Origin of the sequence: Crenobacter caeni (genome assembly GCF_010435965.1) — a bacterium.
GTDB lineage: Bacteria > Pseudomonadota > Gammaproteobacteria > Burkholderiales > Chromobacteriaceae > Craterilacuibacter > Craterilacuibacter caeni.
Map to the genome: position 1 here is coordinate 220,271 of NZ_JAAGAA010000005.1, position 54,977 is coordinate 275,247.

Annotated in this window: 51 protein-coding genes (1 of these 51 cut by a window edge); 32 read left to right on the plus strand and 19 right to left on the minus strand. The window is 67.4% G+C overall.

Annotation, left to right across the window (positions count from 1 at the left end; translation table 11 throughout):
- A protein-coding gene (locus GZH52_RS07755) for an acyl-CoA dehydrogenase family protein (protein ID WP_163315907.1) crosses the window boundary here: on the minus strand, positions 1 to 26 show its 5' end (the start). Its footprint begins 1,165 nt before the window's first position; the window shows 26 of its 1,191 coding nt (coding positions 1–26); the start codon lies at positions 24 to 26; its stop codon lies off the left edge, out of view.
- Positions 27 to 235: 209 nt separating this feature from the next.
- Between GZH52_RS07755 and GZH52_RS07760 the strand changes: the two genes are divergently transcribed.
- The 9 genes from GZH52_RS07760 to GZH52_RS07800 all read left to right on the plus strand — a co-directional run bounded on the left by GZH52_RS07760 (position 236) and on the right by GZH52_RS07800 (position 11,767).
- Positions 236 to 2,041, plus strand: a complete 1,806-nt coding sequence (locus GZH52_RS07760; protein ID WP_163315908.1) for a DUF1302 domain-containing protein — start codon at positions 236 to 238, stop codon at positions 2,039 to 2,041.
- Between the two features lie 30 nt (positions 2,042 to 2,071).
- Positions 2,072 to 3,445, plus strand: a complete 1,374-nt coding sequence (locus GZH52_RS07765) for a DUF1329 domain-containing protein (RefSeq protein ID WP_163315909.1) — start codon at positions 2,072 to 2,074, stop codon at positions 3,443 to 3,445.
- 63 nt (positions 3,446 to 3,508) lie between these two features.
- Entirely contained in the window at positions 3,509 to 4,288 is a 780-nt protein-coding gene (locus tag GZH52_RS07770) for an SDR family NAD(P)-dependent oxidoreductase (RefSeq protein ID WP_163315910.1), read from the plus strand.
- A 129-nt stretch (positions 4,289 to 4,417) separates the two neighbouring features.
- Positions 4,418 to 5,203, plus strand: a complete 786-nt coding sequence (locus GZH52_RS07775; protein ID WP_163315911.1) for an SDR family oxidoreductase — start codon at positions 4,418 to 4,420, stop codon at positions 5,201 to 5,203.
- Between the two features lie 2 nt (positions 5,204 to 5,205).
- Positions 5,206 to 5,664 (plus strand): MaoC family dehydratase, encoded by a 459-nt coding sequence (locus GZH52_RS07780; protein ID WP_163315912.1) that lies wholly within the window; start codon positions 5,206 to 5,208, stop codon positions 5,662 to 5,664.
- Between the two features lie 12 nt (positions 5,665 to 5,676).
- Entirely contained in the window at positions 5,677 to 6,882 is a 1,206-nt protein-coding gene (locus tag GZH52_RS07785; RefSeq protein WP_163315913.1) for an acetyl-CoA C-acyltransferase, read from the plus strand.
- A gap of 189 nt (positions 6,883 to 7,071) precedes the next feature.
- Complete coding sequence (locus GZH52_RS07790) at positions 7,072 to 8,025, plus strand: WD40/YVTN/BNR-like repeat-containing protein (RefSeq protein WP_163315914.1); 954 nt, start codon at positions 7,072 to 7,074, stop codon at positions 8,023 to 8,025.
- A gap of 1 nt (position 8,026) precedes the next feature.
- Complete coding sequence (locus GZH52_RS07795; protein WP_163315915.1) at positions 8,027 to 10,423, plus strand: efflux RND transporter permease subunit; 2,397 nt, start codon at positions 8,027 to 8,029, stop codon at positions 10,421 to 10,423.
- Between the two features lie 174 nt (positions 10,424 to 10,597).
- Complete coding sequence (locus GZH52_RS07800; protein WP_163315916.1) at positions 10,598 to 11,767, plus strand: helix-turn-helix transcriptional regulator; 1,170 nt, start codon at positions 10,598 to 10,600, stop codon at positions 11,765 to 11,767.
- Between the two features lie 76 nt (positions 11,768 to 11,843).
- On the opposite strand, the gene GZH52_RS07805 is transcribed toward GZH52_RS07800, so the two are convergent.
- Together GZH52_RS07805 and GZH52_RS07810 are read right to left on the minus strand one after the other, a co-directional pair.
- Positions 11,844 to 12,683 carry an SDR family NAD(P)-dependent oxidoreductase gene (locus tag GZH52_RS07805; RefSeq protein ID WP_163315917.1) on the minus strand — a complete coding sequence of 280 codons (840 nt, stop codon included), beginning with the start codon at positions 12,681 to 12,683 and terminating at the stop codon, positions 11,844 to 11,846.
- Positions 12,680 to 14,113: a coniferyl aldehyde dehydrogenase gene (locus tag GZH52_RS07810; protein ID WP_163315918.1), complete on the minus strand. Its 1,434-nt coding sequence runs from the start codon at positions 14,111 to 14,113 to the stop codon at positions 12,680 to 12,682. The genes GZH52_RS07805 and GZH52_RS07810 overlap by 4 nt, the downstream gene beginning before the upstream one ends.
- 247 nt (positions 14,114 to 14,360) lie before the next feature.
- On the opposite strand from GZH52_RS07810, the gene GZH52_RS07815 reads away from it, so the two are divergent.
- From GZH52_RS07815 to GZH52_RS07830, 4 genes are read left to right on the plus strand one after another with little or no spacing between them, the layout of a single operon-like run.
- Positions 14,361 to 15,179 (plus strand): SDR family NAD(P)-dependent oxidoreductase, encoded by an 819-nt coding sequence (locus tag GZH52_RS07815; protein ID WP_163315919.1) that lies wholly within the window; start codon positions 14,361 to 14,363, stop codon positions 15,177 to 15,179.
- Between the two features lie 10 nt (positions 15,180 to 15,189).
- The gene (locus tag GZH52_RS07820) at positions 15,190 to 15,966 is read left to right on the plus strand and encodes an SDR family NAD(P)-dependent oxidoreductase (RefSeq protein ID WP_163315920.1); all 777 of its coding nucleotides are present in this window, start codon (positions 15,190 to 15,192) and stop codon (positions 15,964 to 15,966) included.
- 3 nt (positions 15,967 to 15,969) lie between these two features.
- Entirely contained in the window at positions 15,970 to 16,599 is a 630-nt protein-coding gene (locus GZH52_RS07825; RefSeq protein ID WP_163315921.1) for a nuclear transport factor 2 family protein, read from the plus strand.
- A gap of 53 nt (positions 16,600 to 16,652) precedes the next feature.
- Positions 16,653 to 17,714: an alkene reductase gene (locus tag GZH52_RS07830; RefSeq protein WP_163315922.1), complete on the plus strand. Its 1,062-nt coding sequence runs from the start codon at positions 16,653 to 16,655 to the stop codon at positions 17,712 to 17,714.
- 61 nt (positions 17,715 to 17,775) lie between these two features.
- Here the strand turns inward: GZH52_RS07830 and GZH52_RS07835 are convergent, their stop codons facing one another.
- Positions 17,776 to 18,828, minus strand: coding sequence for a GGDEF domain-containing protein (locus GZH52_RS07835; RefSeq protein WP_163315923.1), 1,053 nt, complete (start codon positions 18,826 to 18,828; stop codon positions 17,776 to 17,778).
- A gap of 191 nt (positions 18,829 to 19,019) precedes the next feature.
- Here GZH52_RS07835 and GZH52_RS07840 point away from each other — a divergent pair, with 191 nt between their 5' ends.
- On the plus strand, positions 19,020 to 19,556 hold the full coding sequence (locus GZH52_RS07840) for a DUF924 family protein (protein ID WP_163315924.1): 537 nt from the start codon (positions 19,020 to 19,022) through the stop codon (positions 19,554 to 19,556).
- Positions 19,557 to 19,770: 214 nt separating this feature from the next.
- Here GZH52_RS07840 and dmpG read toward each other — a convergent pair whose 3' ends face one another.
- From dmpG to GZH52_RS07865, 5 genes are all read right to left on the minus strand, one after another.
- The gene (gene dmpG, locus GZH52_RS07845; RefSeq protein ID WP_163315925.1) at positions 19,771 to 20,799 is read right to left on the minus strand and encodes a 4-hydroxy-2-oxovalerate aldolase; all 1,029 of its coding nucleotides are present in this window, start codon (positions 20,797 to 20,799) and stop codon (positions 19,771 to 19,773) included.
- 10 nt (positions 20,800 to 20,809) lie between these two features.
- Positions 20,810 to 21,703: an acetaldehyde dehydrogenase (acetylating) gene (locus GZH52_RS07850; RefSeq protein ID WP_163315926.1), complete on the minus strand. Its 894-nt coding sequence runs from the start codon at positions 21,701 to 21,703 to the stop codon at positions 20,810 to 20,812.
- A 14-nt stretch (positions 21,704 to 21,717) separates the two neighbouring features.
- Positions 21,718 to 22,509: a fumarylacetoacetate hydrolase family protein gene (locus tag GZH52_RS07855; RefSeq protein ID WP_163315927.1), complete on the minus strand. Its 792-nt coding sequence runs from the start codon at positions 22,507 to 22,509 to the stop codon at positions 21,718 to 21,720.
- A complete protein-coding gene (locus GZH52_RS07860; RefSeq protein WP_163315928.1) occupies positions 22,506 to 23,339 on the minus strand; it encodes an alpha/beta fold hydrolase in 834 nt (277 codons plus the stop codon). The genes GZH52_RS07855 and GZH52_RS07860 overlap by 4 nt, the downstream gene beginning before the upstream one ends.
- An 80-nt stretch (positions 23,340 to 23,419) precedes the next feature.
- The gene (locus tag GZH52_RS07865; protein WP_163315929.1) at positions 23,420 to 24,208 is read right to left on the minus strand and encodes an SDR family NAD(P)-dependent oxidoreductase; all 789 of its coding nucleotides are present in this window, start codon (positions 24,206 to 24,208) and stop codon (positions 23,420 to 23,422) included.
- 179 nt (positions 24,209 to 24,387) lie between these two features.
- On the opposite strand from GZH52_RS07865, the gene GZH52_RS07870 reads away from it, so the two are divergent.
- The 5 genes from GZH52_RS07870 to GZH52_RS07890 are packed head-to-tail and all read left to right on the plus strand — an operon-like array spanning position 24,388 to position 30,859.
- Complete coding sequence (locus GZH52_RS07870) at positions 24,388 to 25,566, plus strand: acyl-CoA dehydrogenase family protein (protein WP_163315930.1); 1,179 nt, start codon at positions 24,388 to 24,390, stop codon at positions 25,564 to 25,566.
- Positions 25,567 to 25,617: 51 nt separating this feature from the next.
- Positions 25,618 to 27,336 (plus strand): FAD-dependent oxidoreductase, encoded by a 1,719-nt coding sequence (locus tag GZH52_RS07875; RefSeq protein ID WP_163315931.1) that lies wholly within the window; start codon positions 25,618 to 25,620, stop codon positions 27,334 to 27,336.
- Positions 27,330 to 29,030, plus strand: a complete 1,701-nt coding sequence (locus GZH52_RS07880) for an FAD-binding protein (RefSeq protein ID WP_163315932.1) — start codon at positions 27,330 to 27,332, stop codon at positions 29,028 to 29,030. Before GZH52_RS07875 ends, GZH52_RS07880 begins: the two co-directional genes overlap by 7 nt.
- Positions 29,027 to 29,800: a glucose 1-dehydrogenase gene (locus GZH52_RS07885; protein WP_163315933.1), complete on the plus strand. Its 774-nt coding sequence runs from the start codon at positions 29,027 to 29,029 to the stop codon at positions 29,798 to 29,800. Before GZH52_RS07880 ends, GZH52_RS07885 begins: the two co-directional genes overlap by 4 nt.
- A 33-nt stretch (positions 29,801 to 29,833) precedes the next feature.
- Complete coding sequence (locus GZH52_RS07890) at positions 29,834 to 30,859, plus strand: ferredoxin--NADP reductase (protein ID WP_163315934.1); 1,026 nt, start codon at positions 29,834 to 29,836, stop codon at positions 30,857 to 30,859.
- Positions 30,860 to 30,988: 129 nt separating this feature from the next.
- Here GZH52_RS07890 and GZH52_RS07895 read toward each other — a convergent pair whose 3' ends face one another.
- The 10 genes from GZH52_RS07895 to GZH52_RS07940 all read right to left on the minus strand — a co-directional run bounded on the left by GZH52_RS07895 (position 30,989) and on the right by GZH52_RS07940 (position 42,090).
- A complete protein-coding gene (locus GZH52_RS07895; RefSeq protein WP_163315935.1) occupies positions 30,989 to 31,753 on the minus strand; it encodes a hypothetical protein in 765 nt (254 codons plus the stop codon).
- Between the two features lie 96 nt (positions 31,754 to 31,849).
- A complete protein-coding gene (locus GZH52_RS07900; protein ID WP_163315936.1) occupies positions 31,850 to 32,452 on the minus strand; it encodes a hypothetical protein in 603 nt (200 codons plus the stop codon).
- 520 nt (positions 32,453 to 32,972) lie between these two features.
- Positions 32,973 to 33,743 (minus strand): hypothetical protein, encoded by a 771-nt coding sequence (locus GZH52_RS07905; protein WP_163315937.1) that lies wholly within the window; start codon positions 33,741 to 33,743, stop codon positions 32,973 to 32,975.
- Positions 33,744 to 33,868: 125 nt separating this feature from the next.
- Complete coding sequence (locus tag GZH52_RS07910) at positions 33,869 to 34,507, minus strand: hypothetical protein (RefSeq protein WP_163315938.1); 639 nt, start codon at positions 34,505 to 34,507, stop codon at positions 33,869 to 33,871.
- Between the two features lie 439 nt (positions 34,508 to 34,946).
- Entirely contained in the window at positions 34,947 to 36,122 is a 1,176-nt protein-coding gene (locus tag GZH52_RS07915; RefSeq protein WP_163315939.1) for an acyl-CoA dehydrogenase family protein, read from the minus strand.
- Between the two features lie 15 nt (positions 36,123 to 36,137).
- Positions 36,138 to 37,286 (minus strand): acyl-CoA dehydrogenase family protein, encoded by a 1,149-nt coding sequence (locus GZH52_RS07920; protein WP_163315940.1) that lies wholly within the window; start codon positions 37,284 to 37,286, stop codon positions 36,138 to 36,140.
- A 1-nt stretch (position 37,287) separates the two neighbouring features.
- Positions 37,288 to 38,598, minus strand: a complete 1,311-nt coding sequence (locus tag GZH52_RS07925; RefSeq protein WP_163315941.1) for an MFS transporter — start codon at positions 38,596 to 38,598, stop codon at positions 37,288 to 37,290.
- A 15-nt stretch (positions 38,599 to 38,613) separates the two neighbouring features.
- Positions 38,614 to 40,215 (minus strand): methyl-accepting chemotaxis protein, encoded by a 1,602-nt coding sequence (locus GZH52_RS07930; RefSeq protein WP_163315942.1) that lies wholly within the window; start codon positions 40,213 to 40,215, stop codon positions 38,614 to 38,616.
- A gap of 107 nt (positions 40,216 to 40,322) precedes the next feature.
- Positions 40,323 to 41,294, minus strand: coding sequence for a flavin reductase family protein (locus GZH52_RS07935; RefSeq protein WP_163315943.1), 972 nt, complete (start codon positions 41,292 to 41,294; stop codon positions 40,323 to 40,325).
- Between the two features lie 16 nt (positions 41,295 to 41,310).
- Positions 41,311 to 42,090, minus strand: a complete 780-nt coding sequence (locus GZH52_RS07940; RefSeq protein ID WP_163315944.1) for an enoyl-CoA hydratase-related protein — start codon at positions 42,088 to 42,090, stop codon at positions 41,311 to 41,313.
- Between the two features lie 158 nt (positions 42,091 to 42,248).
- On the opposite strand from GZH52_RS07940, the gene GZH52_RS07945 reads away from it, so the two are divergent.
- From GZH52_RS07945 to GZH52_RS08005, 13 genes are all read left to right on the plus strand, one after another.
- On the plus strand, positions 42,249 to 43,007 hold the full coding sequence (locus GZH52_RS07945) for an SDR family oxidoreductase (protein WP_163315945.1): 759 nt from the start codon (positions 42,249 to 42,251) through the stop codon (positions 43,005 to 43,007).
- Between the two features lie 16 nt (positions 43,008 to 43,023).
- Entirely contained in the window at positions 43,024 to 43,968 is a 945-nt protein-coding gene (locus tag GZH52_RS07950) for an OB-fold domain-containing protein (protein WP_163315946.1), read from the plus strand.
- Positions 43,968 to 45,029, plus strand: a complete 1,062-nt coding sequence (locus GZH52_RS07955; protein ID WP_163315947.1) for an acyl-CoA dehydrogenase family protein — start codon at positions 43,968 to 43,970, stop codon at positions 45,027 to 45,029. Before GZH52_RS07950 ends, GZH52_RS07955 begins: the two co-directional genes overlap by 1 nt.
- Entirely contained in the window at positions 45,026 to 45,457 is a 432-nt protein-coding gene (locus GZH52_RS07960) for a MaoC family dehydratase (protein WP_163315948.1), read from the plus strand. The genes GZH52_RS07955 and GZH52_RS07960 overlap by 4 nt, the downstream gene beginning before the upstream one ends.
- A complete protein-coding gene (locus GZH52_RS07965) occupies positions 45,454 to 46,629 on the plus strand; it encodes a lipid-transfer protein (RefSeq protein ID WP_163315949.1) in 1,176 nt (391 codons plus the stop codon). The genes GZH52_RS07960 and GZH52_RS07965 overlap by 4 nt, the downstream gene beginning before the upstream one ends.
- A 10-nt stretch (positions 46,630 to 46,639) precedes the next feature.
- Positions 46,640 to 47,812, plus strand: a complete 1,173-nt coding sequence (locus tag GZH52_RS07970) for an acyl-CoA dehydrogenase family protein (protein WP_163315950.1) — start codon at positions 46,640 to 46,642, stop codon at positions 47,810 to 47,812.
- The gene (locus tag GZH52_RS07975; RefSeq protein WP_163315951.1) at positions 47,809 to 49,650 is read left to right on the plus strand and encodes a long-chain-acyl-CoA synthetase; all 1,842 of its coding nucleotides are present in this window, start codon (positions 47,809 to 47,811) and stop codon (positions 49,648 to 49,650) included. The genes GZH52_RS07970 and GZH52_RS07975 overlap by 4 nt, the downstream gene beginning before the upstream one ends.
- Positions 49,647 to 50,396 (plus strand): SDR family NAD(P)-dependent oxidoreductase, encoded by a 750-nt coding sequence (locus GZH52_RS07980; RefSeq protein WP_203525671.1) that lies wholly within the window; start codon positions 49,647 to 49,649, stop codon positions 50,394 to 50,396. Before GZH52_RS07975 ends, GZH52_RS07980 begins: the two co-directional genes overlap by 4 nt.
- Positions 50,397 to 50,438: 42 nt before the next feature.
- A complete protein-coding gene (locus tag GZH52_RS07985) occupies positions 50,439 to 51,461 on the plus strand; it encodes an MBL fold metallo-hydrolase (RefSeq protein WP_163315952.1) in 1,023 nt (340 codons plus the stop codon).
- Between the two features lie 54 nt (positions 51,462 to 51,515).
- Positions 51,516 to 52,019: a hypothetical protein gene (locus GZH52_RS07990; RefSeq protein WP_163315953.1), complete on the plus strand. Its 504-nt coding sequence runs from the start codon at positions 51,516 to 51,518 to the stop codon at positions 52,017 to 52,019.
- Positions 52,020 to 52,104: 85 nt separating this feature from the next.
- On the plus strand, positions 52,105 to 53,676 hold the full coding sequence (locus GZH52_RS07995) for a FadD3 family acyl-CoA ligase (RefSeq protein ID WP_163315954.1): 1,572 nt from the start codon (positions 52,105 to 52,107) through the stop codon (positions 53,674 to 53,676).
- 32 nt (positions 53,677 to 53,708) lie between these two features.
- Positions 53,709 to 54,818 carry a Re/Si-specific NAD(P)(+) transhydrogenase subunit alpha gene (locus GZH52_RS08000; RefSeq protein ID WP_163315955.1) on the plus strand — a complete coding sequence of 370 codons (1,110 nt, stop codon included), beginning with the start codon at positions 53,709 to 53,711 and terminating at the stop codon, positions 54,816 to 54,818.
- 13 nt (positions 54,819 to 54,831) lie between these two features.
- A partial coding sequence (locus GZH52_RS08005) for a proton-translocating transhydrogenase family protein (RefSeq protein ID WP_203525678.1) occupies positions 54,832 to 54,977 on the plus strand: 146 nt, incomplete at its 3' end.

A 54,977-nucleotide genomic window follows, 5' to 3' on the forward strand; every position in this document is an offset into this window, starting at 1 on the left:
GCCTTGAAATCGTTGATTTCGTTCAAGGTTTGTCTCCTCCTGCTTGTCGCTTGCCCCGATTGTTGTGTGGGTCCCGGGCTTGGACATCGCCCGAACAGACTAACGCGATTTATGGTTTTTGAGTAATTGCTCTGCGTAGTCTTTCCGGACGATGTAGTGCCTTTCGTTACTGCGCAGATTGTCGGACAAGGGCGAGCCGTTGGCGGATGGGCCCGGACAACGAGAGGAGAACGATATGCAGGGAACGCAACACAAGGGGAGGCGCTGGCGCTGGGCCCCCCGGCTGCTGCCGCTGTCGCTGGCGCTGATCGGCAGCACGGCGTGGGCCGGGGACAGCATCGAATTCGACAATGGCGCCAAGATCGACTGGTCGGCGACGGTGTCGTACGGCGTCGGCGTGCGGGTGAAGGACGCGTCCGACAAGCTGCTTGCCGGTCCGCAGGCCAGCAGCAACCCGCGTGCGATCAACCTGGACGATGGCAACCGCAACTTCGGCAAGGGCGACCTCACCACCAACCGGGTCGGCCTGAACGCCGAGATGCACCTGCAAAAGGACACGATGGGCATGCTGCTGCGCGGCACCGCCTTCTACGACGACGTCTACCACAGGGGGAACGACAACGACTCTCCGCAGACGGTCAACAAGTTCGGCGCGCCCAACGAATTCACCGACGGCACCAAGTTCTACTCGGGCGGCCGCGCCAAGTTCCTCGACCTGTACGTGTACGACAGCTGGAACCTCGGCGGCGACCAGGTGCTGTCGGTCAAGCTCGGCAACCAGGTTGTGTCCTGGGGCGAGAGCCTGTTCTACGCCAATACCTCGGCGGCACAGGTGCCGGTCGACGCGGTCAAGGGCCTGTCGCCGGGCACCGAGGTGAAGGAGATCCTGCTGCCGGTGCCGCAGGTGTCAGCGATGCTCGAACTCTCGCCGCGCCTGAGCCTGATGGGCTACTACCAGTTCCAGTGGAAGGGTACCGAGCTGCCGCCGGTGGGCTCCTACCTGTCGAGCACCGATATTCTCGGCCCTGGTGCGCAGTTTATCCGCACGGGCTTCGGCGTGCCCAACGCCGGAGTATCGGTACCTGATCCCCGCGTACAGGGCAAGCTTGGCGCCAATTACACCCCGTTTGCCGGCAAGGAAGACCCGAAGGACAGCGGGCAGTTCGGCCTGGGCGCGCGCTGGGGGGTTAGTGAAGAAACCGAACTGTCGGCGTACTACCTGCAGTACCACGACAAGAATCCGAACGTGCGCATGAATTACGGCAGGATGCCGGGCTGCTACGCCAGTCCAAATGCAGCCGCTTGTTCCCCTGCCAATCCAGCGTTTGGTGCTTTCAACGGCACCTGGCTGCCTAATCCGGTCTCCTACAACGAGGTCTATTTCGAAAACATCAAGCTTGTCGGTGCTTCCTTGTCGACCCGGATCGGCGAGACCCAGGTCGGCGCCGAACTGACCTATCGCGACGGCGTGCCGATGCTGGTCAATACCCCGCTGGGGCCGACTGCGAGCAAGGGCAAGGCGACCCAGGCGCAGGTCTCGTTTATTCGTGTGTTGGGGCACAGACCGTGGGCGAGCGCGACCACGCTGATGGGCGAACTGGTATGGACCCACGGCATCAGCGTCGACAAGGCGTACGGCGCGGCCAACCTGGCCGGCCTCAAGGCGCCCGGCAACCGTCCGCTGTTCGGCAGCAGCGACCAGTTCGTTTATGAGACCAGCAACGCCCAGGGGCAGGTCACCGGCGAGCGCGACAAGAACGGCTACGGGCTGACGCTGGGGGTGGACCTCTCTTACCCGGGCATCGTCCCGGGTTGGGACCTGAAGGTGCCGCTGCGCGCCGTATGGGTGCAGGGCATGTCGCCGATCTCGACCCTCGCGTCTGCCGACGGCGACTTCCGCTACTCGGCAGGGATGGAGTGGAAGTACCTGGGCAACCTCGAACTGGGCCTCTCCTACGTCGGCTATACCCGCCCGGACCCGGTCTACCGCCAGTTGGGCGACCGCGACTACGTGTCGGCGTACGCCAAGTACAGCTTCTGACCCCGACCTGACAAGCAAAGGAATTCAGCCATGCAACAACACGCACTCCGTATCGCCGTTACCGGCGCCCTGGCCCTGTTCGCGGCCCAGGCGATGGCCGCTGTCTCCGCCGCCGAAGCGGCCCGCCTGGGCAAGGACCTGACCTGCGTCGGGGCCGAAAAGGCCGGCAACGCCGACGGCTCGATCCCGGCGTTCTCCGGCAAGTGGCTCGGCGCGCAGGCGAACCCGGGCTGGAAGATGAACGCCGGCAGCCATGCCTCCGACGTCTACCCGAACGAGAAGCCGCTGTTCGTGATCACCGCCGCAAACATGGACCAGTACGCGGCCAGGCTTAACGACGGTCAGAAGGCGCTGCTGAAGAAGTACCCGTCGACCTACAAGATGCCGGTCTACCAGAGCCGCCGTGACTTCCGTTACCCGGACTACGTGTGCGACACCGCGCTGGAGAACGCGAAGGGCGCCAAGGTGACCGACGGCGGCATGGGCGTCGACGCTACGACCGGTGCCGTCCCGTTCCCGATCCCGAAGAGCGGCACCGAGGCGCTGTGGAACATGCTGCTGCCGCACCGTCCATTTAGCGTGAATACGGTGCGCGACAACGCGACGGTCACCAGCAACGGCATCATCTGGGGGCGCCTGAAGTCGGTCGGCCTCACGCCGGCGTACGACCCCAAGGTGCGCAGCAAGACCAGCGACGGCGTGTACTCGTACTACATGACTTCCGCCTTGCTGCCCGAGCGCGAGAAGGGCGGCGTCACCGTGTCGCACGAGCCGTACAACTTCGCGAAGAACTACCGCCTGGCCTGGCGTTACGACCCGGGCACCCGCCGCGTGCGCCAGGTGCCGGGTTACGGCTTCGACCAGCCGACTGCCGGGGTGGGTGGCAGCATGGTGATCGACGAGGACCGCCTGTTCAACGGTTCGCCCGAGCGTTACGACTGGAAGCTGGTCGGCAAGCGCGAGATGTACGTGCCTTACAACGCGTACCGTGTGGCCAGCCCCAAGCTCAAGTACAAGGACCTGCTGACGCCGAACCACCCGAACACGGAGCCGATGCGTTACGAACTGCACCGCGTGTGGGTGCTCGAGGGCAAGCTCAAGCCCGGCATGCGCCACCTGTACTCCAAGCGCGTGATGTACCTCGACGAGGATAGCTGGCACGGCCTGTACTCCGACCAGTACGACGGCCAGGGCAAGCTGTGGCGCGCGGCGGTCGCGCATCACTACTACTCGCCGGACTTCAGCGGGTGGTTCAACTCGACAACCTTCTACCACGACCTCAACTCGGGCTCCTACGTCGCGTACGGCATGCTGAACGAGCAACCGAAGTCCGATGTGCTGAACGCCGGCGGCCTCAAGCCGGAAGACTTCACCGCCGACACCGCGCGCCGCGCCGGCAAGTAAGCGCTTGCGTGGACAGGCCCGGCGACGCCGGGCCTTTTTCTTGCCATGGAAAGGGAGGGCTGCATGCAGCAAAAACTGATCGAGCGCTTCTCGCTCGCGGGTGAGGTTGCGCTGGTGACCGGCGCCGGGCGCGGCATCGGCCGCGCGATCGCGCTGGCGTACGCCGAAGCCGGCGCCGACGTGGTCTGCGCGGCGAGAAGCCCGGACGAGATCGGGGAGACCGCGCGTCTGGCGCGCGAAACGGGGGTACGGGCGCTGGCGGTGACCTGTGACGTCAACGACGAGGCGGCGCTCGCGCAGCTGGTGGACGCCACGTGCGAGGCGATGGGTAAGCTGACCCTGCTCGTCAACAACGCGGGCGGCGCCGCGCCGAACAAGATGCTCAAGACCTCGGCCGACGCGTTCGACGCGGCGATGCATTTCAACGTGACAAGCGCGTTCCGGCTCTCCGCGCTGGCGGCCCCGCGCATGCAGGCGGCCGGCCACGGCGCCATCGTCAACATCACCTCGGGCGCCGCGCGCTACGCGCAGAAGCACTTCACCGTGTACGGCGCGGCCAAGGCCGCGCTGACCCAGCTTACCCGCCTGATGGCGCAGGATTTGGCGCCGCTGATCCGCGTCAACGCGATCGCGCCGGGGCCGATCGCGACCGACGCGCTGGAGAAGTTCCTCGACGAGACCGCGCGCGGCAAGATGGTCGCAGGCACGCCCCTGGCCCGGCTGGGGACGGTCGACGACATTGCTGCTGCCGCGCTCTACTTGGCAAGTCCGGCCGCCAGCTGGGTGACCGGCAAGGTGATCGAGGTCGACGGCGGTGCCGAAGCGTCGGTGTGGCCGTTCTAGCGGTGTGGCAGTAAGCGGCAAGGCCGGGCTTGCCCGGCCTTTTTGCTGGCCCGCGGCTGGTCCGTTTGCACGATGCCCCGCGTTTGGGGTCGGCGCAGGATGGGGCTGTCCAAACCACGGAGTTACGCGATGAACGCAGCCCCCAACTATCCGGCCGCCTGCGGCCTCATCAAGGGCAAGTCTGTCCTGATCACCGCCGCGGCCGGCGCCGGTATCGGCTTTGCCGCCGCGCGGCGCGCGGCCGAGGAGGGGGCACGCGCGCTGATGCTCTCCGACGTGCACGAAAAACGCTTGCAGGACGCGGTCGAGACGCTGAAAAGCGAAACCGGCCTGGCCGCCATTTACGGCCAGTTGTGCGACGTGAGCGACGAAGAACAGGTGCAGGCGCTGGTCGACGCGGCCGAACACAGGCTCGGGGGCGTCGATGTGCTGATCAACAACGCAGGGCTTGGCACCAGCTGCCGCGTGGTGGATATGGCGGACGCAGAATGGGACAAGGTGCTGGCAGTGACCCTGACCGGCACCTTCCGCATGACCCGCGCCATGCTGCGCGCGATGCAGCCGCGCGGGCACGGCGTGATCGTCAACAACGCGTCGGTGCTCGGCTGGCGCGCGCAGAAGGAGCAGGCGCATTACGCGGCGGCCAAGGCCGGCGTGATGGCGCTCACCCGCTGTTCGGCGCTGGAAGCCGCCGAGTTCGGCGTGCGCATCAACGCGGTCGCACCGTCGATCGCGATCCACGCCTTCCTGAAGAAGTCCGCGCCGCAGGAGCTGCTCGACTCGCTGTCCGCCCAGGAAGCGTTCGGCCGCGGCGCCGAGCCGTGGGAGGTCGCCAACGTGATGCTGTTCCTCGCCAGCGACTACTCAAGCTACATGACCGGTGAAGTGGTGTCGGTCAGCGCGCAGCGGGCGTGAACATGGCGAACGTCGTATTTGACTCGAAAGAGGCGCTGCTGGCCGCCAGCGGCCGGCAACTGGGCGTCACCGGCTGGCTGGAGATCAGCCAGCAGCGCATCGACCTGTTCGCCGAGGCGACCGGGGACCACCAGTGGATCCACGTCGACCCGGTGCGCGCCAAGGACGGGCCGTTCGGCAGCACCATCGCGCACGGCTATCTGACGCTGTCGCTGGCGAGCTGCTTTTTGCCGCAGCTGATCGAGATCCGCAACATGAAGATGGGGGTGAATGTGGGCTGCGACCGCGTGCGCTTCCCGGCGCCGGTGCCGGTCGGCTCGCGCCTGCGCGGCCGCGGCGAGGTGCTCAAGGTCGAGGAGGTCGGCGGCGGCGTGCAGGCGACCGTGCGCGTGACCATCGAGATCGACGGGCAGGACAAGCCCGGCTGCGTGGTCGACAAGATCAGCCGTTACTTTTTCTAGCAGGAGATGAGCATGCAGGAAGCTGTCATCGTATCCACCGCCCGCACCGCGATCGGCAAAGCCTACCGCGGCGCGTTCAACGACACCGAAGCGCCGCTGCTCGCCGGCCACGTGATCCGCGCCGCCGTCGAGCGCGCCGGCGTCGCGCCGGCCGAGGTCGACGACGTGATCCTGGGCTGCGCCGCGCAGCAGGGCTCGCAGGGTTACACCATCGGGCGCCTGGCCGCCTATGTGGCCGGCTTGCCGGACAGCGTGCCGGGCATGGCGCTGGATCGCATGTGCGCGTCCGGCCTGATCGCGATCGCCAGCGCCGCCAAGGACATCATGGTCGGCGAGCGCGAGATCCTGGTCGCCGGCGGTGTCGAGTCGATCTCGCTGGTGCAGAACAAGCACAAGAACGCGTACCGCGCGCAGTCGCAGGCGGTGCTCGCCGCGTACCCGACCGCGTATATCCCGATGATCGAGACCGCCGAGCTGGTGTCGCAACGCTACGGCGTCAGCCGCGCCGCACAGGACGCGTACGCGCTGCAAAGCCAGCTCAAGGTCGCCGCCGCGCAGCAGGCCGGGCTGTTCGACGACGAGATCGTGCCGATTGCCGTCGACAAGCAGCTGTTCGACAAGGAAGGCAACCCGACCGAAAAACAGCGGGTGACGCTCGCGCGCGACGAGGGCGCGCGCGCCGACACCAGCGCCGAGAGCCTGGCCGCGTTGAAGCCGGTGTTCGCCGGCGGGCGCTGGGTCGCGCAGGGCGAATTCATCACCGCCGGCAACGCCTCGCAGCTGTCGGACGGCGCGTCGGCCTCGGTGCTGATGTCGAGCGACGCCGCGCGCGAACGGGGCCTCGCGCCGCTGGGCATCTACCGCGGGCTGGCGCTGGCCGGCTGCCGCGCCGACGAGATGGGCATCGGCCCGCTTTATGCCATCCCCAAACTGTTGGCACGGCACAACCTCAAGGTGTCCGACGTCGGCCTGTGGGAGATCAACGAGGCGTTCGCCTGCCAGGTACTGCACTGCCGTGACGCGCTTGGCATCCCGGATGCGCGGCTGAACGTCAACGGCGGCGCGATCGCCGTCGGGCACCCGTTCGGGATGTCCGGTGCGCGGCTGGTCGGCACCGCGCTCTTGGAGGCGCGCCGCCGTGGCGAGCGTTTCGTCGTGGTGTCGATGTGCATCGGCGGCGGCATGGGCGCGGCCGCGCTGTTCGAGACGCAAGCCTAACTGTCGGACCGGAAAGGGGACGGGGCACCTGCCTGGCGGGTGCCCTTTTGCTTTTGCGGTGCAACAAAGGGGCTCACCTGTTTGGACGATGTAGGGGGTAGCGGCACTGGCCATGCTTGCAGCACAAATGAGAACCCAGAGGAGATCCGTGATGCACGCCCTGACCCATGCCCAAATCCCGGAGCCGACATGCGTACGCTCGTAGGGCTCGCCGTCTCCGCCGCGGTCGCCGCCGCTTCGGTGTACGCGTTCTCGCCGCGTCCCTACCCGGAACAGGCGCCGACCCAGGTGCGCACCGACAGCATGCGCATCAACGATCTTGCCCTGGCCGGCAACCGGCTGGTCGCGGTCGGTGACCTGGGCTCGGTGTTCTACAGCAACGACGGCGGGGTGAGCTGGCAGGGCGCCCTGCTCGACCGCCCGTTCGACGTCGCGCTGACCGACGTGCATTTTCGCGATGCCGCGCACGGCTGGGCCAGCGGCGGCGACGGGCGGGTCATGGCGACGCGCGACGGCGGCTTGTCCTGGACCACGCTGCGGGTGGAGAAGGACGTGTCCGAGCCGCTGATGGGGGTGTGGGCGTCGCCGGACGGCACCCTGTTCGCCTACGGCAGCTACGGGCGTTTTCTCGCGTCCAGCGACGGCGGCAAGGCCTGGCAGCAGCGCGACATCGGCGTCGAGGACTTTCACGTCAACGCGGTAGAGGGGGGGAGCGACGGTCGCGCGATGCTGGTCGGCGAGCAGGGCATGGCGCTCAAGAGTGCCGACGGCGGCCAGCGCTGGCAGAAACTCGCGCCGTTCTACCACGGCTCGCTGTTCGGCGTGGCAAGGCTGGACGCCGACACCTGGCTTGCCTATGGCCTGCGCGGCAACGCCTACCTGACGCGCGACTTTGGCGCCTCCTGGCAGAAGCTGTCCGTGCCGATGCCGGTTTCGCTGTTCGGGCACGCCCGCACGGCCGACGGCCGCGTGCTGGTGGTCGGTCAGGGCGGCAGCGTGTTCGAGCTGGACGCACCTGGCACCGGGCTGCGCCTTGTCAAGCGCACCGGGCCGCTGGCGCTGACCGGGGTTGCCGTGGCCGGCGGCGCACTGGTGGTGGCCGGCGAGACCGGCCTTAAGCGCATCGCGAAAGAGGACCAATAAGATGAATCAAACCCACGACAGCCGTCTGCGCCGTTTCGTCGACGGCGTGGCCGAGCGGCTGATCCGCCACCGCAACACCCTGCTGATCCTGTTTTCTGCAGTCACCCTCGCGCTCGCCTGGGGCGCGAGCCAGGCGCGGCTCGACCCGGGCTTCAACAAGCTGATCCCGCTGTCTCACCCGTACATGAAGACGCTGACCGACTACGCGAACGTGTTCTCGGGGGCCAACCGCATCCTCGTCAACGTGCGCGTGAAGGGCGACGGCGACATCTACCAGAAGCCGTTCATGGACACGCTGCGCGCGGTGACCGACGAGGTGTTCTTCATCCCCGGCGTCAACCGTACCCGGGTCTCGTCGCTGTTCACGCCGTCGGTGCGCTACACCGAGGTGACCGAGGAGGGTTTCGTCAGCGACGTGGTGGTGCCGGCGCGTTTTTCCGCACAGCCCGACGAGCTGGCCGTGGTGCAGCGCAACGTCGCGCGTTCCGGCACCATCGGCCGCCTGGTCGCCAACGACCAGAAGGGCGCGCTGGTGCAGGCCGACCTGCAGGAAATCAACCCGGAGACCGGCAAGCCGGTCGATTACGCCGAGATCGCCGGCAAGCTCGAAGACATCCGCGCCAAATACTCCAGCGACGGGATCGAGATCAATATCGTCGGCTTCGCCAAGGTGGTCGGCGACGTGCAGGCGGCACTGGGCCAGGTGTTCATGTTCTTCGGCATCGCCTTCGCGATCACCGCGGTGCTGCTGTTCGCGTACAGCCGTTCGCTGAAGCTGACCGTCGTCGCGCTGTTGGTCGCCTTGCTGCCGGTGGTGTGGTTGGTCGGCCTGTTGCCGGCGTTCGGGCTGGGCATCGACCCGATGTCCATCCTGGTGCCGTTCCTGATCTTCTCGATCGGCGTGTCGCACGCGGTGCAGATGACCAACGCGTGGAAGCAGGAGGTGCTTGCCGGGCGTACTTCGCGCGAGGCGGCCATCGCGGCCTTCCGCAAGCTGTTCATCCCGGGTGCGGTCGCGTTGTTGACCAACGCGCTGGGCTTCATGGTCATCATGATGATCGACATCCAGATCGTGCGCGAACTGGGCATCACCGCCTGCCTGGGCGTGACGCTGATGATCCTGACCAACAAGGTATTCCTGCCCATCGTGCTGTCCTTCCTGAGGCTGGAGCGCGGTGCGCGCAGCAGTGCCGACAGCGACGCGCGCCACCCACTGTGGTGGAAGATCTCGGCGTTCGCGACGCCGGCACCGGCGCTTGTCGCCATTGTCGCGTCGCTCGCGGTGCTCGGCTGGGGCACGCTGGAGTCGCGCAAGCTCGAGGTCGGCGACATCGGCAGCGGGGTGCCCGAGTTGCGCGCCGAGTCGCGTTACAACCAGGACCATAACCGCATTGTGTCGACCTACTCGATCGGGATGGATGTGTTGACCGCAGTGGTCGAGAGCAAGACCGGCGCCGAGGGCGGCGAGTGCCTCTCGCCGGCGCTGATGCAGGCGGTCAACCGCTTCGAGCACCGCATGAAGGGCGTCGCCGGCGTGCAGTCGGTGGTCAGCCTGCCCTCGGCAGCCAAGTTCACCATCGCCGGGCAGAACGAAGGCAACCCGCGCTGGGCGTTCATCCCGTCGACCGGCGACAGCCTGCGCCAGGGCGCGCGTGCGATGGACCCGCAGATGGGGCTGACCGTCGACGGTTGCGGCGCGATGCAGGTGCTCATCTACCTGCAGGATCACAAGGGGGCGACGCTCGCGCATGTGGGCAGCGAAATGAAGCGGCTGATCGCGGCCGACCACACGCCGGGCGTCACCTTCCGCATGGCCGGCGGCAGCGCCGGCGTCGCGCTGGCGACCAACGAGGCGGTCGAGCACGCCGAGGTGACCATGCTGCTGGCGATCTTCGGCGCGATCACCCTGCTGTGCCTGCTGACCTTCCGCTCGTGGCGCGCGGTGCTGTGCATCATCGTGCCGCTCGCGCTGGTGTCCATCCTGTGCAACGCGCTGATGGCGCGCCTCGGGATCGGCCTGAAGGTGTCGACGCTGCCGGTGATCGCGCTGGGGGTCGGCGTCGGGGTCGACTACGGCATCTATCTTTTCGAGCGCATCGAGCACGAGATGCGGCTGCGTGGTCTGCCGCTGCGCGAAGCGTACTACGAGGCCCTGCGCCAGCGCGGGACTGCCGCGGTGTTCACCGCGCTGACCATGGCGCTGTCGGTCGGCACCTGGGCGTTCTCCTCGCTGAAGTTCCAGGCCGACATGGGCGTGCTGCTCGCGTTCATGTTCTTCGTCAACGTGTTGGGCGCGATCACCCTGGCGCCGGCGCTCGCGTACTGGCTGAACCTGTCGGTCTGGCAGCGCCAGGGCGAGCGCGTCCTGCAGGGCGAGGCAAGCCGGCAGGCGGCCTGAACCGGCCGTTGACGCCAAGATTTACAAATGGCATAAACTGTTTTACGGCGGGTCGTGCATGGCATGGCCCGCCGCCAGGGCCCGTCAGAGGCCGAGCAAGCTACAAAGGAAACAGCATGCCCTACCACCCCACGATGTCCTTGCCCTCAGCTGATTCGCACGGAGGGCTTTCCGATGAGTGAAGCACTGGCCACCCGCGTCAGCCTTGCCGAGTTCAGCCACGCGCTGGGCACCCTCTACGAGACCGCGTACGAACCGTCGAACTGGCAGCGCGCGGTCGATACCCTGCGCGAAGTGTTCCGCGCGAATTTCGTCACCCTGATCGTCCGTCCCGAGAGCGACAGCGACGTCGGCAACATGATCACCGCCGGCAAGGTGTTCGAGTCGCGTCACGAAAAGCGCGTGCAGTACAACTACCCGAGCCCCTTCGTCGACCTGGTCAGCGACCGGGTGTACACCATCGGCGACCTGATGGGCGAGAGCGAATGGCGCGCGTCGCCTTTTTACCAGCATTTTTGCGGACCGTACGGCGTGTTCCACGTGATGGCGGCGGACATCCGCACGCTGGACGACGGCGAATTCAAGATCCGCGTGACGCGCGACGAGGACGCGGACGCGTTCGACGAGGCCGACCGTCAGCTGCTCGCGCTGCTGCTACCGCACCTCAAGCGCACGCTGAACCTGCAGACCCGCATGTACGCGAACGAGTCGGTCGGCCTGCTCTACAGCGAGGCGGTGTCGCGGATGATGGTCGCGACCATCGTGCTCGACGAGAAGGCGCAAATTCTCGAGCAGAACCAGATCGCGCGCACGCTGCTCTCCGAGGGCGACGGGCTCAAGCGTACGCAGGGGCGGCTGGAGGCGTCGTACCCGGGCGACAACCGTGCGCTGCAGGCGCTGATCAAGGACAGCCTGGCGCGTTCGGCCGGCGAGAAGCCGGAGAGCGACCCGACCATCGCCGAGGCCCTGTCGCTCGCGCGGCCGTCCGGGCGGGTCAGCCTTGGCGTCGTCGTCAAGGCGGTGCCGCCGAACGACTGGGTGTCCGGCCGCCAGCGCCCGGCGGCGATTGTCTATATCCGCGACGCCGAGCAGAAGAGCCAGGCGCCGCTCAAAGTCACCCAGAAGCTGTTCGGGCTGACCCAGGCCGAGTCGCAGCTGGCGGTGCATCTCGCCAACGGGCTGTCGCTGGAAGAGGCGGCCGAGGAACTCGGCATCCGCCACAACACGGCGCGCGCGCACCTGCGCTCGATCTTCTCCAAGACCGGCGTGCGCCGGCAGACCGAACTCGTGCGCATCATGCTCAACAGCGTGAGCGCCTTGGGCCAGCAGGTCGGCTCGAATTGAGCCGGCTGCGGATGTAGCAATGCCCCGTGCATCGCGCGGGGCATTGTCGTTTCGGGCCGCCGCAGGCTTGCTCAGGCTAGCGCGGCACGGCGCGGCCGCTGTCGTCCAGCCGGTAGTCGGGCACCTGTACCGTGCGCTTTTGCAGTGCGCCGCCCACATCGCCTTCTGCCAGCATCAGGATCACCGCTGCCGGTAGCGCCGGGTCGGCCGCGCCCAGGCGGCGCGCGAGCTCGCCGTTGTCACCAATCGTCGCCTTCAGCGCTTCGGTGGCGACGACGCCGGGGTTGACCGTGTACGCGCGTACGCCCGACCCCTGGTGCTCCGTCGCGATCACGCCGGCCATGCGCGAGAACGCGCCCTTGCCCGCACCGTAGGCGTAGCCCCAGCCGCCCTTGGCGGCCGGCAGCGGCGGGTCGGTCTCGCCTGCGCCGGAGGTGACGTTGACGATCACGCCAGCGCCCTGCGCAAGCATCCTCTCCAGCGCGCGGCGGGTCAGCCGGAAGGGCGCCTGCACGTAGCCCGTGAATACCCGCTGCAATTCCCCGTCGTCGATCTCGAGGAAGGCCGCGTTCAGCGAGGCGCTCTGGTAGATCGCGTTGTTGATGAGCGCGTCGATGCGGCCGAAGCGCGCGAGCACCGCGTCCAGTGCGGCGTCGACCGAAGCGATATCCAGCAGGTCCATGGGCACGGCGAGCACTTCGCCGCCGGCCGCCTCGATCGCGTGCGCGGTTTCGGCGAGCGAGCCGGCGAGCGGTGTGCCGTCGCGCGTGGCAAGCTGATGCGCGTGCCGCTCGCCAGAGTTTTGCGTGCGCGCGGCGATGGCGACGCGCCAGCCTGCGCGGGCAAACGCAAGCGCGGTCGCGCGGCCGATGCCGCGGCTCGCGCCGGTGACGAGCACCACCGGTGCGCCGCTCATTGGCCGACCCACTTGCGGATCTTGGCCGTCAGATCGGCCGGGTAGGGTGGCAGCGTCCCCATCTTCTGCCGCGGGTCGAACCAGCCGGCACGGTAGACGGTGCGCAGGTGAGAGAATTCGTTGAAGCCCTCGCGGCCGTGGTAGCGGCCCATGCCGGAGGCGCCGACGCCGCCGAACGGCGCGTCCTGCAGCGCGGCGTGCATCAGCACGTCGTTGACGGCGACCCCGCCGGACAGGGTGTGGTCGAGCACGTAGCGCTCTTCGGCCTTGTCGTTGCCGAAGTAGTAGAGCGCGAGCGGGCGCGGCCGCGCGTTGATGTCGGCGACCGCGTCCTTCACGTTGCGGTAGGTCAGCACGATCAGCGCCGGGCCGAAGATTTCTTCCTGCATGACCTTGAGCGTGGGCGAGGGGTTGACCAGCAGCGCCATCGGCAGGCGGCGGCTGCCGTCGGCCGGCGCCTCGCCGGCGAGCTCGACGCGGGTGCCGGCGGCGCGCGCTTCGTCGATATAGCCCTGTACCCGCTCGAAGTGGCGCGCGTTGACGACCTGGGTGACGTCGGCGTTGCCTTCGATTGACGGGAACTGGCGCTGGAACACCGCCTTCAGCGCGTTAACCAGCGCGTCGGCGCGCGCCTCGTCGACGTAGACGATGTCGGGCGACACGCAGATCTGGCCGGAATTGCTCGCCTTGCCCACCGCCAGCCGTTCGGCGGCGCGCGCGATGTCGGCGCTCTTGCCGACGATCACCGGCGACTTGCCACCGAGCTCCAGCGTGACCGGGACCAGGTTCTCGCTGGCGTTCTGCATCACCTTCTTGCCGATCGCGGTCGAGCCGGTGAACACCAGGTGGTCCAGCGGCAGGCGGGACAGCGCGTCGGCGACCTCCGGCCCGCCCTCGACCACCGCGACCTCGTCGGGGCTGAAGAACTCGGCGATGCCGGTGGCGAACGCGTGCGCAGTGCGCGGGGTGATCTCGGAGGGTTTCACGATCGCGCGGTTGCCGGCGGCGAGCACGTAGGCGAGCGGGCTCGCCAGCGTGAACACCGGCGCGTTCCAGGTGCCGATGATGCCGACCACACCCTTGGGCTCGTAACGCAACTCGGTCTTCTGGCCGAACAAGGAAAACGGGAACAGGCCGGCGCGCCGCTCGGTCTTCATCCAGCGCGGCACCATCTTGCGGCAGTGCTTGGCCGACATGATTGGCGCGAGCACGTCGTTCATCATCGAGAAGCCCGGGTGGCGGCCACCGAAGTCCGCGTCCTGCGCGCGGGCGAGCGCGTCGGCGTGTTTCTTCAGCATCGCCTCGAGTCGGGCGAGCCGGTCGCGGCGGACCGCGGCGCTGACCGCGCCCTCGGCGGTGAAGGCCGCGCGCTGCCTTTGCAGGATTTGCGCGAGCGGTGGGGTGGCCAGCTGGCCGACGTGCGCGTTCATCGTGGTTGTCTCCCTTTTTGATATTCGCCGGCCTGAGCCTGGTCAGGGCACACGCTAGGGGGGCGAGCACGCGCGGGCATCGTCCGATCGGACGAAGGCTTGGCGTTTTTCAATGTCTAACGCATTGATGTTCCACAAACACTATCCGCTTTGTGTATCTGTGGCTAGTCCTGGCGGACGATGCCGGGCGCGCGCGCGCTCGTCAGCATCGTCAGGGCGGGGAGGTCCCGCCCAAGGAGAGCTGAAGATGAGATTTGCAGGCAAGGTTGCGCTGGTTACCGGCGCAGGGCAGGGCATGGGGCGCGCGATCGCGCGCCAACTGGCAGCCGAGGGCGCCAGCGTGGTCGCGGTCGACATCAACCTCGCCGCGGCTGAAGAAACCGTCGCCGGTTTTGAAAGCTCGATGGCCCGCACGGTCAATATCGCCGACAGCGCCGCGGTCGCCGCCGTGTTCGCCGAAGTTGACGCGCGTTACGGCCGCTTCGACGTGCTGGTCAACAACGCCGGCATCGGCAACTGCAAGAACGACGGTTTCGACAAGCTCCTGACCCGCCTCGCGCTGCGCGGCGAGCAGATAGCCCGCGGCGAGCCGGTCACCGTCTTCCCCGACCTGATCATCGACATGGCCGACGAGGGTTGGCAGGGCGTGATCAACGTCAACCTCAACGGCACCTTTTACTGCACGCGCGAGGCGGTGCGCCTGATGGTCAAGCACGGCGTCAAGGGCAATATCGTCAACATCTCGTCGACCTCGGCGATCTCCGGCGAAGGCAGCCTGCACTACGCCGCGTCCAAGGCCGCGCTGCACGGCATGGCGCGCTCGCTGGCCCGCGAACTGGGCCCGCGCGGCATCCGCGTCAACAACGTGGTGCCCGGCCCGACCAACACCCCGATCATGCAGCAGGTCGGCCAGGACTGGATCAACAGCATGGTCGCCGCCATTCCGCTGGGCCGCATGGCCGAGCCGGAAGACATCGCGCGCACCGTCGCCTTCGTCGCGTCCGACGACGCGGCGATGGTCACCGGCGCCGACATCGTCGCCAACGGCGGCAGCTACTTCAAGTAAGGAGGCGGACATGGGCAAGAGACTGGCAGGCAAGGTCGCCTTCATCACCGGCGGCAGTTCCGGCATCGGCGAGGCCACCGCGCACCGCTTCGCGCAGGAGGGCGCGCATGTGTTCATCTGCGGCCGCCGCGAGGCGCCGCTGGCGGCGGTGGCCGAGGCGGTGCGCGCGCGCGGCGGCCGCTGCGACTATGTGGTCGCCGACGTCGGCGTCGAAGATCAGATCGCCGGCGCGATCGAGTCGGCGCGCGCCAGGGCCGGCCGCCTCGACATCGTCGTCAACAACGCGATGGCGTACAGCTGGGGCGCGATCGCCGACACCGAGCTGGACGCGTGGCGCTCGAACTTCACGACCACCGTCGACGGCACCTTCTTCGGCACGCGCAGCGCGCTGCGCATCTTCCGCGAACAGGGCTCGCCCGGCGCCATCGTCAATATCGCGTCGATCTGCGGTCTGTTCGGCACCGCGTGGATGGCCGGCTACTCGGCGGCCAAGGCGGCGGTGATCAACTTCTCGCGCGCGGCGGCCAGTGAAGGCGCACCCAGCGGCGTGCGCGTCAACGTGGTGGTGCCCGGCGTGGTCGAGACGCCGGCGACCGCCGGCATGCTCTCCGACGAGAAGTCGCGCGCCGGCACCGAGCGGCTGATCCCGATGAAGCGCGTCGGCCGGCCGGAAGAGCTCGCCAACGCGATCCTGTTCCTCGCCAGCGACGAGGCAAGCTACGTGACCGGCGCCGTGCTGTCGGTCGACGGCGGCCGCGCGGCCGACCTCGTGACCGCGCTGGAGTAGGCGATGCCCGAAATGACGCTCGAAGAAAGGGTCGACCGGCTCGAGTCGGTCGAGGCGATCCGCCAGCTTGCCGGACGCTACGCGCTGTCGCTCGACATGCGCGACCTGGACGCGCACGTCAACCTGTTCGCGCCCGACATCCGTGTCGGCCGCGACAAGGTCGGCCGCGCGCACCTGAAGGCCTGGGTCGACGACACGCTGCGTGACCAGTTCACCGGCACCTCGCACCATATCGGCCAGCACATCATCGAGTTCACCGATCCGGACCACGCCGTCGGTGTCGTCTACTCGAAGAACGAGCACGAGTGCGGCCGCGAGTGGGTGACCATGCAGATGCTGTACTGGGACGACTACGAGCGCGTCGACGGCGTATGGGTCTTCCGCCGCCGCCTGCCGTGTTACTGGTACGCGAGCGACCTGAACGCGCCGCCGATCGGCGACATGAAGATGCGCTGGCCGGGGCGCGAGCCCTACCGTGGCACCTTCCACGAGCTGTTCCCGTCGTGGCAGGCGTTCTGGGCCGGCCGGCCCGACCGCGACACCCTACCCGAAGTGGCGGCGCCGGCGCCGGTGAACGGCTTCTTGAAGGCGATGCGCCGCGGCACGGCCGACCCGAAAATCCGCGTGCGTTAGCGCCTGTCCACCTCACGCCGCCTACCCGTCAGGGCGGGCGGCCAGGAGTTTACATGCCCACCCTGTTCGACCCGCTCGCCCTGGGCGAGCTTAAGCTCTCCAACCGCGTCGTGATGGCGCCGATGACGCGCAACCGTGCCGATGCTGCCGGCGTGCCCGGTACCGCCATGGTCGACTATTACGCGCAGCGCGCCAGCGCCGGGCTGATCGTCGCCGAGGGCGCATGGCCCGAGCCGGAAGGGCAGGCCTACTGCCGTCAGCCCGGCATCTTCAGCCGCGAACAGGTGCGCGCGTGGCGGCGGGTGACCGACGCCGTGCACGAGGCCGGCGGGCGCATCGTGCTGCAGCTGATGCACGCCGGGCGCGTCGGCAGCCGCCAGATCAAGGGCGCGGGCGTGCGTACCGTCGCGCCGTCGGCCATCGCCGCGCGCGGCGAAATCTACACCGATAGCGCCGGCATGCAGCCCTTCGACACCCCTGTCGCGCTGTCCACCGCCGAGGTGCGTGCGGTAGTCGCCCACCACGGCGACGCTGCCGCCCGCGCGCTGGAAGCGGGCTTCGACGGGGTCGAACTGCACGGCACCAGCGGCTACCTGCCGATGACCTTCCTCTGCAGCGGCACCAACCTGCGCGACGACGAATACGGCGGCACGCTGGAGAACCGCGTGCGCTTCGCCGACGAGTGCCTGGCGGCGATGGCCGCCGCCTGCGGCGCCGGCCGCGTAGGCCTGAGGCTCAACCCAGGCAATACCTATAACGACACTTCGGACGCCGACCCGGCAGAAAGCCACGCCGCGCTGATGCGCGCCGCGGCGTGCCGCGGCATCGCCTACCTGCACGTGATGCGGGCACCGCGAGACGACATCGACGCGTTCGCCCTAGCGCGCGAACACTTCGGCGACGCGCTGATCCTCAACGACGGCTTCGACGGCGCGGGTGCCGACGCGGCGGTGCGTGCAGGCGAAGGCGCGGCGGTGTCGTTCGCCCGCCACTACATCGCCAACCCTGACCTGGTGCGCCGCCTGCACCAAGGCCTGCCGCTGGCGCGCTTCGACCGCACAACGCTCTACACGGCGGGCGAGGCCGGCTACAACGACTACCCGCCGCTGGCGTAAAGCCGGATGGGGCAGCACACAGGCCGGCGCGATGCCGGCCTTGTCGTGCTGGGGATCGGGCTCAGGGCGCCGGCGCGCTGACCGCGCGGTTACGCCCGCCGGCCTTAGCCTGGTAGAGCGCGGAGTCGGCGCGGTCGATCAGCGACTGCAGCGTCACCGCACGGGCAGGCCGACTGGCCACGCCCAGGCTGGCGGTCAGCCACAACTGGCCGTGCTGGCCGTCCTGGATCGGCATGTGCTCGATGGCGCGGCGCAGCCGTTCGGCGGCCTGGGCGGCCTGCGCCGCGTCGGTTTGCGGCATCAGCACCAGAAATTCCTCGCCGCCCCAGCGCCCGACGAGGTCGCCCTGGCGCAGCGCCTGCTGGCACGCGTGCGCGATGGCCTGCAGCGCGATATCGCCGACGTGGTGGCCGTGCCGGTCGTTCACCAACTTGAAGTGGTCGATGTCCAGCATCAGCACGCTGAACGGCAGCGTGTCGCGCTCGGCGATGGCCAGCCACTCGGCCCCGCACGTCTCGAGGCCGCGGCGGTTGGGCAGACCGGTCAGCGGGTCGGACACCGCGAACCGTTCTGCCTGGCGCTGCCGCGCCTCGGTGCGTTCGATGATGCGGGCTGGCTCGACGGAGAGGGCGCTGACGCTCTCCTGGTCGTCGGTCATGTCGACCACCTCGCGCCACACGCTGAAGCTGCGCTGTTCGGGCGAGTAGTCGACGGCGTGGCCGCGCACCATCTTGCCGCGCTTGCCCAGCAGGTGCTGCGAGCACAGGCAGACCGGGCAGGCGAGGAAGGCGTTGCCGGTGTACTCGTACAGGCGGCGGTACGCGCCGTAACCGTACACGTTACGAAACGCGATGGTCGCGCCGCTGCCGGCCGCGTCCGCCTCGATGTCGATGCTGCTGGCAAAACCGTTGGCCTCGAACACGCGGATCAGCCGTCCGATGTCCTCGTCGTTGCCTTGCTCGTCGAATTCGAGCCCGTTCTCCAGCAGGTGGCCCAGGAACTCCTTGCCGACCTCGCGCATCACCTCGCCGCCTTCCAGGATGCCGTAGCGGCTGAGGACCCGGCCGTAGGCGAGCATCGCGGCCTCGAACAGGGTTTCGTGGAAATTTTTCATGGTGGCAGGCCTGCGGGGAGTAGCGATTGCTCAATCTGTCTGAAGATTATATATAAATATACATATGTAATTTCGCATTCTGATTCGATTGTTGATGTCGATCAGTACCCTGCTGCCTCGGGCGTGGTGCCGGGTGGGTGCTACCCGCGAGAGACCGGCGTGGGTCAGTGCAAAGACTTGAGGAGGCCGCAATGTGGGAAGACGTGCTGGGGTTCTGGTTCGGCGAAGTCGCCCCCGCCCAGTGGTGGCGGGTGGACCCGGCGTTCGACGCACACCTCGCCGGGCGCTTCGGCGGGCTGTGGCGGCAGGCCGCGGCGGGCGAGCTGTTCGAGTGGCGCGCAAGCGCACGCGGGCGGCTCGCAGAAATCATCGTGCTCGACCAGTTCTCGCGCAATATCCACCGCGGCACGCCGCTTGCGTTTGCGCAGGACGCGATGGCGCTCGCGCTCGCGCAAGAGGCGGTCGCCGCCGGCGCGCTGGATGTGCTTGCCGAGACCGAACGCGGCTTCCTGCTGCTGCCTTATATGCATAGCGAGTCGCGGCTGATCCACGCGCACGCGGAGGCGCTGTTCAGGCAATACGCGGCCGAGGGCAGCTACCAGTTCGAACTCAAACACAAGGCCATCGTTGACCGTTTCGGCCGCTACCCGCACCGCAACGCGATCCTTGGGCGCACCTCGACGCCCGAGGAAACCGAGTTCCTCAAGCAGCCGGGGTCGGGGTTTTAGGGAGGAGGCGCTAGGAAAAAAGGCGATGTACCAATTGAAAGTTGGTAGGTTGAGCCTGGGTGTTGCCGACGCGAGCCTACGCGGAAGGGTGGCTGCCGCAAGAACAGCCCGCGATGTCAGTAGCAGCACCACCAACTTTTAATTACGACATGGCCAAAAGAAACACCCCGGCGCAAGGCCGGGGTGTCGTGCCAGGTCAGAGTGGTGCAAGGCTTCAGCGCAGGCCGCGCTCCCTCGCCAGCGTCAGCGCGGTGTCTTCGATCATGTCTTCCTGACCGCCGACCATGCCGCGCCGGCCCAGTTCGAGCAGGAGTTCGCGGGCGGGGATGCCGTATTTGGCTTCGGCGCGCTTGGCGAACAGCAGGAAGGAGCCGTAGACGCCGGCAAAACCCAGCGTCAGCGCGTCGCGGTCGATGCGGATCGGGAAGTCCATGATCGGCACCACCAGGTCCTCGGCGACGTCGGAGATCTTGAACACGTCGACGCCGGTCTCGATGCCCATGCGCTGGCACACCGCGATGAACACTTCAAGCGGCGTGTTGCCGGCGCCGGCGCCCAGGCCCGCCGCGGCGGCGTCGATGCGTGTTGCGCCTTCTTCCAGCGCGGCGAGCGAGTTGGCGACGCCCATCGCCAGGTTGTGGTGGCCGTGAAAGCCGATCTCGGTGCTGTCAGAAAGTACCTCGCGCACCGCGCGGATGCGCGCTGTAACGTCTTCGGGCAGCATGTAGCCGGCCGAGTCGGTGATGTAGATGCAGTTGGCGCCGTAACCCTCCATCAACTTGGCCTGGCGGGCCAGGCCCTCCGGCGTGTTCATGTGCGCCATCATCAGGAAGCCTACGGTGTCCATGCCGAGCTTGCGCGCCATGCCGATATGCTGCTCGGAGACGTCGGCCTCGGTGCAGTGGGTGGCGACGCGGATGGTGGCAACGCCCAATTCGTGCGCCATCTTCAGGTGGTCGACGGTGCCGATGCCGGGGAGCAATAGCGCCGAGACGCGCGCCTGCTTGACGGTGCCGACTACCGCCGAGATGTATTCTTCGTCGCTGTGCGCCGGGAAGCCGTAGTTGACCGAGGCGCCGCCCAGCCCGTCGCCGTGGGTGACTTCGATCAGCGGCACGCCGGCCGCGTCGAGGCCGCGCGCGATGTCGACCATCTGGGTGAGCGAAATCTGGTGACGCTTGGGGTGCATGCCGTCGCGCAGCGTCATGTCGTGGACGGTGATCTTCTTGCCGGTGAGGTTCATCGCGCGCTCCTTACAGGGTGTCGAGCTTGAGCATGCCGCCTGCCAGCGCCTCGGCGGTGCGGCAGGCGGCGGCGGTCATGATGTCGAGGTTGCCGGCGTAGCGCGGCAGGTAGTCGCCCAGGCCCGCCACTTCCAGGTAGACCGACACGCGCTTGCCGTCGAACACCGGGCCATTGACCAGGCGGTAGCCCGGCACGTAGCGCTGCACCTCGGCGACCATCTCGTTGACCGAGCGGGTGATCGCCGCCTCGTCGGGCGTCTCGTCGGTCAGGCAGTGGATGGTGTCGCGCATGATCAAGGGCGGTTCGGCCGGGTTGAGCACGATGATGGCCTTGCCTTCGCGCGCGCCGCCGACGCTGGCCACCGCACCGGCGGTGGTGCGGGTGAACTCGTCGATGTTCTTGCGGGTGCCCGGGCCTGCCGAGCGGCTGGAGACGGTGGCGACGATCTCGGCGTAGGCCACCGGCTGCACGCGGCTGACCGCGTACACCATCGGGATGGTCGCCTGGCCGCCGCAGGTCACCATATTGACGTTGGGTTCGTTAGCGGCCAGGTGCTCGGCGAGGTTCACCGGTGGCACGCAGTAGGGGCCGATCGCGGCGGGGGTGAGGTCGATCACCTTCACGCCCAGCGCGGTCAGCGCGTCCGAGTTTTCGCGGTGCACATAGGCGCTGGTCGCGTCGAACGCGATGCGGATGCCGTCGGCCTTCACGTGCGGCAGCAAGCCCGCCACGCCGTCGGCGGTGGTCTTCAGCCCCTTGTCGCGGGCGAGGGCGAGGCCCTCGGATTCCGGGTCGATGCCGACCATCCATACCGGTTCCAGCACTTCGCTGCGCAACAGCTTGTACATCAGGTCGGTGCCGATATTGCCCGACCCGATCAGCGCGCACTTGATCTTTCCCATGTTCTCCTCCTGGTTCATTCGGTAAACGCGATCGAGGCGCCGCCGAGCCTGTCGATCTGCATGGTGTAACGGTCGCCGGCCCGGATCGGCAGCAGGGGCGCGAGCGAGCCGGACAGGATCACTTCGCCCGCCTTGAACGGGATGCCGAAGCCACCCAGCGTGTTGGCAAGCCAGGCGACGGCTTCGGCCGGGTGGCCCTGCACCGCGCTGCCGTAGCCGCTGGCAATGTGCTCGCCGTTCTTTTCGATATCCATGCGCAGCATGGCGAGATCCAGCCCGGCCACCGGTGTGTGGGTGTCACCGATCACGAACACGCCGCAGCTGGCGTTGTCGGCGACGGTGTCCTCGATCGCGATCTGCCAGTTGGCGATGCGCGAGTCGACGATCTCGAAGCAGGGCGCGACCCAGGCGGTCGCGGCGAGCACGTCTTCGAAGGAGACGCCGGGGCCTTGCAGGTCTTCCTTGAGCATGAAGGCGATCTCGCCCTCAGCGCGCGGCTGGATCAGGCCGGCGGCCTTGAGGCTCACCGTGCTGCCGTTGTCGACGTGCATGCGGTCGGTCAAAAAGCCGAAGTCCGGCTGGTGCACGCCGAGCATCTCCTGCACCGGGCGCGAGGTGACGCCGATCTTCTTGCCGATCACGCGCTCGCCGTCGGCTTCGCGCATGCGCAGCATGGCGAGCGAAATGCGGTAGGCGTCGTCGATGGTCAGGTCAGGATGGCGGCCCTTGAGCGGCGGCAGGGTGCGCGCGCCCTGCAAGGCGGCGTAGAGCTCGCGGGCGAGCTCGTCGGTGAGGGCGTGGCTCATGCAAGCTCCTTCAGGAAGTCGACGCACTGGCGGTTGAACAGCGCCTCGTGCTCGACCTGCACCCAGTGGCCGCAGCGGTTGAGCACGGTGAAGCGCACGTTCGGCGTGTGTTCGAGGAACTTCATCACCCCCGAGACCGGATTGAAGTGGTCGTCCTGCCCCCAGAAGCCGAATACCGGGCAGGCCAGCTCCTTCAGGCGCGCAGTCATGTTCGGCACGCGCATGGTCGAGAACAGGTTCTTCGGCTGCGAGGGTGCGATCGCGGCGCGCTCGGCGATCAACTCGTCGGTCAGCAGCGACGGGTCAAACAGCTGCAACTGCATCACGTGGCGCATTTCTTCAGGCCCCATCGGCCCCTTGGCGAAGGTTTCGACCATGCGCACGATGCCCGGCATCGTGAAGTAGGTCTCGCGCTCCTCGACGCCGCCCGGCGCCATCAGCACCAGCGCACGCACCCGCTCGGGGTGGGCGAGCGCGAGGCCCAGCGCGATCGCGCCGCCCAGCGAGTTGCCGACGATGGCGCAGCGCTGGATGTCGAGCGCGTCGATCAGCGCCTTGACGCGGCCGACGAAGAAGTCGAGGTCGTAGGCTACGGTGTCGGGCTTGTCGGACAGGCCGAAGCCGGGCAGGTCGATCACCAGGTTGCGGTAGCCGGCGTCGGCAAACGCCGGCGCGTTGCCCTTGAAGTTGCTGTAGCCGCTGGCGCCGGGGCCGCTGCCGTGCAGCCACAGCACCGGCTCGCCCTGGCCGTATTCGAGGCAATGGATCTTCAGGCCGTCATCCAGCGTGACGAAGCGGCCGACCGGGATCGGGGAGGAGTTGTCGTTCATGGTGGTTCCGCGCGCTATGGGACGGTTCTGAGTGTCGCGGCGGGTCGGCAGCGGCGAATCGTCCGATTGGCGTAGCCGGCCTACGCCGGGCGCGCCGGTGCCCACGCCACGCCGTTGATATGGGCGCCGCCGTCGACGAACAGGGTGTTGCCGGTCAGGTAGCGGCTGGCGTCGCCGGCCAGGAACACCGCGACCGGGGCGATGTCGGCGAGCGGGTCGCCGACGCGGCCCATCGGGTTGGCCTGGGCGATGCGTGCGGCGTTGTCGGGGTTGGTTTCGGCAAAGCGGCGGTAGGCTTCGCTGGCCGCACCCGGGCAGATCACGTTGCAGCAGATGCCATATTCGGCCCACTCGCGTGCCGCACTGCGGGTGAGCGCGCGCAGCGCCTCCTTGGCCGCGTTGTAGTCGGCGCTGTAGAGGTGGGCGTTGACGCCGTTGAGCGAACACAGGCTGATCACCCGGCCGCAGCCGCCGGCTTTCAGGTGGGGGAAGGCCGCGCGCATCAGGCGCTGCGCGGCGAGCACGGCCATGGTGAAGCCGCCTTCCAGCGCGTCGTCGTCCAGCGCCTCGACGCGGGCAAGGCCGCGCCCGCGCCAGGCATTGTTGACGAGGATGTCGAGCCGGCCGGCTTCGCGCACCGCAGTATCGACCAGCGCCTCGAGCGAGGCGCGGCTGGTGACGTCGGTGTGCACGAAGTGCGCGCGGTGGCCGGCCGCGCGGATTGCCTCGGCGCAGGCGGCTCCGGCGTCGCGGTCGATTTCGGCGACGAACACCGTCGCGCCGGCGTCGGCCAGCGCGTGGGCGATGCCCTGGCCGATGCCGCCGCCCGCGCCGGTGACGATGGCGGCGCGTCCTGTCAGCTTGAACATGCGTTTCTCCTTGCTCGGGGTCTGCCGCCGATTGAAGCGGCGCCCGTCCGCGCTGTCGACGTCCATCGGGACGATCCTGCCTGCCGTAGCCCTAATCCAATCAGACGATTCCGCGCTTGCGCCGTGGTGGAACGATGGCCTACAGCCGACAAGGGCTTGCCAAGCCAGGAGAGAACGCCATGACGCAAATCACCGCAGAAGAACTGATCCGCCGCGCTCGTGCGCTGGTGCCGGCGCTCAAGGAGCGCGCCGAGCGCGCCGAGCGCGAGCTGAAGATCCCCGCCGAGACCATCGCCGACATGCAGGAGGCGGGCTTCTTCCGCATCCTGCAGCCCAAGCGCTACGGCGGTTACGAGCTGCCGCCGGCGGTGTTCGCCGAGGTGCAGATGACGCTGGCCGAGGGCTGCATGTCGACCGCGTGGATGTACGGCGTGGTCGGTGTGCACCCGTGGCAGCTTGGCCTGTTTCCGGACGAGGCGCAGCGCGACGTGTGGGGCGAAGACGACTCGACGCTGGTCGCGTCGACCTATATGCCGGTGGCCAGGGTGACCGAGGTCGAAGGTGGCTACCGCATCAGCGGCCGCTGGAGCTTCTCGACCGGCTGCGAGAACTGCGACTGGGTGTTCCTCGGCGGCAACCTGAAGCCGACCGAAGGCAAGGGCGACACCTACCGTACCTTCCTGTTGCCCAAGTCCGACTACCGCATCGAGCGCAACTGGGACGTGATCGGCCTGAGGGGCACCGGCAGCCACGACATCGTGGTCGAGGACGCCTTCGTGCCGGTGCACCGCACCCACGCGACCAACTGCCACGACGAGGCCTCGCACCCGGGCCGCGCGCTCAATACCGCGCCGCTCTATCGCATCCCGTTCGCGCAGATGTTCATCCCGGCGGTGTCCAACTCGTGCATTGGCGCGCTCAAGGCCGCGTGCGACGCGTTCCAGGGCTTCGTCACCCCGCTGGTCGGCAAGAACATGGGCAACCGCGCCATCGAGGACCCGAACGCGCAGATCGCCTTCGCACAGGCGCTCAACGGCTTTGATGAAATGCGCACGCTGCGCCTCGAGCACTACCGCCGCATCTACGCCGCCGCCGAGACGGGCGCGCTGCCCGAGCCGAACACCCGCATGCAGTGGCGCTACCAGGTCACCCGCACCGCCTACCAGGCGGGCGAGCTGACCAACCAGCTGCTGCGCTGCTGCGGCGGCAGCGGCACCTACCGCAAGAACCCGCTGACCCGCATCTTCCTCGACATGATGACCGGCCGCGCGCACGTCGCGAACAACACCGACATGTTCGGCCGCGGCATGGCTGCCACCTTGCTCAAGGGCGAGGTCACGCCGGACCCGTTCCTGTAAGCGTCCCCAACCGCCCCCGCAGGGCTGCGGGGGCCACGCCAGGAGGCAAACATGAAACAGGAATTCGACGTCGTCGTGGTCGGCTCGGGCGCCGGCGCGATGATGGCCGCGCTGCGTGCGCACGACGAGGGCTTGTCGGTCGCGCTGATCGAGAAGAGTGACCGCTACGGCGGCACCTCGGCCGTTTCCGGCGGCGGCATCTGGATCCCGCTGAACAAGCAGATCAAGGACGACCGCGAGGCGGTGCTGGCTTATGTACGCGCCGCCGCGCAAGGCCAGGTCGCCGACGCGCGGCTCGTCGCGTATGTGGACACCGCGCACGAGATGGTCGAGTACCTGCAACAGGCGACGCGCTTGCGCTACGCGGCGTGCCACCGCTACCCCGACTACTACCCGCAGCTGGTCGGCGCGCGCGAGGGCGGGCGCACCATGGACCCGGAAGTGTTCGACGGCGGCCTGCTCGGCGAGGAACTCGCCCGCCTGCGCGAGCCGTCCGGCTCGACCCTGTTGATGGGCAAGGTCTCGATGACCGCGCGCGACGCGCACCGCATGCTCGCCAAGGAAAAGGGCTGGAAGTTGCTGTTCGCCAAGCTGATGCTGCGCTTCGCGCTGGATTTTCGGGCACGCAAGAAGCTGGGCCGGCGCACCGACCGTCGCCTGGCGCTGGGCAACGCACTGGTGGCCGGCCTCCGCCACGGCTTGCTCACCCGCCAGGTTCCGCTCTATCTGGAGACGGCGCTCGAATCGCTGCTGTTTGAAGGCGGGCGGGTGTGCGGGGTGGTTGCCGCGCACAAGGGCGAGCGTATCGAACTGCGTGCGCGGCGTGGCGTGGTGCTCGCCGCCGGCGGCTTCGAGCGCAACCAGGCCCTGCGTGACCAGTACCTGCCCGCGCCGAACCAGGCCGCGTGGGGGGTGACCCCGCCCAACAACACCGGCGACGCCTTGCTCGCCGCACAGGCGCTGGGCGCCGCGACCGACCTGATGCAGTGGGCGTGGTGGGCGCCGACCATACACGTGCCCAAGCAGGCCGCGCAGACCGGCCTGTTTGCCGAGCGCAGCCTGCCCGGCTGCATCGCGGTCGACGGCGACGGACGCCGCTTCGTCAACGAGGCCAAGCCTTACCTGGAATTCGTCACCGCGATGTACGCGCGCCACCGCGAGAACGGTAAGTGCGTGCCGGCGTGGCTGGTGTTCGACGCCGACTTCCGCCACAAGTACCCGATGGGCCCGCTGATGCCCGGCCAGGTCGCGCCGGACCGCAAGAGCTGGCAGGGCGTGGTGTACTGGAAGGCCGACACGCTGGAAGGCCTGGCCAAAGAGATCGGTGTTAACGCGGCCGGCCTCGCCGCGACGGTGGCGCGCGTCAACGAGGACGCCGCCAGCGGCACCGACCGCGACTACGGCAAGGGCGGCAACGTGTTCGACCGCTACTACAGCGACGCCAGCGTCAAACCCAACCCCTGCCTCGCGCCGATCGCCAAGGGGCCGTTCTACGCGATGCGGCTCGACGCCGGCGACATCGGCACCAAGGGCGGCCTCTCGACCAACGAAGACGCGCAGGTGCTGGACGAGCGCGGCGCGCCGATCGCCGGCCTCTACGCGATCGGCAACACCTCGGCGTCGGTGATGGGCCCGTCGTACCCGGGTGCCGGCTCGACGCTCGGCCCCGCGCTGACCTTCGGCTACCGCGCCGCCAGGCATCTGGCCCGCCCGGCAGGGCAGGCGGCGGCCGTGGCAGCAGTGTCTGCGCCGGCGGGGGTCGCATGCTGAGCAAACACTGGACGGTCCGCCACCAGGCATCCAGCGGCGAAGTCTACCCGCCCGAGGTGATAGACGACGTCGACGGCTACCCGTGGGACGAGGCGACCGACGTGCTGGTCGCCGGTTTTGGCGCCGCCGGCGCGTGCGCGGCCTTGCAGGCGCGCGAGGCGGGGAGCGACGTGCTGGTGGTCGACCGCTTTGAAGGCGGCGGGGCGAGCCAGCTCTCCGGCGGCGTGGTGTACGCCGGCGGCGGCACCGCCCAGCAGCGCGAGGCGGGCATTAGCGACACGCCGGAGGCGATGTTCGAGTACCTGAGCCAGGAAGTCGGCGACGCGGTCTCTCCTGCTACGCTTGCGCGCTTTTGCGAAGAGAGCGCCGCCAACCTCGAATGGCTGGAGACGCACGGCGCGCGCTTCGCGTCGACTACGCCGGCCCGCAAGACCTCGTACCCGCCGGACGGCGTGTTCCTCTATTACTCGGGCAACGAGACGGTGCCCGCGCGTGCAGGGCGCCACCCCAGCGCGATGCGTGGCCACCGCACGGTATCGGCCGGGCAAAGCGGCGCCACCCTGTACGCGGCGCTGAAAAAGAGCGTGCGCGCGCACGGCGCGGCAGTGTGGAAGCAGGCCGCGGTGCGCCGCCTCTACACCGACCGTGCGGGCCGCGTGGTCGGCGCCGAGGTGTGGCGGCTGCCGGAAGGCTCGGCGGCCGCGCAGCGGCACACCGCGGCGCACCGCGAGGCCAACCTCAAGTACCCGTTCAACCCGAATCTTGCCGAGTCGCTCAGGCACGAGACGCTGCAGATCGAACTTGCGCACGCGCGCCCCGTTCGCGTGCGCGCAAGAAGCGGCGTGGTGCTCGCCAGCGGCGGCTTCATGTTCAACCGGCAGATGCTCGAAGCGCACGCGCCGAAATACCTCGCCAACTGGCGCAACGGCAGCACCGGTTGCGATGGCTCGGGCATCCGCCTGGGGCAGGCAGCGGGCGGGGCGACCGCGCGCATGGAAAAGGTGTCGGCGTGGCGCTTCATCTCGCCGCCTTACGCGTGGCCGATGGGCGTCGCTGTCAACCGCCGGGGGCAGCGCTTCTGCAACGAGGAGGTGTACGGCTCGACGCTGGGCAACGCGATCATCGAGGAGCAGGGCGGCCGCGCCTGGCTGCTGCTCGACAGCCGCCTGCGCGCTCAGGCGATCCGCGAGTGCTTCGGCAAGGAATTGTGGGGCTTCCAGAAGTGGCCGGCGCTGGCGGGCATGCTTTTGGGCTGCACGCGCGCGTTCACCCTCAATGGCCTCGCGCGCAAGCTGGGCATGGACGCGGCGCTGCTCACGGCAACGATAGAGGCAAACAACCGCGCCGCGCGCGGCGAGTGCGAGGACGAGGTCGGCAAGTCCGCCGCCATGCGCCGCGAGCTGACGCGCGGGCCGTGGTACGCGCTGGATTTGTCGCCGCACTTCAAGTTTTTCCCGCTCTCGTCGATCACGCTGGGCGGCCTGACGGTTAGCGAAACCACCGGCGAAGTGCTGCGCGGCAACGGCACGCCGATCAAGGGGCTCTATGCCGCCGGGCGCGCCGCGGCTGGTATCCCCTCCAACATCTATCTGTCCGGGCTGTCGCTGGCCGACTGCGTGTTCAGCGGCCGCCGCGCCGCACGCCACGCCGTCGCGTCGGCCCAGCCGGCAACAAGCAAGGAGTTGACCGCATGACTGAAGGCAATAAGCAGGGCCGCGTGGCCGGCAAGGTCGCGCTGATTACCGGCGGCGCCAGCGGCGTCGGTCGCGAGGACGCGCTTCTGTTCGCCCTGGAGGGCGCGCGCGTGGTGATTACCGACGTCAACGTCGAAGCGGGCGAGGCGCTGGCGCGCGAGATCGGTGACGCCGCGCTGTTCCTGCAACACGACATCGCCGACGAGGCCGCGTGGCGCACGGTGATGGACAAGGCGCTCAGCCGCTTCGGCAAGCTTGACGTGCTGGTCAACAACGCGGCGATCTGCCCGCCGGCCAGCATCGAGGACTGCAGCCTGGACGCGTGGCAGAAGGTGATGCGCGTGAACGCCGATGGCTATTTTCTTGGCTGCAAGTTCGGCGTGGAAGCGCTGAAGGAGAGGGGCGGCGCCATCATCAACATGTCGTCGGTGGCAGCGCTGGGCGGCATGGACAGCTTCGCCGCGTACAGCGCGAGCAAGGGCGCGGTCGCCGCGCTGACCCGCTCGGTCGCCGTGCACTGCCGCAAGCAGCGCTACCGCATCCGCTGCAACTCGGTGCACCCGGACGGCATCCTCACCCCGCTCACCGCCGACCTCTACCCCAAGGGCGTCGACATGAGCCGCTTCACCATCGACCACGACCCGCTGGCGCGCATGTGCCTGCCGCGCGATGTCGCCAATGTGGTGCTGTTCCTCGCCTCCGACGAGGCGCGGGCGATCAGCGGCAGCGAGGTGCGCGTCGACAGCGGCCAGCTGTTGATGAGCCTGTAGGCGCCGCCATTACAAAAACGAGAGGGAAACCCGATGAGCCACTACCACACCCTGACCGTCGCGCGGGTGATCGACGAGACCCACGACAGCAAGTCGCTGGTGTTCGACGTGCCGCCTGCGCTGGCCGAAACCTTCGCCTACAAGAGCGGCCAGTTCCTCACCCTGCGCGTGCCGCACGCAGCCGGCGCCTTGCCGCGCTGCTACTCGCTCGCCTCGGCGCCCAAACTCGACGACGCGCCGCGCGTCACCGTCAAGCGGGTGGCCGACGGGCGCGCATCCAACTGGCTGTGCGATCAGGTGAAGGCCGGCGACACGCTGGAGGTGCTGGCGCCGGCCGGCGTGTTCACGGCAAAAAGCTACGACGGCGACTTCCTGCTGTTCGCCGGCGGCAGCGGCGTCACCCCGGTGTTCTCGATCGCCCGCAGCGCGCTCGCCAGCGGCCAGGGCAGGGTGCTGATGGTGTATGCGAATCGCGACGAACGCTCGGTGATCTTCCGCGACGCCCTCAAAAGCCTCGCCGCCGACTACCCGGACCGGCTCACCGTCGTGCACTGGCTGGACAGTGTGCAGGGCGTGCCCAGCGCCGCGCAGCTCGCCGCGCTGGCTCGCGCCTTCGCGCACGCCGAAACCTTCATCTGCGGGCCGGGCCCCTTCATGGACGCGGCCGAGGCGGCAATGGCCCAGCTTGGCGCCGCGCGCGAGCGCGTGCACGTCGAGCGCTTCGTCTCGCTGCCGGGTGAGGACGAAGTCGCCGCCGCGCCGGAAGACACGGGCGACGCCCGCGCCGTGGCGCTTACCGTGCTGCTCGACGGCGAGACGCACCGCATCGAAGCGAACAGCGGCGAATTCCTGCTCGCCGCGATGGACCGCGCCGGCCTGCGCGCGCCGCATTCCTGCCGCGTCGGCGGCTGCGCGTCGTGCATGTGCAAGGTGAACGAGGGAAGCGTCAGGCTGCACGCCAACACCGCGCTCGACGAGGCGGATCTTGCCGAAGGCTGGACGCTGGCCTGCCAGGCGGTGGCCGAAACCGACGCGGTGACGGTGGCGTTTCCGGATTGAGGGTTGTTGGCGCGTTGCCGCCCAACACAAAAGCCGCCTGAGGGCGGCTTTTGTGTTGGATGCGGATTGGTGGATGGTTGGAATGTTCCTTCTTGTTTAGGACATCCAAAGATAAAAGGACGCAGGCTGCTACAACAATCCATCTTCTGGTGCCCAGATCCAGCCTTCGTTGGGGCTGACTTCTGCAGGGGGGGCTGCCAGACTTTCAGGGTGGTTCGTGAATAGGTGGCCGACCAGTGCGCAGCGTAGCGCATCTTGCAGGTCTTCATGACCCAGTTCGGGAAGCCAGCATTCCTCAGAATCTTCTTGAGCGGTGTTTCTGAAAGGTGATAACAATCGGTCCATAATGGCCGAGTTGCGGCAGGCTGCGGGGTAGGCCTCTATCGCAGTCAGCATAACACCATCGCTCCACACCCCGCAGTCCAGAAGTTGAGGCGCGAAGCAGGCCACAGTGTGCATGCCTTTACTAGCTTGGCTACCGATCATGTCTTTTACTGCTGATAACGGGCGCAGGCCGCGCCCGTTCAAGTAGCGCTCAGTGTAGCGATACAGGTAGGCATCCCCATTTTGCAAGTCTGCTTGCGAGGCACCACCTTGCCGGTTTAAGAGCCGCACCAGCGCGTCGGAAAAACCTAGAGGCGTATCGATTGCCAGTGTTACCGCCAACGGTGTTGTCGGCAGCGGCAAGCAACATAGTTCGAACAAGGCGGCCAGCCACTCGTGTGTGCAGTTGGCGCGTTGAATACTTTGACTGAGGTTGCCGCGCCACGGCGTTCCAAGAAGACGACCACTGGCATCGAGAATAACCAGAGCATCACGGCTGCGCGGATTGCGGCTGCAAAGCCACCCGCCGACATCCCAGCCAATGCTATAGCAAAGTGTCTGTGTTCTCATTTCTGACTGTGTTTCATTGTCGAGCGATTGTGCAGATTCCTGTGTTTTTAAAGTAATTATATTGGTGAATTTGGTTTCTGGTCAGTATTTGCTATGCTAGTTGGAAAGTGGTGTGTTGTCGATGGTTTTTTCGATTTCTCCATAACTGCATTTTGCTGGTTTTAATTTAAGCAAGCTGTTAAGTGTGATTGTTTTTTGTGGGCCAAGTCTCTGATTTATGGTTTGTGTGCTGAGTACATAAAAATCCCACTGCTCTAGATTGATGGGATTCAGTGTCTGTTTGTTTTTGTGCGCTAGAAGGCAAAAAACATAGACGTCTGAATTTCTTACTACTGGATCTGACCTTGTGCCGGTTTTGTTGTTGTATGGGTGAGATGGCGAAATGTTAAATTTGATGGTAGATAATTTTGATTGATTCCATGATTGAAGGAATGCTGCAGATTTTACCTCGACTCGTTTGCCAGTTTTTGTAAGTAGGTCGTAGTCGTCCCATTCGATCCTAGGTTGTTGGGTGACATCAAGGTCCGATGCTACGATGAACTCAGCCAAGTGGCCACGCAGATTATTTGCTGCAAGGTTTGAGTATGCCCATTTCCAAAAGTCTAGTACGGATTTTTCGTTTCCATTGCAATTGTGAATGAATCTCTCACTGCCTTTGCATTGATTAAATTTAAGTGATTCGAGGGTGTTGTTGTTCATTTTTTCTACGAAAGATAGGTTTAATTTGTAGTGTGTTTAATAGGTGGGCGGATTAAAAAAGTAAGTGCAAGGCTCTGCAAGTCATTCAATTCAAGGGCTTGCCCCCGTTGAAGGCCTTGGCTGGCGAATGCCAGTCAAGCCTCTTTCTCGGTCGATGATTCAACATTCGCTCGACTTCGTCCAGCTCCGCTTGCGTCACTTTCGTAAAATCGGTCTTCCCTTTCGGGAAGTGCTGCCGGACCAGTCCATTCAAATGCTTATTGCGCTTCGCTTCCAAGATCTGTACGAGTCGGCGAAAAAACAGTCTGTCTGCAATAGGCAAGCTATCTCCTGATGATCGTCAAACTAAATTCCGCTGTCGAAGGTGATACTCAGTACGATTGTCTAATTTCATCGCCATTCGCCCAGTGCTATCCCTGTTGCACTTAATCGCTGAATCCGGCCAGGGCGTTGTACTTGCTCGCTGAATCCGCCATCCTACTTTCCTGATGGCACCCAACGTGAATTATGTGTTCGGGTTTTAATTTCTGTCGATTGCTCGCTTTGTAAAGGCTTCAAGATTCATCTTTTCGTCAATCACAATCTCATCGGTCCAGATATTGAGATTTCCATACGCATTGCGAAAGTCTTCCCAGTTCAGTGGTGATGAATCAAATTCATCCATGTTTCGTGCAAACTCGAACAATTTGCCAACTAATGCCTGTAGCTCGCCAAGTCGATAAAAATATGTGATTAAGTTGTATTTGTCTGGATTTATATAGTTACCGTCGCGGCGCTGTTCGACGTAGCTTCTCATCCGGGAATCATGGATTTGCAGCGACACTAGAATTCTAGATAGATAGTCGCCAACGCCCGGTTCCGCATGTCGAATGCATTCACCAAAAACTGCTTTGTATTCCCGTGGCAAATCTGGAACAACAAAGTTTGGTTTACTTTCAGGAGTTGCTTTCCAGCCCAAGCTAAATAGTGTGGCGCTGGATTTGAAATAGGAAACCAATTCACTCAAAGCCGCAGGTAGGAATGCTTTTGCTGCTAAAAAATCTCGCGCACGCTGCTTTTCAGCGTTGTACCTAGCAATATTGAAAGCCGTGATACTCGATGCGAAGGCCAGTATGCCAACATTCAAACTCTGCCACCTGTCCCATACTTCTTGCACGTAATCCCAGTGTCCGTGGCCTGATATCCATGGCCAAAAAAACATGCAAATTGCGTAGATGAGTGCTATGGGCAGTCCAACGAAGTTGAGTAAATTCACCAGGGTGTCTGGTTTTAAAATCAAGATGTGCTTCATGGGTTTACTATCGCGTGGCTACGGGGACACATAACATTTGAGGTAACCGGCCGCCGGAGCGCGAAGCGTGAAGGGAACCCGCATGTGTAGCTTGCGGGCGGTCCAGTTGACCGAGAGGTTGGCTTTCACGAACGCCATAGCGTTGGCTCAATGATTGGGAAGACCGCAAACTCTCGCAAAGACTGCATCAGATCTTGCCCCGACTTGCCTGAATGACGGACAGGGATGCCCGCTACCGATAGCGCGATTTCGTAGAGGTGTGCGAACGCTTCAAAAACTGCGAGCTCGAATTCAGGAACAATGGAAGATGCGGGCAAATGCTTAAGGTAAGTGCAATCTGGAAAATAGCCATCGTCTACCAAGAAGCGCGCAGAACGAGATGAGGCAGCTTCTATGAAACCCTCTTGATGTTTGAACACATTATTCAGTGCTCTAAATTGACGCGGCCTACCAAAAAAGCGAAGGTCGTTGCGTGGCTTTGTAAATGGCTCCCACTCAACGGAAAGGTGGCGGTGTATTCGGATTGAAAATGTTTCGATTGAATTTGCCACAAGACCAATTAAAGCCTCTGCACTAACTTGTTCGGCAATGATGCTGGCAGAGCCCAGTTCCTTGAATTCACTTTTTGATACAGGAAGGCTGCTTTCTTGATCAATTAACGGTATAGCACGTATCGCCCTTTGTTGAAGTGCAAGCCCACTTCTCGCTATTTCAATTGCAAGGAGATCTCGATTCAGTTGTTGTACGACTGCCACCCATTCCATGTGCAACCTTTACTGAAAGCTGACGTGAAATATACACCTGCGCAGGTGTATATTTTGTTTGTCTGTGTGCATAACTCGGCATGACGCGTGGGTTTCTCATTGTTTTACAAGCCACTGGGGTTGCCAATGCCTGAAAGTGCACAGCCAGATGAGACTGTCACACCACGTTCACTGGATGTACGCGAGGCGTTACGGATGAGAATGCGATTTTATAGCCTACGTACCGAGCTGCAGCATGTCAATTGGGTGCGTTGCTTTTTGCGCTTTCACCCTCATCGACTCCCTCGCGAAATGGGGGCGGAGGTGGCCAGTGCTTGCCCATCTGGCAGTGGATGGGCAGGTGTCTGCAACCACGCAAAATCGGGCTTTGTCTGCACGACAGAGGCAAGCAGTTGCTGGCCTCCCAAAAGAACTTCGCCGCCTCCCGGCGGCGAATGTCTCAGCGCCCCTTCGGCTCCTTTGGCATGCCCAAGCCGCGTTCGGCGATCAGGTTGCGCTGGATCTGGTTGCTGCCGCCGTACAGGGTGTCGGCGCGGGTGAACAGGAACAGCGACTGCAAGCGGGTGAGGCCGTACGGCGCGGTGTCGCACAGCTCGGCCGCCTCGCCCAGCACGTCCATCGCCAGCTTGCCGAGGTTGCGGTGCCAGCTCGCCCAGTGCAGCTTGTAAACCAGCGCCGCGCGCGTCTCTTCCGCATCGCCGCCCAGCATGCGCAGCGCGTTGTAGCGCATCACGGTCAGCCCCATCTGCGCCTCGGCGATGCGGGACCGGATATCCGGGTCTTGCGCCGCGCCGTTGTCCTTCGCCACGCGGATGATTTCGTCGAGCTCCCCGCGAAACTGCATTTGCTGGCCCAGCGTGGACACCCCGCGCTCGAAGCCCAACAGCGCCATCGCGATCTTCCAGCCCTCGCCGGGCTGGCCCAGCAGGTCGGCGGCCACCGCCTCGTCGAAGAACACCTCGTTGAATTCGCTGCTGCCGGTGATCTGCTCGATCGGGCGCACCGTCACCCCCGGCTGGTCCATCGCCACCAGGAAGAAACCCAGGCCGTGGTGGCCGCTGGAAGCCGGGTCGGTGCGCGCCAGCACGAAGCACCAATCGGCCAGATGCGCGAGCGAGGTCCACACCTTCTGCCCGCTGATGCGCCACTGTCCGTCGTTACCCAGCCGCGCGCGGGTGGCGACCGCGGCGAGGTCGGAGCCGGCGGCAGGTTCGGAGTAGCCCTGGCACCACAGCGCCTCGCCCCTGAGGATGGGCGGCAGGTAGCGCGCCTTCTGCTCGGCGGTGCCGAAGGCGGCGATGGTCGGCCCGGCCAGCCCCTCGCCGATGTGGCCCAGGCGGCCCGGGCCGCCGGCGCGCGCGTATTCCTCGGCGAAGATCACCTGGCGCGAGATGGTCGCGCCGCGCCCGCCGTCTTCCTTCGCCCAGCCGACGCCGACCCAGCCGCCTGCGGCCAGCCGTTTTTCCCAAGCGCGGCGCTCGTCGATGAAGCTGTGTTCGTCGCCGGGGCCGCCGCGAAAGCGCAGCTTGTCGAATTCTCCGGTCAGGTTGTCGGCGAGCCAGCGCGCGGCCTCCTCGCGGAATGCTTCGTCTTCTGGGCTGAAGCTGATTTTCATGGCGGTATTCCTTGTTCAGTCGAGCAGGGCGCGGGCGACGCGCTCGCGGTGCAGCGCGGGGCTGCCCAGGAAGTGGCTGCAGCCTTGCGCGCGCTTGAAATAGAGGTGCACGTCGTACTCCCAGGTGAAGCCGACGCCGCCAAACAGCTGCAGCGCAGAGCCCGCGTTGTAGAACGCGGCTTCACCCGCGTAGGTCTTGGCGAGGCTGGCGGCCTGCGGCAATTCTGCGGCGACCTTGCGGGCGGCGTCATCGCGGCCGAACAGCGCTTCGCTGGCGACGCAGGCGGCGTAGTAGACGGCCGAGCGCGCCAGTTCCGCCTTGAGCAGCATGTCGGCCGCGCGGTGCTTGATCGCCTGGTAGCTGGCGATGGCGCGGCCGAACTGGCGGCGCTCGCCGGTATACCCGACCGCCATCGCGAGCGACGCGTCGGCGACGCCCAGCAGTTCGGCGGCGATCAGCACCGTCGCGCAGACGCGCGCGGTGGCGAGCGACTTCTCGTCGGTGCGGGCGAGGCGCGCGCTGGCGGGCAGCGCCACGTCGTTGAGCAGCACTTCGGCCTGCGCGCGGGTCTGGTCCATGGTCGGGCGGTGGCGGACGGTGAGCCCCCGGCTTCCCGCCGGCAGCGCGAACAGCGCGGTGTCTCCAGTCTCTGCCTGCGCGGCAACCAGCAGCAGGCCGGCGACATGCGCGTGCGGCACGGCGGCGAAGTGGCCGCAGAGCAGATAGCCGTCGCCGTGCGAGCGGAAGCGCGCGCCGTCGGCGGACTTGCGCTCGTTCTCGCCAAGGCCGGCGACGCTGGCGATGGTGGTGCCTTCGGCGATGCCGGGCAGCCACGCCGCCTGCTGCGCGTCGTCGGCGCAGGCGAGCAGGGTAGAGACCGCCAGGCCGACGGTGGCGTGGTAGGGCACGCAGGCGACATGGCGGCCCAGCTGCTCGCCGATCAGCGCCGCCTCGACAAAGCCAGTGCCGAGGCCGCCGAGGTGCTCGGGCACCAGCACCGCGCACGCCTGCATGTCGACGGCGAGCGCCTGCCACAGCGCATCGTCGGTGCCGGTGGCGCTCGCCATCGCGGCGCGCACCTGTGCGCTGGTAGATTGTTCGGCGAGCAGGGCAGCGACGGCGTCGCGGATCATCCGCTGTTCTTCGGTGAAGGTGAACTGCATGTCAGCATCCTTGCGGGGAGGTTTGCAGGGTGGTGCGGGCGCGGCGGTAGCGCGGCAGCGCAAGCGCGAGGGTGCCGCAGGTGAGCACGAGCAGGCTGACCGAGCTGGCCAGCGCGTAGCGCAACGCCTCGTCGCCTTGCGTGGCGGCAAACGCGTCGGATAGCGAGCCGGCGATCAGGGGCCCCGCGCCGATGCCGCACAGCGTCATCACGCCGGCGAGCACGCTGGTCGCCTGGGCGACGCGGCCGGCCGGGAACAGGTGGCTGACCGCGCCGATGCACGGCACCGACCACCACACGCCGAAGAAGGCGAAGCCCAGATAGAGCACGAAGGCCTCGGGGATGGCGAGCGAACCGAGCTCGACCAGCGTGCCGGCCGGCCACAGGAAGTAGCCGAGCGCGAACGGCACGCTCGCCGCCGTGCCCGCAAGCGCGGTGCCGATCTGCCAGCCGGCGTCGTGGCGGACCAGGCGGTCGGTCGCCCAGCCGCAGGCGACGGTGCCCGCGAAACTCATCAGCCCGCCGCCCAGGCCGGCGAGCAGGCCGGCTTGCTGCATGGTCAGGCCGTGCGAGCGGATCAAAAAGCTCGGGTTCCAGGTGCCGACCGCGTAGCCGCTGATCGCCGCCAGCGCGACGCTGGCGAGGATCCAGCGAAAGCCGGCGGTGCGCACGATGGCCGCAAGCGACGCGCCCCAGCCCTCTTGCTGTGCCGCGGCCTGTTCCTCGGGCTTGCGGTTCCTGACGGTCAGCCACATCAGCGCGCCGATCAGCACGCCGGGCGCGCCGATCAGGATGAAGGCCATGCGCCAGCCGTAGTGGTGGGCGACCCAGCCGCCGGCGGCGAGGCCGACGATGGCACCCAGGCTCGGCCCCATCATGAAGGCGGCCAGCGCGCGCGAGCGCTGGCGCGGCGGGTAGAGCTGCGAGATCAGCGCGACCGACGGCGCCATGCCGCCCGCTTCGGCGATGGCGACGCCGATGCGCGCCGCGAGCAGCGCGCCGAAGCTGCCGGCCAGCCCGCACAGCATGGTGATGCCGCTAAAGGCGATCGCGCTGCCGGCGATCACCGGCACCGGGCCGACCCGGTCGGCGAGCCGCCCCAGCGGCAGGCCGGAGAGCGAATAAAACAGGCCGAACACCAGGCCGGAGAGCAGGCCGATCTCGGTGTCCGACACGCCGAACTCGGCCTTCACCGGTTCGATCAGGATCGACATCAGCAGGCGGTCGACGTAGTTGCACACGTAGGCGAGCGCGGCGAGCGCGAGCGCCCAGTGGCTGCGCCAGGTCGGGGCGGGGGAGGTGCTTGCATGCATGGTGCGGGCCTGTGCTCAGACCTTGAACTGGCCGACTTCGCCTGCCAGTTCAAGAGACGTCGATTTGAGGGTTTCGCTGGCGCGGGCGATGTCGCCGGCCAGCTCGATGGTGCCGTCGATCTCCCGGCTGACCGCCGACAGTTCCCCGCTGGTGGCCAACAGCGCGCCGCGGATCTCCTCGGCGCGCTGCCGGGTGACGGCGACCGCGCGGGTCGACTCGCCAAGCGCTTGGCTGCCCTTGGCGACACTGCCGGCGACGCGGGCGGATTCCTCGGCAATCTGCACGCTGTGCGCGAGCGTGCCCTGCACCACGGTGTCCAGCGCGCCGATCTCACCCTGGATGGCTTCGATGCTGCTGCGGCTGCGTTGCAGTGCGGCTTCGGTCTGCTGCGAGAGCTTGCGCACCTCGTCGGCGACCACCGCGAAGCCGCGGCCGGCCTCGCCGGCGCGCGCCGCCTCGATCGCGGCGTTCAGCGCCAACAGGTTGGTCTGGTCGGCGATGTCGCGGATGGTGGCGAGCACGGTGTCGATGCCGCCGACCTGCCGGCTGACCGAGGAGAGTTGGTTGCAAAGCGCCTCGGTCTTGCCGTTGCTGTCCTTGACGTTGTCCGCCAGCGCGAACAGCTGCGCGATGCTCTCGCCCAGCGTGCGCTGCGCGTTCTCGATCGAGTCGTGGACCTGCTGCGCCTCTTCGGCGGCGGACGCCGCCGCGATACTGATCGACTGCGTGTCGGCACTGACCCCCGACAGGCGGGTGCCACTGCGCAACAGCGCGTCGCTGGCGTGGCTGGCGTCGGTGTGGAAGCGTTCGCTGCGCGAGAGCGCGTCGCGCGCGGCGTCCGCGGAACTGGCGAGCGAGCCGCGCAGGGCCGCGGTCAGCGAGTTGATCGCGCGGCCGATCGCGCCGACCTCGTCTTGCCCCTCGTCGAGGGTGGCGAGCAGGTTGCGTTCGGCCGCCATCGCTTCGATCTGCCGCTGCATGCGCACCAGGCGCCGGCTGAGCCTTGCGCCGAGCAGCCATGAGGTGACCAGCCCGACCAGGATGACGACGGCTGCCATCACGCCGGACTGCGCAAGGTTGGCCGCGATCGCCGCCTGCGCCGGCGCGAGCGGCGCGTTGACGCCGACCAGGTAGGTCTCGCCGCGCAAGCCCTGCGCGCGCAGCAGCAGCTGGCGCTGCCCGCCGCTTTCGGCGAACGCGTGCCCTTGCGCGAGCGCGAGGTCCGCTTGTGCACCGCCGCCCGGGTAGGGCGCGAGCGGTGCGACATGCTTGCCGGCCGTGATTTGCGCCTCGCTGGCGTCGGCGATCAGGTAGCGCCACTGCCCGTCTTGCCTGGCGAGCGCGAACAGCCCGCTTGCGCCGTTATTTTTCGCGTAGTCGCCGAGCGTGGCGGCGAGGTCGAGGTACTCCGAACCACGCGCCTGACCGGCGAATAGCCGGTTGGCCGCGTGCGGCGGGACCATGCCGCCGTAGGCACGCGCCACGGCCTGCAGCCGATTGTCGACTTCCTGCAGCACATCCTGGCGTTTTTGCCAGTGGCCATACGCGAGCAGCGCACCGACGGACAGCACGTTGACGACGATCAGCGCGAGCGTAATCCGGCCTTTCAGACCCATTTGTCTTTCCCTTTCCTGCAAGTGCACGCCGTGCGTGTCATCGTGCGCGGTCGCGCCATATTACCCGCCGGGGTGTTCATGCCCCGCCATGCCGGGAGGAGGCCGGCTCAGGCCGCCCGCCCGTCCTGCGGGTGCCACACCTTGATCGCGCCGCTGTCGGTCAGCGCGATCATCTGCTTGAGGAGGTTCTTCAGCACGCGCGCGTCCCACTGGCCGAGCTTCTCGACGAGGTCCGCCTCGCGCGCCTTGGCCACGGCCACCAGCCGCACCACCACGGCGCGCCCGCTCGCGGTCAGCGCGTAGCCCGGTGCGCCGTCGACCGTCTGCACCTCGAGCAGGTGGCGTGCGGCCAGGCGGGTGAGCGGCGCGAATTGCGGCAGGAAGCCGCTGTGGCGCATCAGCTCGTCCAGTGCGTCCTGGCTTTGCGCGCCGCGCTGCAGCAGCGTCGAGAGCGCGAAGAATTCGGGGTCGGTCAGGCCCTGTTCTTCCAGCTCGCCGCGCAGCGCGCCGAGGAACTGGTAGTGCGCGCGGCCGACCAGATAACCCAGGAAGTCTTCCGAGAAGCTGTGCGGCTCGTCTGCGGCCGGGCTCTCGCCACCCTTGCGGGTGGCCAGCGCGTAGCGCCCGCCGTGGAAGACCAGCGGCGCCTTGTCCTCTCGGTCGAACGCGACCACTTCGCCGACCAGGATCAGGTGGTCGCCGCCGTCGTACTCGAAGCTGGTGCGGCACTGGAAGCGCGCCGCGCAGCCGGTCAAGAGCGGGCAGCCGTTGCTGCCGGTTTCCGTTTCAAGGCCGGCGAACTTGTCCTCGCCGCGGCGCGCGAAACGGTCGGACAGCGCCTCCTGCTCGGCAGAGAGCACGTGCACGGTCCAGTGGCCGCTGTGCGCGAACGCCCCGAGGCTGCGCGCGGTCTTGGCGATGCTCCACAGCACCAGCGGCGGGTCGAGCGACACCGAGTTGAAGCTGTTGGCGGTGACGCCGACCGCCTCGCCGTCGGCGTCGCGGGTGGTGACGATGGTGACGCCGGTGGTGAACGCGCCCAGCGCGTGGCGGAATTCCTGCGACTTGAAGTCGGTCATCTTTCTCTCCCTCTACTTAGCGGCCGTTGAACACGGGCCGGCGCTTCTCGATGAACGCGTGCATGCCTTCCTTCTGGTCGAGCGAGGCGAACAGCGTCTGGTTGGCCTTGCGCTCGAGCGCAAGCGCGGTCTCCAGCGGCGCGTCCAGCCCCAACAGCACGCATTGCTTGATCTCCTCGGCGGCCAAGGGCGGCATCGCGGCGATGGTCGCGGCCATTTCCAGCGCGTGCGCGATTACCTGGTCGTCAGGCACCACGTCGGTGACGAGACCCATGCGCTGCGCCTCGAAGGCGCCGATCGGCGCGCCGGTGAGCAGCACCTTCATCGCGTTGCTCTTGCCGACCGCACGCGCCAGCCTTTGCGTGCCGCCGATGCCGGGCATGATGCCGATGCGGATCTCCGGCTGCGAAAAGCGCGCGCCTTGCCCGGCGACGAGGATGTCGCAGTGCATGGCCAGCTCGCAGCCGCCGCCGTACGCGTAGCCGCAGACGGCGGCGATCACAGGTTTGGGGCAGTGCTGGATCGGCGCCCATAGCCGTTCGGTGTGGCGCCTCAAGATGTCGACCGGCCCGCAGCCGGCCATGCCCTTGATGTCGCCGCCGGCGGCGAACACCCGCTCGCCGCCGGTGAGCACGATGGCGCGCACCGTGTCGTCGCCGGAGAGCCGCGCGAACGCGTCGGCCAGCGCCTGCTGCAATTGAAGGCTCAAGGCGTTGGTCGCCTCGGGCCGGTTCAGCGTAAGCTGCGCCACCGCCCCGGCCGGCCTCGTCTCGATCAGGATCTCGTTCCCGTCCACGGCGTCCGCCTCCCTGTTGTGCGTGCAAATGCCGCATTGAAGTTGATGCGCCGATTCTGGCGCCGCCCTCCACCCGCCTCATCGTCTGAACAGACGAAGCTTGGCTTGCCGCGCGCCTTTAGATTGGCAAGCGTCAACCACTGCCCAGGAGGCCTGCCATGTCCGTGGCCATCGACTACAGCGGACGCGTCGTGCTGGTGACCGGCGGCGCACGCGGCGTCGGACGGGGAATCGTCCGCCGCTTTCTCGACGCCGGTGCCACCGTCGTCATCTGCGCTCGCAACGCGCCCGACGCGCTGCCCGAGCGCAGCCATTTCATCGCCTGCGACGTGCGCGACGCCGAGGCGGTCGGCGTGATGGTCGACGAGATCGGCGCGCGTTTCGGCCGCCTCGACGTGCTGGTCAACAACGCCGGCGGCAGCCCGAACGCCGATGCGGCGACCGCGTCGCCGCGCTTCTCCGAAAGCATCATCCGCCTGAACCTGATCGCGCCCCTGATCGTCGCGCAGGCGGCCAACCGCCTGATGCAAACGCAGCCCGAAGGCGGCGTGCAGCTCTTCATCGCCAGCGTCGGCGCGCATAGGCCAAGCCCGGGCACCGCCGCCTACGGCGCGGCCAAGGCCGGCGTCCTGAGCCTGGTGTCGTCGCTCGCGATCGAGTGGGCGCCGAAGGTGAGGGTGATGGCGGTGAGCCCGGGCCTCGTGAAGACCGAGCAATCGCACCTGCATTACGGCGACGACGAAGGCATTGCCAGCGTCGCCGCGACCATCCCGGCCGGGCGACTGGCCGAACCCGAAGACATCGGCAACGCCTGCGTGTTTCTTGCCTCGCCCTTGGCGGCGTACGCGAGTGGCACGCATTTGTTGCTGCACGGTGGTGGCGAGGCGCCGGCCTTTCTGGCCGCGGCCAACGCATAAGCGAAGGAGGAAGACTGTGAGCGAACAGAATCTGTCGTGGCTGGATGAGGCGCGCGCGCTGATCGGCCACGAATACGGCAAGGTCTACGCGTGGGACGCGGTCAACCAGCCGATGGTCCGCCAGTGGTGCGAGGCGATGGGGGTCGACAACGCCCTGTACCTGGACGGGGTCAGCGCCAAGGCGCGCTTTGGCGCCAACGTCGCGCCGCCGACCATGCTGCAGGTGTGGGTGCTGGCCGGCCTGAACGGCCGCTTCCCCGAGGGTTCGGCGACCGACAACCCGTACGAGGTGTTGCAGATCATCGAACGCAACGGCTACCCGTCGGTGGTTGCCGTCAATTCCGAGCAAAGCTACCGGCGCTACCTGAAGGAAGGCGAGAAGATCGCGTTCACCTCGCAGATCGAATCGGTCAGCGAAGAGAAGACCACCGGGCTTGGCACCGGCTTCTTCGTCACCCAGTTGCTGAACTTCTACGACGAGGCCGACGCGTTGGTCGGCCAGATGCGCTTTCGCCTCTTTAAGTTCCGCGCGCCCGAGCGTGCCCGCCCGGCCGACAAGCCGCGCCGCCCGCTGCCGGGCATCAGCGACGAGAACCGCTTCTTCTGGGACGGCCTGAAGGACAGGAAGCTCAAGATCCAGCGCTGTACTGCCTGCAACACGCTGCGCCACCCGCCAGGGCCGGCGTGCCCGGACTGCCACTCGCTCGCGTCCGACAGCGTCGAGGTGTCCGGCCGCGGCCGCATCTACTCCTACAGCGTGGTGCATCACCCGACCCTGCCGGGCGTGCCGCAACCGAACCCGGTCGGCCTGATCGAGCTTACCGAGGGCGTGCGCGTGGTCGCCGGGCTGGTCGATGTCGACCCGGCCCATATCGAGATCGGCCGCGAAGTCGAGGTCGACTACCTCGAGTGCGCGGACGAGCTGGTGATCCCGGTGTTCCGCCCGGTGGGAGGCGCGTGATGGACTTCCAGCTGAACGAAGAGCAAAGGCAGATCGGCGAGCTCGCGCAAAGCCTGTTCGCCGACTACGGCCACGAGCGCCGCGCGGGCGAGCTTGCGCGCGAGGGCTGGGACGCCGCGCTTTGGGCGCAACTGCAGGACACCGGCCTCGCCGCCTTGCTGTTGCCGGCGGAACTGGGCGGCGCCGAACTGGGCGTCACCGAGCTTGCGCTGGTGCTCGAAGCGCAGGGCAGGGCGCTCGCCGCCGCCCCCTTGTGGCGGCACGCACTGGCTGCCGCCACCCTGTCACGCTTCGCGCCGGCGTTGCTCGACGCTGCCGGGCTTACCGCGCCGATCGCGCTGTCGCTCGACACCGCGCTCACGGCGCGGCTCGACGGCAACCGCGTGTTGCTCTCGGGGCAGGCCGACGCGGTGGCGGTCACCGCCGACACGGGCCACGCACTGTTGGCGGTCAGCCTCGACGGCGAACAAAAGCTCGTGTGCGCGCCGCTTGCCAGCTTCACGCAACAGCAAGGCCGCCTGTTCACCGGCGAGACGGTGGTCGAGCTATCTGCCGACAACGCCGCGCTGCCGGCCGCGCAGCTGCTGCCCGCCACCGCCTACGAGTGGCTTGAGCCCAGGGCGATGCTGGCGATCGCCGCCCTGCAGTTGGGCATCGCCGAGGGCGCGCAGGCGCTGACCGTCGCGCACCTCTCGGAGCGCGAGCAGTTCGGCCGCAAGCTGGGCAGCTTCCAGGCGGTCGCGCAGCGCATGGCGGACGGCTTCATCGCGATCGAGGCCCTGCGTTCGGTGCTCTGGCAGCTCGCGTGGCGGCTGGATGCCGGTGCGCCCATCGGCACCGCCCACCTCACCTGCAAATACTGGGCGTGCGAGGCGGGCAACCGCGTCGCGCACACTGCGCAGCACCTGCACGGCGGCACCGGCTCGGATACGAGCTACCCGGTACACCGCTACTACCTCGCGGCACGGGTCGCCGAACTGGAGATGGGCGGCGCTGCCCGCCAGATCGCCGGACTGGCCGCCTACATCCAACACAACGAAAGCTGGAGGGCCGGGCAATGAGCGCTCAGGGCATTTCCTTCGAAAGCATCCAGGTCGGCGAAGCGCTGCCGGCGCTGGAAATTCCGGTCAGCGTCGAGCTGATCGTGTCCGGCGCGATCGCGACGCGCGATTTCTTTCCCGGTCACCACGACCCGGAGGCCGCGCGCAAGCTGGGCTCCAGACACATCTTCATGAACATCCTGACCAGCAACGGGCTGGTCGAGCGCTACGTCGGCGGCTGGGCCGGCCCGGAGGCGCTGATCGGCGAGGTGAAGATCCGCCTTGGCGCGCCCAACTACCCGGGCGACATCATGACGATGACGGGCGAGGTGAGCGCCAAGGACGAGGCCGCGCGCGCGCTGACGGTTCAGCTTCGCGGCAGCAACAGCATGGGCGAGCATGTCAGCGGCCAGGTCACGCTGCTGTTTGCAGAAGGGGCGATGGCATGACACAGCAACTGAACGGGCAGGTCGCGATCGTCGGCCTGGGCGCGACCGAGTTTTCCAAGGACTCCGGCCGCAGCGAGATCCGCCTGGCGACCGAGGCGGTGCTCGCGGCACTGGCGGACGCCGGCATCGACCCTACCGAGGTCGACGGCCTGTCGACCTTCGCGGTCGACAACAACCCCGAGCGCGAGGTGTTCCGCCAGATCGGCGGCAAGGAGCTGAAATTCTTCTCGCGCATCCCCGAGGGCGGCGGCGCCGCGTGCGGGCCTTTCCTGCACGCGATGATGGCGATTGCCACCGGTGTGGCCAACGTGGTGGTGGTCTACCGCGCGATGAACGAGCGCTCGTGGTACCGCTTCGGCGCCGGCATGCAGGGCAAGGCACCGGACCCCTTCTTCGAGACGACCAACTTCGGCTGGTACATCCCGCACGGGCTGGTCAGCCCGGCGTCGTGGGTCGCGATGAGCGCGCGCCGCTACATGCACGAATACGGCGCGGTGAGCGAGGACTTCGGCCGCGTCGCGGTCGCCGCGCGCGACTTTGCCGCGACCAACCCGGCGGCGTTCTTTTACGGCAAGCCGATCACGCTGGAAGAGCACCAGGCCTCGCGCTGGATCGCCGAACCGCTGCACTTGCTCGACTGCTGCCAGGAGAGCGACGGCGCGGTGGCGATGGTGCTGGTGTCGCGCGAGTACGCGAAGAAGCTCAAGCAGACGCCGGTGTTCCTCAAGGCGGCGGCGCAGGGCACCGCGCACGACCAGCAGATGATGACGAGCTACTACCGGCCGAGCATCAGCGGCCTGCCCGAGGCGGGCCTGGTCGCCCGCCAGCTGTGGCAGATGTCGGGCCTGTCGCCGAAGGACATCCAGACCGCGGTGATCTACGACCACTTCACGCCCTTCGTGCTGACCCAGCTCGAGGAGTACGGCTTCGCCGGGCGCGGCGAGGCGAAGTACTTCGTGCGCGAGGGGCGCCATGCGCGGGGCGGCGACCTGCCGGTGAACACCCACGGCGGCCAGCTGGGCGAGGCGTATATCCATGGCGTCAACGGCGTGGCCGAGGCGGTGCGCCAGGTGCGCGGCAGCGCGGTCAACCAGGTGTCCGGCGTGCGCAACGTGCTGGTGACCGCCGGCACCGGCGTGCCGACCAGCGGCCTGATTGTCGGCGCGGATTGAGGAGGCGGCCATGCATGTCGAACTGACTACGGCGCAACAGGCGCTGAAAAAGGAACTGGCCGAGTATTTCGTCCGGCTGATGACGCCCGAGGCGCGCGCGCGCCTGGCCGAACCCGAGGAGACCGACCCGGTCTACCGCGAGCTGATCGGACAGGTCGGGCGTGACGGCTACCTGGCACTGGGCTGGCCCAAAGAATACGGCGGCGCCGGCATGGGGCCGATCGAACAGCTGATCTATTTCGAGGCGGTGGTGCAGTCGGGCGCGCCGTTCCCCTTCGTCACCGTCAACACGGTGGGGCCGGCGCTGATGGCGCACGGAAGCAGCGAGCACAAGGCGCGTTTCCTGCCCGGCATCGCGCGCGGCGACATCCATTTCGCGATCGGCTACTCGGAGCCTGACGCCGGCACCGACTTGGCCGCGCTGAAGACCAGCGCGGTGCGCGACGGCGACGACTTCATCGTCAACGGCAGCAAGATCTGGACCAGCCATGCGCAGTACGCCGACTACGTGTGGCTGGCGGTACGCACCGACCCGGATGCGCCCAAGCACAAGGGCATCACCATCCTGATCGTCGACACCAAGAGCGCCGGCTACTCGTGCGCGCCGATCTTCACGCTCGGCCACCGCACCAACGCGACCTACTACGACAACGTACGGGTGCCGGCGAGCATGGTGGTCGGTGAGGTGAACGAGGGCTGGAAGCTGATCACCTCGCAGCTCAACCACGAGCGCATCGGCCTGGGCGCACACTCGATGAAGATGATCGGCGTCTACCGCGAGGTGCTCGCCTGGGCGCAGACGCCCGGCGCGGCGGGGCGGCGGCCGGTGGATACCGGCTGGGTCGCCGAGCGGCTGGCCGAGGCGTGGTGCGAACTGGAGGCGATGAAGGTGTTCAACTACCGGCTGGCGGCGGACCTTGCCGACGGCCAGCTCGACCCGGCGCTCGCCTCGGCCGTCAAGGTGTACGGCACCGAGGCCGAGCTCACCGTCGCCAGGAAGCTCGCCGAGGTGGTCGGCACGGCGGGGCTGGTGCGCGCGGGCAGCGCCGCGGCGAGGCTTAACGGCCTGATCGAGGAGATCGTGCGCCATGTCACGATCACCACCTTTGGTGGCGGCACCAACGAGATCCAGCGCGAGATCGTCGCCCAGTTCGGTCTTGGCCTGCCGAGGGTTGCCAGATGAGCCCGCACAGCCTGATCCCGCCGAGGGAAGTCACCCAGGGCAAGCTCGACGTGCGCGCCGCGGTTGCCAACACCGTGCGCCCGAAGGACACGTATACCATCGCCGACCGGCTGGAGGCGCAGGCGGTCACCTTTGCCGACCGGCCCTACCTCTTGTACGGCGACGAGGTGCTGACCTTCGCCGACGTGAACACGCTCGCCAACCGTTACGCGCACGCGCTCGCCACGCTGGGCGTGGGCTCGGGCGACGCGGTCGCGCTGGTGATGGAGAACCGGCCGGAGTTTTTCATCGCCTGGTTCGCGCTGAACAAGCTCGGTGCGGTGTGCGGTTTCATCAACACCAACCTGACCGGCCAGCCGCTCGCCCACGCGCTCGCGGCGACCCGCGCCCGCGCGGTGGTCTGCGGCGACGAGTGCCTGGCCAACTTCGACGGCCTCGACACCGGTCACGTGCCGCTGTGGCGCGTCGCCGATGCGTCGCGCACGGCGCAGCCGCAGGCGCTCGCGCAGGCCGCGCTCGACCTGACGCGGCTGGCCCGCCAGAGCGAAACGGCCAACCCCGACCCGGCGCTGCGCGCGCAGGTGTTGGCCGAGGCGCCTGCGGTCTTTATCTGCACCTCGGGTACTACCGGCCTGCCCAAGGCGGCCAATACCAGCCATATGCGCTGGCTGAACGTCGGCGACATCATGCAGGTGACGCTCAAGGCCGGCCCGGACGACGTGTTCTACTGCTTTTTGCCGCTCTACCACGGTGCGGCGGCGACGTCCCTGGGGTCGACCGCGCTGCGCTGCGGCGGCGCGATCGTGATCCGCCGCAAGTTCTCGGTACGCGAATTCTGGGCCGACGTGCGCCGTTACCGGGTGACGGTGTGCCAGTACATCGGCGAGATCTGCCGTTATCTCCTGAACCAGCCCGAGGCGGCCGACGACCGCGAGCACACGCTGACGCGGATGATGGGCGCGGGGCTGTCGGCCGACATCTGGCAGCGCTTCGTCGATCGCTTCGGCGACATCGACGTCTTCGAGGGCTGGGGCTCGACCGAGAGCAACTGCAACATCATCAACGTCGACAACCGCGTCGGCTCGTGCGGGCGCATCCCGTACTGGGACCGCACCAACGTGCGCATCATCGCGTACGACACCGACGCGGACGCGCCCGCGCGCGACGAGGACACCGGCTTTTGCCGCCAGGTCGGCCCCGGCGAGGCGGGCGAAGTGGTCGGCTACATCATCCAGAGCGACGAGACCGGCGCCGGCCGCTTCGAGGGCTACACCTCGGCCGAGGCGACCCATCAGAAGATCCTGCGCGACGTGTTCGCGCCGGGCGACGCGTGGTGGCGCTCGGGGGATCTGCTGCGTTACGACGAGGACGGCTACTGCTGGTTCGTCGACCGCATCGGCGACACCTTCCGCTGGAAGAGCGAGAACGTGTCGACCACCGAGGTCGCCGACGCGCTGTCGGGTTTTCCGGGGCTCGAGGCGCTGACCATCTACGGCGTGCAGGTGCCCGGCCACGAGGGGCGCTGCGGGATGGCGGCGGTGGTGATGCAGGAGGGCCAGGCGTTCGACGCCGACGCGTTCTACCGGCTAACCGTCGAGCGCCTGCCGCGCTACGCGGCGCCGCAGTTCGTGCGGGTGCGCCGCGAGGCCGACATCACCAGCACCTTCAAGCTGCGCAAGGTCGATTTGATGCGCGAGGGCTACGACCCGGCGCGCTTTGACGAACCGCTCTACGTGCGCGTCGAATCCGCCGGCCGCTATGTGCCGTATTCGCCCGAAGCGCTCGAGCGGGCAGGTTTGCCCCCGTTCAACGCAGGCGAAGGGAAGGAGACCGCATGATGTTCTCACTGGCTGGACGCGTCGCGCTGGTGACCGGCGCCGGGCGCGGCATGGGGTTCGGGGTTGCCCAGGCGCTGGCGGAGCAGGGCGCGGCGCTTGTCGTCAACGACATCGACGCCGGGCGGGCGCGCGAGGCGGCCGGGGAACTCTCGGCGCGCGGGCACCGCGCGCTGGGGCTTGCTTGCGACGTCACCGACCGTGCCGCGATCGACCGCATGCTGATGCTGGTCGAGGAGGGGCTGGGGCCGGTCGACATCCTCGTCAACAACGCCGGGCTGCCGGCGGGCTGGCAGGCGGACAACCTCAAGTTTGCCCAGAGCCGTCCCGAGCACTGGCAGCGTTACGTCGAGCTCAACCTCTATGGGGTGATGCAGATGACGCAGGCGGTGCTGCCCGGCATGATCGCGCGCGGCCACGGCCGGGTGGTGATCGTCAGCTCCGAGAGCTGGCGCATGGGCACCGACATGGGGCTCGCCGCGTACGCGGCGTCCAAGGCCGGCGCCATCGGCTTCATGCGCCAGCTCGCCGCCGAGACCGGCCGCCAGGGCGTGACCGTCAACGCGGTGTCGCTGGGCACCATGAACAACTGGGAGGGCTCCGAGGCGCTTGCCGCGCGCATCAACCCGGTGCCGCGTGCCGGCTCGCCGCGGGACGTCGGTGCGGCGTGCGCCTACCTCGCCTCCGACGAGGCGTCGTGGGTGACCGGCCAACTGCTGCCGCTGAACGGCGGCTCACTGATGGCGTAAGCGCCGGGCAGCCCGGGCTGCCCGCTTTTGAATGGAGCACGCATGAGCGAGCCCTCCTTGCACTATCCGTTTGCCGACGCGCCCGCGGCCGGGCACACCTGCGAAGTCGCGCCGGGCGTGCGCTGGCTGCGCATGCCGATGCCGTTTCCGCCCGGCCATATCAACTTGTGGCTGCTGGAAGACGACGGCCGCTGGGCGATCGTCGACAGCGGCCTCGCCACTGCCGACACGCGCGCGCTGTGGGCGCGCCTGCTCGCCGACTACCGGCCGTCACGGCTGATCTGCACCCACTTCCACCACGACCACGCCGGGCTCGCCGGCGAGCTGACGCGCGAGTACGCGATCCCGTTCTCGATGTCGCCGCCCGAATGGGCGGAGCTGATGCGGCTGGCGCGCCAGCATTCGGGCGACGACGCGGCCTCGCGCGCGTTCTTCCTGCACCACGGCCTGCCCGCGGCGACGCTTACCGCCGCGATCGCCGCGTTCAGCGACGAGGGCTTCGCCGGTGCGCCGCCCGACGCCTACCACGCGCTCTTCGCCGGCGACACCCTGCAAATCGGCGGCGCCAGCTGGCAGGTGCTGGTCGGCGAAGGCCATTCGCCCGGCCATGTGCTGCTGTATTGCGCAGAGAAGAGCGTGCTGATTGCCGGCGACCAGCTGTTGCCGAAGATCACGCCCAGCGTCGGCCTCAACGCCGGCAACGCGGCGGGGGATCCGCTAGATGGCTGGCTCGCGTCGATGCGGGCGCTGCAGGGCTTGCCCGCCGACACGCTGGTGTTGCCGTCGCACCAACTGCCCTTTGTCGGCGCCGGCGTGCGCGCGGCGCAGATCATCGCCTACCACGAGGCGCAGCTGACGCGCCTGCGCACGCTCGCCGCCGACACGCCCGGCTGCGCGCATGCGCTCGCCCGCGCGCTCTTCACGCGGCTCACCGGCGCGGTGTCCGAGCTGATGGCGGTGTCCGAAACGCTCGCGCACCTGCGCTACCTGGAAACGCGCGGGCAATGCCTGCACGAAACCGGGGCGGACGGCGTCGAGCGCTGGCAGGCCCATGCGCCGGCGTGATCCGCGCACTGAAGGCGCTGCCGGCTTTACCCCCCTTTTTAGAGAGGCACCACCATGCAAGCCCCCCCTCCGACCCTCGGCCGCGCGCTCTTGATCAACTGCGGCATCGTGCTGGTCGTCGGCGCCTACCTGGGTTTCCTCTACCTGGTGGGCGTCAAGGACAGCTGGATCACCTTCTTCTTCCTGTGGTACTTCGCGTCGATCCGCGGCGCCGAGCCTGACGCGTGGCTGCCGGCGGTGCTGGGCGCGCTCGCAGGCTACGCGTTCTCTTCGCTGCTGCTGGTGTTGCCCGCCGCCTTCGGCGCGGCGGCGGGTTTGGGCGCGTTCATCGCGCTGGTGTTTGTCGTCGTGCTCATGCAGGTGATGGGGCGGCTCGCGCTGTTGATCAACCCGGCGACCTTCCTCTTCATGATGCTGGGGACCATTCCGATGGTGCTGGGCAAGAACGACTTTGCCGCGCAGTTTTCAGCCTTGGCGGTCGGCATCGCGTTCTGGTCGGCGCTGATTTTCGGCGCGCGCTCGCTGTTCGCACGCAACGCCGCGCGCGCCGGCGCGTGAGCGGTTTGCGCTAGTCCTGGCGGACGATGAGGCAGCACCCGCCAGGGCCGAAGATAGGGTCAGCCCTATCTGACTGGAGTGAACCATGCTGCCTTCGATCCCCACCATTCCCCGCATGCTCGCGGCGTCCGCCGCGCGCTGGCCAGGGCGCGACGCGATCGTCGACGCCGGCCAGCGCATCAGCTACGCGGAGCTCGAGCGCCTCGCACTGAAGGTCGCTGCCGCCCTGGTCCGCCTCGGCGTGAAGCCTGGAGAGCGGGTCGCCATCTGGGCGCCCAACGGCTGGCAGTGGGTGGCCGCCGCACTGGGCATCCACTGCGCGGGCGCGGTGCTGGTGCCGGTCAATACCCGCATGAAGGCGCAGGAAGCGGCGTACATCCTGTCGCGCAGCCAGGCCAGGGTACTGTTCTGCGTGGACAGTTTTCTCGGCGTCGATTATCCGCAGCAGCTCGCCGGCCTGCGTCCGGAGTCGGTATCCGAAATCGTCAGCTTCGGCGCGGCCGACGCCGCCGCCGACGTGATGGGCTGGGACGAGTTGCTGTTCTGGGCGGACGACGACGCGCTTAGCGAAGTGCAGCAGCGGGTGCGCGCGCTGACCCCGGGCGACGCGTCCGACATCCTGTTCACCTCGGGCACTACCGGCTACCCGAAGGGCGTGATCACCGCCCACGGCCAGAACCTGACCGGGATGGCGATCTGGGCCGAGGCGATTTCGCTGTCGCCCGACGACCGCTACCTGATCGTCAACCCCTTCTTCCACGCCTTCGGCTACAAGGCGGGCTGGCTCGCCGGGCTGATGGCCGGTGCGACGCTGTACCCGATGGCGGTGTTCGATACCGACGAGGCCCTCGCGACCATAGCGCGCGAAAAAATCACCGTGCTGCCGGGCGCGCCGACGCTGTTCTACTCGCTGCTCGGCGCCGAAGCGCTCGCCACGACCGACATCTCTTCGCTGCGCGCGACGGTGACGGGTGCTGCGTCGGTGCCGCCCGCGCTGATCGAGCGCATGCGCAGCGAACTGGGCTTCGAGGTGGTACTCACCGGCTACGGGCTGACCGAGTCGTCCGGCATCGCGACGCTGACCCTGCCCACCGACAGCGCCCAGACGGTCGCGACGCGCTGCGGCAAGCCGCTGCCGGGGGTCGAAATCCGCATCGCGGACGGCACCGGCGCGCCGCTGCCCGCCGGCGAGGCGGGTGAAGTGTGGATCCGCGGCTTCAACGTGATGGCGGGTTACTTCGGCGACGCCGAGGCGACCGCCCAGGCGATCGACGCGGACGGCTGGCTGCACACCGGGGACGTCGGCGTCCTCGACGAAAACGGGTACCTCGCGATCACCGACCGCCTGAAGGACATGTTCATCGTCGGCGGCTTCAACGTCTATCCGGCCGAGGTCGAACGGATGCTCGCGCAGCACCCGCAGGTGGCACAGGCGGCGGTGATCGGCGTGCCCGACGCGCGCATGGGCGAAGTCGGCAAGGTGTACGTGGTGCCGCGCGCGGGCTTCGCGCCGACCGGCGACGAGATCGTCGCCTGGTGCCGCTCGCGCATGGCCAACTACAAGGTGCCGCGCGAAGTCGAGTTCGTCGCCGCCTTGCCGGTCAACGCGTCGGGCAAGGTGCTGAAAAACGTTTTGCGCGAGCAGGCGGCTGCCTGAACGCCCGGATTCTTACTCAAGGAAGGACCACCATGATCATTGCCATTGTCCGCGAACACGCGGACACGCGGGTCGCGGCGACGCCGGAGACGGTCAAGAAGTACGTCGGCCTCGGCCACAGTGTCGTCGTCGAGACGGGGGCAGGCCTTGCCTCGGCCGTGCCCGACGCGGCCTACGTCGACGCCGGCGCGACCATCGCCGCGAGCCGCGCTGCGGCGCTCTCGCAGGGCGACATCGTGCTCGCCGTGCGCGCGCCCGACGAAGCGGCGATCGCCGAAATGAAGGAGGGCGCGGTGCTGGTGGCCCAGCTCGCGCCGTACCAGAACACCACCTTCCCGGCCCTGGCCGCCAGGAAGGTGTCGGCGTTCGCGATGGAGCTGCTGCCGCGCACCACCCGCGCGCAGTCGATGGACGTGCTCTCCAGCCAGAACAACATCGCCGGCTACAAGGCGGTGCTGCTGGCGACGCATTACTACCCGCGCTTCATGCCGATGCTGATGACCGCGGCCGGCACCGTGAAGCCGGCGCGCGTGCTGATCATGGGCGTCGGCGTGGCCGGCCTGCAGGCGATCGCCACCGCCAAGCGCCTGGGTGCGGTGGTCGAGGCGACCGACGTGCGTCCGTCGACCAAGGAACAAGTCGAGTCGCTGGGCGGCAAGTTCATCGAAGTGCCGATGACCGACGAAGAGAAAGCGGCCAACGACGGCGTGTACGCCAAGGAAATGTCCGACGACTACAAGCGCCGCCAGGCCGAGCTGGTCGCCAAGCACGCCAAGGCGGCCGACATCATCATCACCACCGCCCTGATCCCGGGCCGTCCCGCGCCGCGCCTGATCGGCGAGGAAGTGGTCGCCGCGATGAAACCGGGTTCAGTGATCATCGACATCGCGGCCGAAGCCGGCGGCAACTGCGCGCTGACCCGTGCCGGCGAAGTGGTGCAGACCGACAACGGCGTGACGGTGGTGGGTCTTGCCAACCTGCCGGGCATGGTCGCGGCCGACGCCTCCGCCCTCTACTCGAAGAACCTCTTGACCTTCCTCTCGCTGATGCTCAGCAAGGAAGGCTTCAAGCTGGACATGGAAGACGAGCTGATCGCGGCGACGCTGGTGACCCACCAGGGCGAAGTGCGCTTCGGAAAATAAGGAAGGAAGACAAATGGTTGACCCGTTTATCAGCAGTTTCACCATCTTCGTGCTGGCGGTGTTCGTCGGTTACCACGTGGTGTGGAACGTCACCCCGGCATTGCACACCCCGCTGATGGCCGTGACCAACGCCATCTCCGGCATCATCATCGTCGGCGC

Excerpts from the sequence above, each read along its gene's own strand:
- GZH52_RS07760 (WP_163315908.1), top strand. The coding sequence starts at position 236 with ATGCAGGGAACGCAACACAAGGGGAGGCGCTGGCGCTGGGCCCCCCGG.
- GZH52_RS07765 (WP_163315909.1), top strand. The coding sequence starts at position 2,072 with ATGCAACAACACGCACTCCGTATCGCCGTTACCGGCGCCCTGGCCCTG.
- GZH52_RS07770 (WP_163315910.1), top strand. The coding sequence starts at position 3,509 with ATGCAGCAAAAACTGATCGAGCGCTTCTCGCTCGCGGGTGAGGTTGCG.
- GZH52_RS07775 (WP_163315911.1), top strand. The coding sequence starts at position 4,418 with ATGAACGCAGCCCCCAACTATCCGGCCGCCTGCGGCCTCATCAAGGGC.
- GZH52_RS07780 (WP_163315912.1), top strand. The coding sequence starts at position 5,206 with ATGGCGAACGTCGTATTTGACTCGAAAGAGGCGCTGCTGGCCGCCAGC.
- GZH52_RS07785 (WP_163315913.1), top strand. The coding sequence starts at position 5,677 with ATGCAGGAAGCTGTCATCGTATCCACCGCCCGCACCGCGATCGGCAAA.
- GZH52_RS07790 (WP_163315914.1), top strand. The coding sequence starts at position 7,072 with ATGCGTACGCTCGTAGGGCTCGCCGTCTCCGCCGCGGTCGCCGCCGCT.
- GZH52_RS07795 (WP_163315915.1), top strand. The coding sequence starts at position 8,027 with ATGAATCAAACCCACGACAGCCGTCTGCGCCGTTTCGTCGACGGCGTG.
- GZH52_RS07800 (WP_163315916.1), top strand. The coding sequence starts at position 10,598 with ATGAGTGAAGCACTGGCCACCCGCGTCAGCCTTGCCGAGTTCAGCCAC.
- GZH52_RS07805 (WP_163315917.1), bottom strand. The coding sequence starts at position 12,683 with ATGAGCGGCGCACCGGTGGTGCTCGTCACCGGCGCGAGCCGCGGCATC.
- GZH52_RS07810 (WP_163315918.1), bottom strand. The coding sequence starts at position 14,113 with ATGAACGCGCACGTCGGCCAGCTGGCCACCCCACCGCTCGCGCAAATC.
- GZH52_RS07815 (WP_163315919.1), top strand. The coding sequence starts at position 14,361 with ATGAGATTTGCAGGCAAGGTTGCGCTGGTTACCGGCGCAGGGCAGGGC.
- GZH52_RS07820 (WP_163315920.1), top strand. The coding sequence starts at position 15,190 with ATGGGCAAGAGACTGGCAGGCAAGGTCGCCTTCATCACCGGCGGCAGT.
- GZH52_RS07825 (WP_163315921.1), top strand. The coding sequence starts at position 15,970 with ATGCCCGAAATGACGCTCGAAGAAAGGGTCGACCGGCTCGAGTCGGTC.
- GZH52_RS07830 (WP_163315922.1), top strand. The coding sequence starts at position 16,653 with ATGCCCACCCTGTTCGACCCGCTCGCCCTGGGCGAGCTTAAGCTCTCC.
- GZH52_RS07835 (WP_163315923.1), bottom strand. The coding sequence starts at position 18,828 with ATGAAAAATTTCCACGAAACCCTGTTCGAGGCCGCGATGCTCGCCTAC.
- GZH52_RS07840 (WP_163315924.1), top strand. The coding sequence starts at position 19,020 with ATGTGGGAAGACGTGCTGGGGTTCTGGTTCGGCGAAGTCGCCCCCGCC.
- dmpG (WP_163315925.1), bottom strand. The coding sequence starts at position 20,799 with ATGAACCTCACCGGCAAGAAGATCACCGTCCACGACATGACGCTGCGC.
- GZH52_RS07850 (WP_163315926.1), bottom strand. The coding sequence starts at position 21,703 with ATGGGAAAGATCAAGTGCGCGCTGATCGGGTCGGGCAATATCGGCACC.
- GZH52_RS07855 (WP_163315927.1), bottom strand. The coding sequence starts at position 22,509 with ATGAGCCACGCCCTCACCGACGAGCTCGCCCGCGAGCTCTACGCCGCC.
- GZH52_RS07860 (WP_163315928.1), bottom strand. The coding sequence starts at position 23,339 with ATGAACGACAACTCCTCCCCGATCCCGGTCGGCCGCTTCGTCACGCTG.
- GZH52_RS07865 (WP_163315929.1), bottom strand. The coding sequence starts at position 24,208 with ATGTTCAAGCTGACAGGACGCGCCGCCATCGTCACCGGCGCGGGCGGC.
- GZH52_RS07870 (WP_163315930.1), top strand. The coding sequence starts at position 24,388 with ATGACGCAAATCACCGCAGAAGAACTGATCCGCCGCGCTCGTGCGCTG.
- GZH52_RS07875 (WP_163315931.1), top strand. The coding sequence starts at position 25,618 with ATGAAACAGGAATTCGACGTCGTCGTGGTCGGCTCGGGCGCCGGCGCG.
- GZH52_RS07880 (WP_163315932.1), top strand. The coding sequence starts at position 27,330 with ATGCTGAGCAAACACTGGACGGTCCGCCACCAGGCATCCAGCGGCGAA.
- GZH52_RS07885 (WP_163315933.1), top strand. The coding sequence starts at position 29,027 with ATGACTGAAGGCAATAAGCAGGGCCGCGTGGCCGGCAAGGTCGCGCTG.
- GZH52_RS07890 (WP_163315934.1), top strand. The coding sequence starts at position 29,834 with ATGAGCCACTACCACACCCTGACCGTCGCGCGGGTGATCGACGAGACC.
- GZH52_RS07895 (WP_163315935.1), bottom strand. The coding sequence starts at position 31,753 with ATGAGAACACAGACACTTTGCTATAGCATTGGCTGGGATGTCGGCGGG.
- GZH52_RS07900 (WP_163315936.1), bottom strand. The coding sequence starts at position 32,452 with ATGAACAACAACACCCTCGAATCACTTAAATTTAATCAATGCAAAGGC.
- GZH52_RS07905 (WP_163315937.1), bottom strand. The coding sequence starts at position 33,743 with ATGAAGCACATCTTGATTTTAAAACCAGACACCCTGGTGAATTTACTC.
- GZH52_RS07910 (WP_163315938.1), bottom strand. The coding sequence starts at position 34,507 with ATGGAATGGGTGGCAGTCGTACAACAACTGAATCGAGATCTCCTTGCA.
- GZH52_RS07915 (WP_163315939.1), bottom strand. The coding sequence starts at position 36,122 with ATGAAAATCAGCTTCAGCCCAGAAGACGAAGCATTCCGCGAGGAGGCC.
- GZH52_RS07920 (WP_163315940.1), bottom strand. The coding sequence starts at position 37,286 with ATGCAGTTCACCTTCACCGAAGAACAGCGGATGATCCGCGACGCCGTC.
- GZH52_RS07925 (WP_163315941.1), bottom strand. The coding sequence starts at position 38,598 with ATGCATGCAAGCACCTCCCCCGCCCCGACCTGGCGCAGCCACTGGGCG.
- GZH52_RS07930 (WP_163315942.1), bottom strand. The coding sequence starts at position 40,215 with ATGGGTCTGAAAGGCCGGATTACGCTCGCGCTGATCGTCGTCAACGTG.
- GZH52_RS07935 (WP_163315943.1), bottom strand. The coding sequence starts at position 41,294 with ATGACCGACTTCAAGTCGCAGGAATTCCGCCACGCGCTGGGCGCGTTC.
- GZH52_RS07945 (WP_163315945.1), top strand. The coding sequence starts at position 42,249 with ATGTCCGTGGCCATCGACTACAGCGGACGCGTCGTGCTGGTGACCGGC.
- GZH52_RS07955 (WP_163315947.1), top strand. The coding sequence starts at position 43,968 with ATGGACTTCCAGCTGAACGAAGAGCAAAGGCAGATCGGCGAGCTCGCG.
- GZH52_RS07960 (WP_163315948.1), top strand. The coding sequence starts at position 45,026 with ATGAGCGCTCAGGGCATTTCCTTCGAAAGCATCCAGGTCGGCGAAGCG.
- GZH52_RS07965 (WP_163315949.1), top strand. The coding sequence starts at position 45,454 with ATGACACAGCAACTGAACGGGCAGGTCGCGATCGTCGGCCTGGGCGCG.
- GZH52_RS07970 (WP_163315950.1), top strand. The coding sequence starts at position 46,640 with ATGCATGTCGAACTGACTACGGCGCAACAGGCGCTGAAAAAGGAACTG.
- GZH52_RS07975 (WP_163315951.1), top strand. The coding sequence starts at position 47,809 with ATGAGCCCGCACAGCCTGATCCCGCCGAGGGAAGTCACCCAGGGCAAG.
- GZH52_RS07980 (WP_203525671.1), top strand. The coding sequence starts at position 49,647 with ATGATGTTCTCACTGGCTGGACGCGTCGCGCTGGTGACCGGCGCCGGG.
- GZH52_RS07985 (WP_163315952.1), top strand. The coding sequence starts at position 50,439 with ATGAGCGAGCCCTCCTTGCACTATCCGTTTGCCGACGCGCCCGCGGCC.
- GZH52_RS07990 (WP_163315953.1), top strand. The coding sequence starts at position 51,516 with ATGCAAGCCCCCCCTCCGACCCTCGGCCGCGCGCTCTTGATCAACTGC.
- GZH52_RS07995 (WP_163315954.1), top strand. The coding sequence starts at position 52,105 with ATGCTGCCTTCGATCCCCACCATTCCCCGCATGCTCGCGGCGTCCGCC.
- GZH52_RS08000 (WP_163315955.1), top strand. The coding sequence starts at position 53,709 with ATGATCATTGCCATTGTCCGCGAACACGCGGACACGCGGGTCGCGGCG.